52 protein-coding genes and 4 pseudogenes (2 of these 56 only partly in view) are annotated in these 57,671 nt (G+C 67.4%); 46 read left to right on the top strand and 10 right to left on the bottom strand.

Annotated features, from left to right (window positions below; genetic code table 11):
• The 3 genes from mnmA to ACTQ49_RS01030 form a co-directional block, all read left to right on the top strand.
• Positions 1-181: the 3' portion of a tRNA 2-thiouridine(34) synthase MnmA gene (gene mnmA, locus ACTQ49_RS01020; protein WP_441825975.1), read on the top strand. 917 nt of this gene lie to the left of the window's left edge; only the last 181 of its 1,098 coding nucleotides appear in the window; its start codon lies beyond the left edge, outside the window; its stop codon occupies positions 179-181.
• Entirely contained in the window at positions 181-1,179 is a 999-nt protein-coding gene (locus tag ACTQ49_RS01025; protein ID WP_441825976.1) for a hypothetical protein, read from the top strand. Before mnmA ends, ACTQ49_RS01025 begins: the two co-directional genes overlap by 1 nt.
• Positions 1,180-1,320: 141 nt before the next feature.
• Positions 1,321-1,527: a hypothetical protein gene (locus ACTQ49_RS01030; protein WP_441825977.1), complete on the top strand. Its 207-nt coding sequence runs from the start codon at positions 1,321-1,323 to the stop codon at positions 1,525-1,527.
• A gap of 51 nt (positions 1,528-1,578) precedes the next feature.
• Here ACTQ49_RS01030 and ACTQ49_RS01035 read toward each other — a convergent pair whose 3' ends face one another.
• Together ACTQ49_RS01035 and ACTQ49_RS01040 are read right to left on the bottom strand one after the other, a co-directional pair.
• Complete coding sequence (locus ACTQ49_RS01035) at positions 1,579-2,682, bottom strand: acyltransferase family protein (protein ID WP_441825978.1); 1,104 nt, start codon at positions 2,680-2,682, stop codon at positions 1,579-1,581.
• 143 nt (positions 2,683-2,825) lie between these two features.
• Positions 2,826-3,464, bottom strand: a complete 639-nt coding sequence (locus ACTQ49_RS01040) for an amino acid-binding protein (RefSeq protein ID WP_441825979.1) — start codon at positions 3,462-3,464, stop codon at positions 2,826-2,828.
• A gap of 135 nt (positions 3,465-3,599) precedes the next feature.
• On the opposite strand from ACTQ49_RS01040, the gene gatC reads away from it, so the two are divergent.
• The 18 genes and pseudogenes from gatC (at position 3,600) to ACTQ49_RS01130 (ending at position 23,461) form a co-directional block, all read left to right on the top strand.
• On the top strand, positions 3,600-3,926 hold the full coding sequence (gene gatC / locus ACTQ49_RS01045) for an Asp-tRNA(Asn)/Glu-tRNA(Gln) amidotransferase subunit GatC (RefSeq protein ID WP_441825980.1): 327 nt from the start codon (positions 3,600-3,602) through the stop codon (positions 3,924-3,926).
• A complete protein-coding gene (gene gatA / locus ACTQ49_RS01050; RefSeq protein ID WP_441825981.1) occupies positions 3,926-5,473 on the top strand; it encodes an Asp-tRNA(Asn)/Glu-tRNA(Gln) amidotransferase subunit GatA in 1,548 nt (515 codons plus the stop codon). The genes gatC and gatA overlap by 1 nt, the downstream gene beginning before the upstream one ends.
• A complete protein-coding gene (gene gatB, locus ACTQ49_RS01055; protein ID WP_441825982.1) occupies positions 5,470-6,960 on the top strand; it encodes an Asp-tRNA(Asn)/Glu-tRNA(Gln) amidotransferase subunit GatB in 1,491 nt (496 codons plus the stop codon). The genes gatA and gatB overlap by 4 nt, the downstream gene beginning before the upstream one ends.
• A 92-nt stretch (positions 6,961-7,052) precedes the next feature.
• Positions 7,053-8,420: a nucleobase:cation symporter-2 family protein gene (locus ACTQ49_RS01060; RefSeq protein WP_441825983.1), complete on the top strand. Its 1,368-nt coding sequence runs from the start codon at positions 7,053-7,055 to the stop codon at positions 8,418-8,420.
• A 241-nt stretch (positions 8,421-8,661) separates the two neighbouring features.
• Positions 8,662-9,135, top strand: coding sequence for a hypothetical protein (locus ACTQ49_RS01065; protein WP_441825984.1), 474 nt, complete (start codon positions 8,662-8,664; stop codon positions 9,133-9,135).
• Between the two features lie 130 nt (positions 9,136-9,265).
• Positions 9,266-9,625, top strand: coding sequence for a phosphoribosyl-AMP cyclohydrolase (gene hisI / locus ACTQ49_RS01070; RefSeq protein ID WP_441825985.1), 360 nt, complete (start codon positions 9,266-9,268; stop codon positions 9,623-9,625).
• Positions 9,622-11,157, top strand: a complete 1,536-nt coding sequence (locus ACTQ49_RS01075; RefSeq protein ID WP_441825986.1) for an anthranilate synthase component I — start codon at positions 9,622-9,624, stop codon at positions 11,155-11,157. The genes hisI and ACTQ49_RS01075 overlap by 4 nt, the downstream gene beginning before the upstream one ends.
• Entirely contained in the window at positions 11,154-11,672 is a 519-nt protein-coding gene (locus ACTQ49_RS01080) for a Trp biosynthesis-associated membrane protein (RefSeq protein WP_441825987.1), read from the top strand. Before ACTQ49_RS01075 ends, ACTQ49_RS01080 begins: the two co-directional genes overlap by 4 nt.
• Complete coding sequence (locus ACTQ49_RS01085) at positions 11,669-11,938, top strand: hypothetical protein (RefSeq protein WP_441825988.1); 270 nt, start codon at positions 11,669-11,671, stop codon at positions 11,936-11,938. The genes ACTQ49_RS01080 and ACTQ49_RS01085 overlap by 4 nt, the downstream gene beginning before the upstream one ends.
• Entirely contained in the window at positions 11,938-12,726 is a 789-nt protein-coding gene (trpC, locus tag ACTQ49_RS01090; protein ID WP_441826045.1) for an indole-3-glycerol phosphate synthase TrpC, read from the top strand. The genes ACTQ49_RS01085 and trpC overlap by 1 nt, the downstream gene beginning before the upstream one ends.
• A gap of 69 nt (positions 12,727-12,795) precedes the next feature.
• Complete coding sequence (trpB, locus tag ACTQ49_RS01095) at positions 12,796-14,052, top strand: tryptophan synthase subunit beta (RefSeq protein ID WP_441825989.1); 1,257 nt, start codon at positions 12,796-12,798, stop codon at positions 14,050-14,052.
• A gap of 53 nt (positions 14,053-14,105) precedes the next feature.
• Entirely contained in the window at positions 14,106-14,924 is an 819-nt protein-coding gene (gene trpA, locus ACTQ49_RS01100; protein ID WP_441826046.1) for a tryptophan synthase subunit alpha, read from the top strand.
• Between the two features lie 23 nt (positions 14,925-14,947).
• Positions 14,948-15,754, top strand: coding sequence for a prolipoprotein diacylglyceryl transferase (lgt, locus tag ACTQ49_RS01105; protein WP_441826047.1), 807 nt, complete (start codon positions 14,948-14,950; stop codon positions 15,752-15,754).
• Between the two features lie 256 nt (positions 15,755-16,010).
• Positions 16,011-16,514, top strand: a pseudogene (locus tag ACTQ49_RS01110) (glutamate synthase subunit alpha); the annotation flags it as partial.
• A 114-nt stretch (positions 16,515-16,628) separates the two neighbouring features.
• On the top strand, positions 16,629-18,134 hold the full coding sequence (locus ACTQ49_RS01115; protein ID WP_441825990.1) for a glutamate synthase subunit beta: 1,506 nt from the start codon (positions 16,629-16,631) through the stop codon (positions 18,132-18,134).
• Positions 18,135-18,322: 188 nt separating this feature from the next.
• Positions 18,323-18,886 (top strand): hypothetical protein, encoded by a 564-nt coding sequence (locus ACTQ49_RS01120; protein WP_441825991.1) that lies wholly within the window; start codon positions 18,323-18,325, stop codon positions 18,884-18,886.
• Between the two features lie 164 nt (positions 18,887-19,050).
• A complete protein-coding gene (dnaE, locus tag ACTQ49_RS01125) occupies positions 19,051-22,605 on the top strand; it encodes a DNA polymerase III subunit alpha (RefSeq protein WP_441825992.1) in 3,555 nt (1,184 codons plus the stop codon).
• A gap of 52 nt (positions 22,606-22,657) precedes the next feature.
• Positions 22,658-23,461: a hypothetical protein gene (locus ACTQ49_RS01130; protein ID WP_441825993.1), complete on the top strand. Its 804-nt coding sequence runs from the start codon at positions 22,658-22,660 to the stop codon at positions 23,459-23,461.
• 62 nt (positions 23,462-23,523) lie between these two features.
• Here the strand turns inward: ACTQ49_RS01130 and bluB are convergent, their stop codons facing one another.
• On the bottom strand, positions 23,524-25,278 hold the full coding sequence (bluB, locus tag ACTQ49_RS01135; RefSeq protein WP_441825994.1) for a 5,6-dimethylbenzimidazole synthase: 1,755 nt from the start codon (positions 25,276-25,278) through the stop codon (positions 23,524-23,526).
• Positions 25,279-25,454: 176 nt separating this feature from the next.
• Between bluB and ACTQ49_RS01140 the strand changes: the two genes are divergently transcribed.
• Positions 25,455-26,486 carry a pirin family protein gene (locus tag ACTQ49_RS01140; protein ID WP_441825995.1) on the top strand — a complete coding sequence of 344 codons (1,032 nt, stop codon included), beginning with the start codon at positions 25,455-25,457 and terminating at the stop codon, positions 26,484-26,486.
• A 67-nt stretch (positions 26,487-26,553) separates the two neighbouring features.
• On the opposite strand, the gene ACTQ49_RS01145 is transcribed toward ACTQ49_RS01140, so the two are convergent.
• The 3 genes from ACTQ49_RS01145 to ACTQ49_RS01155 form a co-directional block, all read right to left on the bottom strand.
• Positions 26,554-26,874, bottom strand: coding sequence for a hypothetical protein (locus ACTQ49_RS01145; RefSeq protein WP_441825996.1), 321 nt, complete (start codon positions 26,872-26,874; stop codon positions 26,554-26,556).
• A gap of 44 nt (positions 26,875-26,918) precedes the next feature.
• Entirely contained in the window at positions 26,919-27,401 is a 483-nt protein-coding gene (gene ybaK, locus ACTQ49_RS01150; protein WP_441825997.1) for a Cys-tRNA(Pro) deacylase, read from the bottom strand.
• 66 nt (positions 27,402-27,467) lie between these two features.
• A complete protein-coding gene (locus tag ACTQ49_RS01155; protein WP_441825998.1) occupies positions 27,468-28,211 on the bottom strand; it encodes a DUF554 domain-containing protein in 744 nt (247 codons plus the stop codon).
• Between the two features lie 108 nt (positions 28,212-28,319).
• On the opposite strand from ACTQ49_RS01155, the gene hisD reads away from it, so the two are divergent.
• From hisD to ACTQ49_RS01185, 6 genes and pseudogenes are all read left to right on the top strand, one after another.
• Complete coding sequence (hisD, locus tag ACTQ49_RS01160; RefSeq protein ID WP_441825999.1) at positions 28,320-29,660, top strand: histidinol dehydrogenase; 1,341 nt, start codon at positions 28,320-28,322, stop codon at positions 29,658-29,660.
• A 4-nt stretch (positions 29,661-29,664) separates the two neighbouring features.
• The gene (locus tag ACTQ49_RS01165) at positions 29,665-30,888 is read left to right on the top strand and encodes a histidinol-phosphate transaminase (RefSeq protein WP_441826000.1); all 1,224 of its coding nucleotides are present in this window, start codon (positions 29,665-29,667) and stop codon (positions 30,886-30,888) included.
• Positions 30,888-31,496, top strand: coding sequence for an imidazoleglycerol-phosphate dehydratase HisB (gene hisB / locus ACTQ49_RS01170; RefSeq protein ID WP_441826001.1), 609 nt, complete (start codon positions 30,888-30,890; stop codon positions 31,494-31,496). The genes ACTQ49_RS01165 and hisB overlap by 1 nt, the downstream gene beginning before the upstream one ends.
• Positions 31,493-32,122, top strand: coding sequence for an imidazole glycerol phosphate synthase subunit HisH (gene hisH, locus ACTQ49_RS01175; RefSeq protein WP_441826002.1), 630 nt, complete (start codon positions 31,493-31,495; stop codon positions 32,120-32,122). The genes hisB and hisH overlap by 4 nt, the downstream gene beginning before the upstream one ends.
• A 9-nt stretch (positions 32,123-32,131) precedes the next feature.
• Positions 32,132-32,869: a bifunctional 1-(5-phosphoribosyl)-5-((5-phosphoribosylamino)methylideneamino)imidazole-4-carboxamide isomerase/phosphoribosylanthranilate isomerase PriA gene (gene priA / locus ACTQ49_RS01180; protein WP_441826003.1), complete on the top strand. Its 738-nt coding sequence runs from the start codon at positions 32,132-32,134 to the stop codon at positions 32,867-32,869.
• Positions 32,870-32,976: 107 nt separating this feature from the next.
• Positions 32,977-33,876 (top strand): annotated as a pseudogene (locus tag ACTQ49_RS01185) (SDR family oxidoreductase); the annotation flags it as partial.
• 15 nt (positions 33,877-33,891) lie between these two features.
• Here the strand turns inward: ACTQ49_RS01185 and ACTQ49_RS01190 are convergent.
• Positions 33,892-34,083 (bottom strand): annotated as a pseudogene (locus ACTQ49_RS01190) (hypothetical protein); the annotation flags it as partial.
• Positions 34,084-34,548: 465 nt separating this feature from the next.
• Here ACTQ49_RS01190 and ACTQ49_RS01195 point away from each other — a divergent pair.
• From ACTQ49_RS01195 to ACTQ49_RS01205, 3 genes and pseudogenes are all read left to right on the top strand, one after another.
• Positions 34,549-35,241: pseudogene (locus tag ACTQ49_RS01195) on the top strand (HAD family hydrolase); the annotation flags it as partial.
• A 42-nt stretch (positions 35,242-35,283) separates the two neighbouring features.
• On the top strand, positions 35,284-36,309 hold the full coding sequence (locus ACTQ49_RS01200; protein ID WP_441826004.1) for a GNAT family N-acetyltransferase: 1,026 nt from the start codon (positions 35,284-35,286) through the stop codon (positions 36,307-36,309).
• A 40-nt stretch (positions 36,310-36,349) separates the two neighbouring features.
• Positions 36,350-37,147 (top strand): YebC/PmpR family DNA-binding transcriptional regulator, encoded by a 798-nt coding sequence (locus tag ACTQ49_RS01205; RefSeq protein WP_441826005.1) that lies wholly within the window; start codon positions 36,350-36,352, stop codon positions 37,145-37,147.
• 99 nt (positions 37,148-37,246) lie between these two features.
• Here ACTQ49_RS01205 and ACTQ49_RS01210 read toward each other — a convergent pair whose 3' ends face one another.
• Positions 37,247-37,870, bottom strand: a complete 624-nt coding sequence (locus ACTQ49_RS01210) for a trimeric intracellular cation channel family protein (protein WP_441826006.1) — start codon at positions 37,868-37,870, stop codon at positions 37,247-37,249.
• 65 nt (positions 37,871-37,935) lie between these two features.
• Here ACTQ49_RS01210 and ruvC point away from each other — a divergent pair, with 65 nt between their 5' ends.
• The 8 genes from ruvC (at position 37,936) to ACTQ49_RS01250 (ending at position 46,534) form a co-directional block, all read left to right on the top strand.
• Positions 37,936-38,487, top strand: a complete 552-nt coding sequence (gene ruvC, locus ACTQ49_RS01215) for a crossover junction endodeoxyribonuclease RuvC (RefSeq protein WP_441826048.1) — start codon at positions 37,936-37,938, stop codon at positions 38,485-38,487.
• A complete protein-coding gene (gene ruvA, locus ACTQ49_RS01220) occupies positions 38,484-39,089 on the top strand; it encodes a Holliday junction branch migration protein RuvA (protein ID WP_441826007.1) in 606 nt (201 codons plus the stop codon). Before ruvC ends, ruvA begins: the two co-directional genes overlap by 4 nt.
• 9 nt (positions 39,090-39,098) lie before the next feature.
• Entirely contained in the window at positions 39,099-40,118 is a 1,020-nt protein-coding gene (ruvB, locus tag ACTQ49_RS01225) for a Holliday junction branch migration DNA helicase RuvB (RefSeq protein WP_441826008.1), read from the top strand.
• Positions 40,119-40,251: 133 nt separating this feature from the next.
• Positions 40,252-40,689, top strand: a complete 438-nt coding sequence (yajC, locus tag ACTQ49_RS01230; RefSeq protein ID WP_441826009.1) for a preprotein translocase subunit YajC — start codon at positions 40,252-40,254, stop codon at positions 40,687-40,689.
• 33 nt (positions 40,690-40,722) lie between these two features.
• Complete coding sequence (gene secD, locus ACTQ49_RS01235) at positions 40,723-42,390, top strand: protein translocase subunit SecD (RefSeq protein ID WP_441826010.1); 1,668 nt, start codon at positions 40,723-40,725, stop codon at positions 42,388-42,390.
• Positions 42,390-43,583, top strand: coding sequence for a protein translocase subunit SecF (secF, locus tag ACTQ49_RS01240; RefSeq protein WP_441826011.1), 1,194 nt, complete (start codon positions 42,390-42,392; stop codon positions 43,581-43,583). The genes secD and secF overlap by 1 nt, the downstream gene beginning before the upstream one ends.
• 15 nt (positions 43,584-43,598) lie before the next feature.
• Positions 43,599-44,132: an adenine phosphoribosyltransferase gene (locus ACTQ49_RS01245; protein ID WP_441826012.1), complete on the top strand. Its 534-nt coding sequence runs from the start codon at positions 43,599-43,601 to the stop codon at positions 44,130-44,132.
• Positions 44,133-44,182: 50 nt separating this feature from the next.
• Complete coding sequence (locus ACTQ49_RS01250; RefSeq protein ID WP_441826013.1) at positions 44,183-46,534, top strand: RelA/SpoT family protein; 2,352 nt, start codon at positions 44,183-44,185, stop codon at positions 46,532-46,534.
• Positions 46,535-46,603: 69 nt separating this feature from the next.
• Here the strand turns inward: ACTQ49_RS01250 and ACTQ49_RS01255 are convergent, their stop codons facing one another.
• The gene (locus ACTQ49_RS01255; protein WP_441826014.1) at positions 46,604-47,848 is read right to left on the bottom strand and encodes a DUF349 domain-containing protein; all 1,245 of its coding nucleotides are present in this window, start codon (positions 47,846-47,848) and stop codon (positions 46,604-46,606) included.
• 9 nt (positions 47,849-47,857) lie between these two features.
• Between ACTQ49_RS01255 and ACTQ49_RS01260 the strand changes: the two genes are divergently transcribed.
• From ACTQ49_RS01260 to ACTQ49_RS01290, 7 genes are all read left to right on the top strand, one after another.
• A complete protein-coding gene (locus ACTQ49_RS01260; protein WP_441826015.1) occupies positions 47,858-48,580 on the top strand; it encodes an MBL fold metallo-hydrolase in 723 nt (240 codons plus the stop codon).
• Between the two features lie 6 nt (positions 48,581-48,586).
• Positions 48,587-49,954: a histidine--tRNA ligase gene (gene hisS / locus ACTQ49_RS01265; protein WP_441826016.1), complete on the top strand. Its 1,368-nt coding sequence runs from the start codon at positions 48,587-48,589 to the stop codon at positions 49,952-49,954.
• Between the two features lie 9 nt (positions 49,955-49,963).
• Positions 49,964-50,485, top strand: coding sequence for a hypothetical protein (locus ACTQ49_RS01270; RefSeq protein ID WP_441826017.1), 522 nt, complete (start codon positions 49,964-49,966; stop codon positions 50,483-50,485).
• Between the two features lie 75 nt (positions 50,486-50,560).
• Positions 50,561-51,514: a glycosyltransferase family 2 protein gene (locus tag ACTQ49_RS01275; RefSeq protein ID WP_441826018.1), complete on the top strand. Its 954-nt coding sequence runs from the start codon at positions 50,561-50,563 to the stop codon at positions 51,512-51,514.
• Positions 51,515-51,626: 112 nt separating this feature from the next.
• Positions 51,627-52,607, top strand: coding sequence for a hypothetical protein (locus ACTQ49_RS01280; RefSeq protein WP_441826019.1), 981 nt, complete (start codon positions 51,627-51,629; stop codon positions 52,605-52,607).
• Positions 52,608-52,689: 82 nt separating this feature from the next.
• A complete protein-coding gene (gene aspS / locus ACTQ49_RS01285) occupies positions 52,690-54,528 on the top strand; it encodes an aspartate--tRNA ligase (RefSeq protein WP_441826020.1) in 1,839 nt (612 codons plus the stop codon).
• Positions 54,529-54,701: 173 nt separating this feature from the next.
• Positions 54,702-56,219: a sodium:solute symporter family protein gene (locus ACTQ49_RS01290; RefSeq protein ID WP_441826021.1), complete on the top strand. Its 1,518-nt coding sequence runs from the start codon at positions 54,702-54,704 to the stop codon at positions 56,217-56,219.
• A 75-nt stretch (positions 56,220-56,294) separates the two neighbouring features.
• Here ACTQ49_RS01290 and aspA read toward each other — a convergent pair whose 3' ends face one another.
• Positions 56,295-57,671 carry the 3' portion of an aspartate ammonia-lyase gene (aspA, locus tag ACTQ49_RS01295; protein WP_441826022.1) on the bottom strand. The gene runs 60 nt beyond the window's last position, so 1,377 of the gene's 1,437 nt are visible here — the last part of the coding sequence; its start codon lies off the right edge, out of view — the gene reads right to left on this strand; the stop codon is at positions 56,295-56,297.

Consider the following 57,671-nt stretch of genomic DNA (forward strand, 5'->3'; position numbering starts at 1 on the left):
TGGCGATCCGATGCCCGCCACCATCACGGCCACCGCCGACGAGATGGTGGTGGAACTGGACCGGTCCGCAACCGGGATCGCCCCGGGACAGGCGGTCGTCGTCTATGACGGCGACCGGGTGGTGGGCAGTGCCACCATCGACGGCACGAGCCGCTCGCCGCGGCTCGCCCAGGAGGGCTGATGTTCGCCACCGGGGTGGGCTCGCTGCCCGGGACGGACATGCCGGGCGCCCTTGGTTTCGTGCTCGGGGCCTTCGACCATGCCTGGTTGCCCGAGTTGCCGGCCCGTGGTGTGGGTGCGGACATGGTGGGGCGGGCCACGGCACTGCTCGACGGCCTCGACGTGGACCTGCAGCCGCAGGGTTGGCGTCTCGGCTCCGCTGGCGTCGACCACGGGCGTGCCAAGGGATGGTTGCGTCGCGACCTGGACGAGCTGGAAGAGGCCGCGCAGCACTTCACCGACAGCGTCACCCTGACCTGCACGGGGCCTTGGACCCTGGTCTCCTGCCTGGAGCTGCCACGGGGCGACAAGGTGCTCAGAGACCGGGGTGCCCGACGCGACGTGGCAGAGAGCCTCGGTCTGGGGCTCTCGAGACTGCTCGCGGAGATGCGACGAAGGTTGCCCGACATCACGTGGCGCCTGCAGTTGGACGAGCCGCTGCTCCCGCCAGTGCTGACCGGGGCGGTGCCCACGGCGTCGGGATTCGCCCGCCATCGACCCGTGGACCGTCCCGAAGTGAGCGAGCTGCTGGCCCGGACGGTCGACCAGCTGCGCTCGGAGGCGGATGTGGTGCTCCATTCCTGCGCCTCCTGGGCTGGAGTCGGCGGGGTCGACACCGACCTGCTCCAGCGTGCTGGCGTGGACTGGCTGGCGCTGGACCTGGACCAGTTGCGCCCGGCGGACTGGGACCGGCTCGGCCCCTGGATCGAGTCCGGGCGCGGGCTGCAGCTGGGGGTGGTGCCCACGACCTCCGCGGACACGATCACGTCCGTGGACCGAATCGTCTCTCGCTCCCTGTCCCGGCTGCGCCCCCTGGGGTTGGACCCCGAGTTGTTGGAGGGGCGGCTGGCGCTCTCCCCGGCCTGTGGGATGACGTCGTGGAGCACTGGGCCCGCTGCTCGCCAGCTGGAGGCCCTGCTGACGTCGGTGGACCTGCTGACCGAACAGCTGCACCGCTGATCCGCCCTTCGGCAGGGCCGTTGAGCAGCCGTCGGCAGGGTCGCTGAGTCCGCCGTCGGCAGGGTCGCTGAGTCCGCCTTCGGCAGGGTCGCTGGGCCAGCCTTCGGCAGGGGCTCGACGGCTGACGGCTAGGCTGGCCTGGTGCGTGGCTTCTCTGACCTGAACCTGAATGGCCCCACTCCCGCGCGGGTGCAACCTCGAGTGGGAGAGTGGGGCCCCGACGAGGTGCCCACCACGCAGGCCAAGAAGCGTCAGCGGATCTGGGTGGGCCTGGCCTTCATCGCGGCGCTGACCGCCCTGTGCCTGTTGGGCTGGTACTTCTACAAGGCCCTCAACCCGGGGGCCTGACCCAATCTGGGGGCCTGGCCCAATCCAGGGGCCCGCCCCGGCCGGGCAGGCTCAGGAACGCTTCTTGGCCCACTGGGCCGCGCGTCGCGAGACGGCGTGGCTGGGACGCTCCACCAGACGGAAGAAGAGCTCGGCCAGGACCAGGGCCAGTGGGATGGCCATGACCACCGCCAGGACCCGGTGTTCGGCCCCCAGCAGGTACTGCAGGGAGACCACGAGTGGCTCGTGGGTCAGGTAGAGGCTGAACGAACGACTTCCCAACCAGGCGATGGTCGGCCGGGTGCCCCACGCCTCCATGCGTCGATTGCCCAGCAGATAGGCCACCAGGCCCGTGGCGGCACCCACCATCAGCAGCTGGGAGACCAGCTTCCAGGTGGACGAGCTCAGGGCCGAAGCGCCGATCGGCCACCAGGGGGCGTTGGCCAGCACCAGGCAACCCGTCATCCAGATGATGCCGCGGGTGCGGCCCCACCCGCCGATGACCGTCAGTATGGTCTGCGCCTGGGAGGCCAGGACCACGCCAATCATGAAGACTGGTAGGTACTTCAACCGGCCGTCGTCCGCGTGGGTGCCCCAGGCCACCAGGGCCAGGCAGACCGGAAGCAGCCACCAGGAGCGACTTCCCGCCCGGCGCACGATCCAGATGTAGAGAGGCAGCAGCAGCGAGAACCACATCTCCCACTGCAGCGACCACAGGGGGGTGTTCAGGGAGCTGATGCCGAAGAGCAGGATGATGCTGTCCAATGTTCCGCGGGCCTGCACCTGGTCGACGTGGATCAGTGTCCACCAGCTCATCGCCGGGTCAGCCACTCGGGGTACCAGCACGGCCCATGCCAAGGCCAGGGCGACGGAGCCGATCACGGGCAGGTAGAGCCTCGGCAGCCGTCCAGCGTAGTAGGGAAGCCAGGGGCGATCGCCCGGCAGGAAGGACGGTGTCAGGACCAGTCCGGAGAGCACGAAGAAGGCCAGCACGGCGGCGTCGCCATCCCACAGCAGATGTCCCGGGGTGAGGGAGAACCATGGCAGCGTGGTCATCGCCGCGCCACGGTCCCGGTAGAGATCGGCCAAGGTTGGAAAGAGCAGCATGCAGTGGTGGAAGACCACCACCAGTGCCGCGACGCCGCGCAGACCATCCAGTGCATGGGCACGTGGCATGTGCGTGGTGCTGGGTGTTGGCTCCGCCGCACGGCGTGGCGTCACAGTCACTTCTGGCTCCCCCGAGTCGTCATCCGGGGAACTCTACGCCGCGCCGGCGGGGCACTCCTGCCATGCGCCCCGGACGGATCGTCGGGGGTCAGTCACTCCTCAGGACCAACGGCGGGGCGGGTCAGCGCGAGCAGGTGCTCGAGCCGTCTCAGCTCGGAATCCAGGAAGACCGGTCCTCCCGAGCGTCCCAGGACCACGGTGCGCTCCTCGTCCAGGGGACAGATGGCCACCGGGGTCTCCTGCCAGTGGGGGAGCCAGTTGGCTGGCATCTCGTCGCAACGCGCCGCGTCGAGGGGGCCGATGCTCGACAGTTCGACGCCCTCTTGTGGGCCGACGCTGCTGCTGAGCAGCACCTTCGCGTCGTCGCGGGAGATCACTGCAGTCCATTGGGTGTGGAAGACGGCGCACGCGCCGTTCACCAGGATCTCGGAGGCACGGGCGGGCTCGTCGAGCATGCGGTTGAGCAGACTGACGTCCCCCTGCAGACCCCAGGTTTCCTGGTTGCGGGAGACCCACAGCACTCGGACACCCTCGAGCTCGGTGCAGGCCCCGACGATGGACTCGATCAGCAGGCCCTGGGGCACGGAGACGATGAAGTCATCGACCACCCAGCCGTCACGCTGCTCGACGATCTCGATGGCGGCGATGTCAGCGCCCTCGGTGCCCATGGCGGTGGCCACCACGCCCAGGGAGCCGGGGCGGTCGGGGAGCTGGATGCGCAGGAGGTGCATCCCCACATTGTGACAAGTCCCACGGCGGCGGGGCTGCATCGTGTCCGCTGGGTGAGTCGTGCGAGGGACGCAGGAGTGGTCGGTTGGCCGCAATGTCGCAACGGGCCACTAGGATGCACGGGTGCCGAGAACGGCATGAGTGGACGACATCCCAGGAGTGACATCGTGGCCCTGACGCCGGATGACGTGGCCCGCTTGGCGGGCCTTGCGCGCATCGAGATGAGTGACGAGGAGCTGGCGCGATTGGCGCCCCAGCTGGACGTGATCCTCGAGTCGGTGGCCAGGGTGACCGAGGTCGCGGGCCCGGACATTCCCCCGACCTCGCACGCGCTGCCGCTGACCAATGTCTTCCGTGAGGACGTCGTGCGTGAGTCGATGACCCCCGAACAGGTTCTCGCCGCGGCGCCGGCCGCGGAGGACGACCGTTTCCGAGTGCCCCGCATCCTGGACGAGGAGGCCTGATGAGCGAGCAGAGGATCGACACCACCCAGATCCTGGGCGCCACCGCCGCACAGCTGGGGGAGTGGATCGCGGCCCAGACCGTGACCTCGGAGGAGGTCACCCGCACCTTCCTGGCGCAGATCGAGGCCGTCGACGCCGATGTGAAGGCCTTCGTGAGCGTCGACGCCGAGCGGGCCCTCGAGTTGGCCCGCCGGGTCGACGAGCGGATCGCTTCCGGCGAGGAGTTGGGCCCGCTGGCCGGTGTCCCCATCGCCGTCAAGGACCTGCTCTGCTATGAGGGGCTGCGCACTACCGCGAGCTCCCGCATGCTGGAGAACTGGATCCCGCCCTACAGCTCCACCATCGTGCACAGGCTGCTGGACGCTGGCCTGGTCATCCTGGGCAAGACCAACCTGGACGAGTTCGCGATGGGCTCGTCCACGGAGACCTCCTGGTTCGGTGCCAGCCACAACCCGTGGGACCTGACCCGCACGCCGGGAGGTTCCGGTGGCGGCTCCTCGGCTGCTCTGGCCGCCTTCGAGGCACCCTTGGCCATCGGCACGGACACCGGCGGTTCCATTCGCCAGCCGGCGTCGGTCACCGGCACGGTCGGCGTGAAGCCCACCTACGGTGGCGCCAGCCGATTCGGCATCATCGCGATGGCCTCCAGTCTGGACCAGCCCGGCCCGTGCGCCCGCACGGTGCTGGACGCCGCGCTGCTGCACGAGGTGATCGCGGGTCACGACCCGCTGGACTCCACCTCCATCGACGCCCCCGTGCCGGCCGTGGTGGACGCTGTGCGGACCGCCGACGTGAAGGGGATGCGGATCGGCGTCGTGAAGGAGTTCGGTGGCGAAGGCTATGCGCCCGGCGTGGAGCAGCGGTTCACCGAGGCCGTCGAGCTGTTGCGGCAGGCCGGTGCCGAGATCATCGAGGTCAGCTGCCCGCACTTCGACTACGCACTGCCGGCCTACTACCTGGTGATGCCCAGCGAGGTGAGTTCCAACCTGGCCCGCTATGACGCCATGCGCTACGGACTGCGCGTCGGCGATGACGGCCAGCACTCGACCGAACAGGTGATGCGGCTCAGCCGTGGCGAGGGCTTCGGCGACGAGGTCAAGCGACGCATCATCATCGGAACCCACGCCCTGTCCAGCGGCTACTACGACGCCTACTATGGCTCGGCGCAGAAGGTGCGAACACTGATCCAGCGCGACTTCGACGCGGCGTTCGAGCAGTGCGACGTGCTGGTCAGCCCGTCGACGCCCACCACGGCCTTCCGGCTGGGCGAGCACCAGGACGATCCGATCGCCATGTACAAGGCAGACCTGTGCACCATCCCGTCGAACATGGCGGGCAATGCATCCGCCTCCTTCCCCGCGGGCCTGGCCCCGGAGGACGGCCTTCCTGTGGGCTTCCAGGTGATGGCTCCGCCGATGGCCGATGACCGCCTGTACCGCGTCGGGGCCGCGCTGGAGGCGCTCCTCACAGAGAAGTGGGGCGGCCCGCTGCTGGAGCAGGCACCCGCCCTGGAGAACACGCTGACCCGGAAGGCTGAGCAGGCATGAACGACGAACTGATGGACTACGACGAGGTGCTCGAGCGCTTCGACCCGGTTCTCGGCCTCGAGGTGCACGTTGAATTGAACACCGCGTCCAAGATGTGGTGCGCCTGTTCCGCAGAGCCCGGCAGCGCGCCCAACACGCACGTCTGCCCGGTCTGTCTGGGCCTGCCCGGTTCGCTTCCCGTGGTCAACGGCAAGGCCGTGGAGTCGGCCATTCGGATCGGTCTGAGCATCAACTGCGAGATCGCCGAGTTCTCCCGTTTTGCACGGAAGAACTACTTCTACCCGGACATGACCAAGGACTACCAGATCAGCCAGTCCGATGAACCCATCTGCCACGACGGCTGGGTGGACGTCGAGGTTGACGGTCAGACCTTCCGCGTCGACGTGGAGCGCGTCCACATGGAGGAGGACGCCGGCAAGAGCTTGCACGTGGGGGGCGCGGGCCGCATCCACGGGGCCGACTATTCGCTGATGGACTACAACCGCGCTGGCGTGCCCCTGATGGAGATCGTCACCCGTCCCATCATGGGCACCGGCGCCTACGCGCCCCAGGTGGGCCGCGCCTACATGTCCTACCTGCGCGACATGATGAAGGCCCTCGGAGTGTCGGAGGCGCGGATGGAGCAGGGCAACATGCGCTGCGACGCGAATGTCTCCCTGATGCCCAAGGGGTCCACGGTGCTGGGCACCCGCACCGAGACCAAGAATGTGAACTCGCTGCGCTCCGTCGAGGGCGCGCTGCGTTTCGAGATGATGCGTCAGGGCGCCATCCTGGCCAAGGGTGGCAAGGTCAAGCAGGAGACCCGGATGTGGCACGAGGACGGGGAGTACACCACCCCGGGCCGCTCCAAGGAACAGGCCGAGGACTACCGCTACTTCCCGGAGCCGGATCTGGTTCCGATCACCCCCAGTCGAGAGTGGGTTGAGGAGCTCCGCGCCACGCTCCCGGAGCCTCCCGCCGAGCATCGCAAGCGCATCATCGAGCAGTGGCAGCTGTCGGAGCGGGAGATGGGCGACATCGAGGCCGTCGGCGCACTGGATCTGATCGAGGCCACCGTCACGGCGGGTGCCAAGCCGCAGGCCGCCCGCAAGTGGTGGTTGGGGGAGCTGGCCCGTCGGGCGAACGAGGCCGGCGTCGAACTCGAGGCAGTCGGCATGAGCCCTGTGCAGGTGGTGGAACTGCAGAAGCTGGTGGATGCGAAGACCATCAATGACAAGCTGGCGCGCCAGGTGATCGACGGCGTGGTGGCAGGGGAGGGCGAGCCCGCCCAGATCGTCGAACAGCGCGGACTCGCCGTGGTCAGCGATGACGGCGCCCTCGGCGCCGCCGTCGACGATGTCATCGCAGCCAATCCCGACGTGGCGGACAAGATCCGTGACGGCAAGGTCCAGGCAGCTGGCGCACTGATCGGCCAGGTGATGAAGGCCATGAAGGGACAGGCCGATGCCGGCCGCGTGCGTGAGCTCATCATGGAGAAGCTCGCCTGAACCAGTGACCAGTCGGGGGCCCACCGCAGGTGCTGCGGTGGGCCACCCACCGACCCGAGTTCTCCCACACCTCGTCAAAAGGAATGTCCGCAGTGAGCAGCCCCAGCGTCCTCGACGCACCGTCCACGATCCGCCCAGAGGACGAGAGGCTGCCGGTTGGGCAGGCCTTCCTCTACGGCTTCCAGCACGTCCTGAGCATGTACGGCGGTGTGATCGCCGTGCCGCTGATCATCGGCACTGCCGCGGAACTTCCCGCTGACCAGGTGGGCATGCTGGTGGCCGCCGCGCTGTTCGTATCCGGGCTCGCCACACTCCTGCAGAGCCTCGGCCTGCCCGGACTGGGCGCCAAGCTGCCCCTGGTGAACGGCACCACCTTTGGCGCGGTCTCCACGATGCTGGCCATCCTGGCCACTGGCGGTGGCATGCCGGTCATCTACGGCTCGGTGATGGTGGCGGGCGTCATCGGTTTCGTGTTGGCGCCGTTGTTCAGCCGGATCCAGCGCTTCTTCCCGCCGGTGGTCACGGGCACCATCATCACGGCCATGGGCATCTCGCTCCTGCCGGTGGCTGCTGGATGGATCACCAACCAGGCCGAGGGTGGCGCGTCGGTCACCAATCTGTTGCTGGCCGGCTTCACGCTGGCGGTGGTGCTCCTGTGCACCCGCATCCGGGCGTTGGCTCGCGTGGCCATCCTGGTCGGCATCGTCGTCGGGACGCTCGTGGCAGCGGCCTTCGGTGAAGCGGATTTCAGCACGGTGGGCGAGGGAGCCATCCTCGCCCTGCCCAAACCCTTCGCGTTCGGCGCGCCCCAGTTCGAGCTGGGCGCCATCATCTCCATGACCATCGTGATCATCGTGACGATGATGGAGATCATGGCGGACCTGTTCGCCGTCGCCAAGGTGGTGGGCACGGACGTGGACGAAAAGCGTATCGCCGACGGGCTGCGGGCCGACATGTTGGCGACGGTCATTGCTCCGGTCTTCAACTCCACTCCACCGACGGCCTTTGCCCAGAATGTTGGTCTGGTGGCGGTGACCAAGGTGAAGTCCCGCTACACCGTGGCGGCCGGTGCAGTCCTGCTGCTCCTGCTGGGCATCATCCCGCTGCTGGGACGGGTGGTGGCCTGTGTTCCCTCGGCGGTGCTGGGCGGTGCCGGCGTGGTCCTGTTCGGCTCGGTTGCGGCCGCCGGCATCCAGACCCTGCAGCAGGCGGACTTCGAACGCGGCAACAACATCTTCGTCGTCGCCACCTCGCTGGCGCTGGTCATGTTCCCGATCGCAGTACCGAACTTCTATGCGCAGGTGCCCACCTGGCTGGGGATGATCCTCGGATCGGGCATCTCGGCTGCTGCGCTGAGCGCCGTGCTGTTGAACCTGCTGCTGAATGGTCGGCACGCGAGCCAGGGCGCTCTGGGCGATGAGATGGAGGCTGTTCCGGCCCCCGAACCCTTCGAGGAATGACAGACCTTCGTGGTGAAGGACAGAAACCTTCGAGAAGCGGCAGCCCAGGGGTCGTTGGCGGCAGTCCGCCGTCGGTACTGCGGACTGAAGCACATTGCTTGCTCAGACCAAGGTCTGCACGGGGCGGACGAAAGGCCAAAGGTTCCTTCACTGTAAGGAATTGGAGGCAATCATGCAGAACTATGAGAGGTGCCCGACTTGCTGGAGGGTCCAGCGGTCGGTTCCCCCGACAGGAGAGATCATGATCCGTTCCCGTGCAGCTGTCGCCGTCGTCGCTGCCGCCATCTCGTTCGCTGCTGCTCCGGCCGCCTTCGCCGCCCCCAACGAGGCCAGCGCCTGGGCCTCCTTCTCCAGCGCCGATGCCTGGATCAACCAGGAGAACAACTTCCGCTGGTATGTCGCCACCCCCACCATCACCGAGGACATGGTCGGCCAGACCGTCACGATGACCGCCCAGTCCTCGCCCATGGTCGACTGCTCCGCTCTGTCCACCGGCTACTCCACCGCCACCGGCTGGGTCAACACCGAGGCCACCCTGGTCCGCTGCAACCCCGCGATGGCCGTCCTGACCTTCGTCGTCGACGAGGGCATGGTGGGCAGCGACGTCCAGGTCAACGGCTGGGTTGACGCCGGAAAGAAGACCACCGGCACCGTCCGCGGCACCGTCGAGATCGCCGGCACCACCTACAAGGCGACGCAGACCGTCAACCGCTGAATCCTTCTCCCGGTCTGACAGACCGGCACATCGGGGGTGTGACCAGGTCACACCCCCGATGTCGTCAGGCGCGGGGTCCAGCCGCTGTCCCGGGCCGGCGCCCGCTGCGGAATCGGTCACAATGGTGGGCATGCCCCTTGAACCCACTCTCGCTGCGCGTCTGAAGCGCAATTCCGACGGTCTGGTTCCCGCCGTCGTCGTCGATGCGACCACCGGCGCAGTGCTGATGATGGCCTGGATGGACGATGAGGCCCTGCACCGCACACTCACCACCCGCAAGGCCACCTACTGGTCGCGCAGCCGCCAGGAATACTGGGTCAAGGGCGAGACCAGTGGTCACACCCAGCACGTGCGCGAGGTGCGTCTGGACTGCGATGGGGACACCCTGTTGATGCGCGTCGACCAGGCGGGCGGCGCCTGCCACACCGGGGACTCGACCTGCTTCGAGGCCGACCTGCTCCTGGCGGACGACCGCGTGGTGCAGTCATGAGTAGTCGGCTGGATCTGCGCGTGGAACCCTCTCTTGATGGCTTTCGGGAGCAGGCGGTGGCCGGACGTCGCGTGATCAGCGTTCATGCCCGACTGCTGGCCGACGACCTGACGCCCGTGGCGATCTACGACCGCCTCTGCGGGGATCGCGAACTGACCTACCTGTTCGAGTCGGCCGATGCCGGGGTGTGGTCTCGCTGGAGCTTCATCGGCGTCAATGCCGCCGCGACCCTGACGGAGCGCGACCAGCAGGCCCACTGGCTTGGCCGATCCATCGTCGGACTGCCCACGGAGGGTGACCCACTGACGGTGCTCAAGGAGACCCTGCGAATCCTGCACACAGAGCGGGACCCGGAGCTGCCGCCCTTCGTCCAGGGCATGGTTGGCTATCTGGGCTACGACGTGGTCCGGCGACTGGAGCAGTTGCCCGACAGCTGTGTCGATGACCTGCAGGTGCCCGAACTGGTGATGATGCTGGCCAGCGACCTTGTGGTGCTGGACCATCACAAGGGGGAGGTCTGGCTGGTTGCCAATGCCGTCAATTTCGACGATTCACCAGAACGGCTGGAGCAGGCGCATGCGGACGCCGTTGCGCGCGTCGAGTCGATGGCCCACACCCTCTGCCAGCCCGGACGCCCATTGGCGGCGCTACAGGAAGAGCCCGCTGACAGCCGGCTCGTGCGCCAGCGCAGCGACGACGAGTTCGAGGCCATGGTGCGCCAGGCCCAGGAACAGATCCGGGCAGGGGAGATCTTCCAGGTGGTGCCCAGCCAACGCTTCGACCTGCCCACTCGCGCCCAGGCGCTGCAGATCTACCGATCCCTGCGCCACACCAATCCCAGCCCCTACCTCTTCCTGCTCAGGATGCCCGGCTTCGACGTGATCGGATCCAGCCCCGAGGCGCTGGTCACCGTGAACGATGGCATCGCCACCACGCATCCGATCGCCGGCACCCGCCCGCGCGGGGCGACGCCCGTCGAGGACCGCGAGCTCGAACTGGACCTCCTGGCCGACGAGAAGGAGCGCTCCGAGCACCTGATGCTGGTGGATCTGGGACGCAATGACCTGGGCCGGGTGTGCGTGCCGGGCACGATCGAAGTGACCGAGTTCATGCACGTGCGCCGCTACAGCCATGTCATGCACATGGAGGCGGCCGTGACGGGCCAGGTGGCCGCGGGCCACAGTGGCCTCGACGTGATGCTGGCCTGTTTCCCGGCCGGCACGCTCTCGGGTGCTCCCAAGGTGCGCGCCATGGAGATCATCGACGAGCTGGAGACGACGCGTCGCGGCGTCTACGGGGGAGTGGTGGGCTACTTCGACTTCGCCGGCAATGCCGACGCCGCGATCGCGATCCGGACCGCGGTGCTCAAGGATGGCGTCGCCCACGTCCAGGCCGGAGCCGGCATCGTGGCCAATTCCGTGCCGGCCAGCGAGAACCTGGAGACGCAGAACAAGGCCCGCGCCGTGCTGACGGCGATCCGTCGGGCCGAGACGCTGCGCGATCTCAGCCCGGCGGACGGGGTCGACCAGTGAAGCCCGCCCAGCTGAGACTGCTGAGCTGGCTCACGGCGGCAGCTGGTGCCGTGCTGGCCATCGTCTGGGCGGCCCACGCCGGAACGCTGGCAGCAACGTCGCGGGCGCTGGGGTGGTCGCTGCTGGCCTCGGTCGGACTCGCGGCCCTGCTTGGGGTCTGGGGACGGCGACTGGTGGGTCTTGTGCAGCTCCTGCTGGCTGCAGGTCTCGTCCTGGTGGTGAGCAGTGCCAACGGTGCCGGTCGGCTCTGGTTGTCCGTGGCCCTGGCCGTCATTGCAGGACTGCTCCAGATCCTCACGGCGCACCGCTGGCCACACCGGGCGTCGCGTTTCGAGCGTTCCGCGTCCGCACCGGGGGCACTGGGCGGGGATCTGGACATCTGGAAGGCCATGGACGCCGGACTTGACCCCACCGAGGAGGGATTTGGCGGTAGTCTCGAGCCGCGGGAGACTTCTCCCGACCAGACTCGCCCGCCGCGCCCCGCACCGTCGGGGGCCGACCAGGAGGACCAATGAGCCAGAGCACGTCGTCGAAGACTCCGAAGCTGCGTGTGAAGCACGAGCGCCAGCTGCACTACGAGGAGGGCAAGTCGCCGGCCGCCTGGGCCGGCACCTGGATTGCCATGGCCGGTTTCCTCGGCCTGACCTGGTTCGGCAGCTTTGGTTTCGAGAAGGGCGGCTGGACCGCCATCATCATCTGCAGCGCCATCGTGCTGCTCGGCGGCATCGTGACCCTGGTCATGAAGGGCGCCGGCTACGGCACCCCGGCTCGCGACCTGTGATCACGGTCCTCGACGAGATCATCGTCGGCGTGCGCTCCGACCTGGCGGAGCGCCGCGCCGTCACCAGCTTGGCTGACCTGGAACTGCGGATCCAGTCCGCGCCGGCGCCGCTGGATGTCCTGACCCGTTTCCGCGAGCCGGGCCTGTCGGTGATCAGTGAGGTGAAGCGCAAGAGCCCCAGCAAGGGCGCGCTCGCCGTCATCGAGGACCCCGCGGCGCTGGCTGCCCAGTACGAGCTGGGCGGGGCCAGCGCCATCAGTGTGCTCACGGAGAAGCACCGCTTCAACGGCTCGCTGGATGATCTGGACGCCGTACGTGAGCGCGTGCGGATCCCCGTGCTGCGCAAGGACTTCGTCGTCGACGAGTACCAGGTCTGGGAGGCCCGCGCCCACGGCGCGGACCTGGTGCTGCTGATCGTTGCAGCGCTGGACGATTCCCAGCTGGCGAGACTGCACCAGCTGGTGCAGGACCTGGGCATGACACCCTTGGTGGAGGTGCACACGGCGGAGGAGGCCCGCAGGGCCGCCGATCTGGGAGCCGAGCTGGTGGGCGTCAACAACCGCAATCTCAAGACGCTCGACGTCGACTTGGCCCAGTTCGGGCGCCTGGTGGAATTGCTGGGCGACCAGACGGTGAAGGTGGCGGAGTCCGGAATTCTCGGCCCGGAGGACGCGGCGCTCGTCCACCGGCAGGGCGCGGACGTCGTGCTCGTGGGTGAGGCCCTCGTGCGTCACGGCGATCCGGCTGCGGCGATCCGCGAGATGGTCTCGGCCGCAGCCCGCGGCTGATCCGTCGAGCGCACCGAAGGACCCGACGCAATCCGGCGCTCGGGTCGAACTGCAGTGTTTGGAGAGACCATGAGCCTGCCCGACGCACAGGGCCACTTCGACGACTTCGGCGGTCGTTTCGTCCCGGAGGCCCTCCAGGCCGCCCTGAACGAACTGGAGGCTGCCTTCGTCGACGCGAACAGCGATCCTGCCTTCCACGCCGAGCTCGAGCGGCTGCGCCGAGACTACGCCGGCCGCCCGACCCCGATCTGGCAGGCCGATCGCTTCGCCGAGCACTGTGCGGCCGAAGGATCGCAGGGCGTGACCATCGTGCTCAAGCGCGAGGACCTGAACCACACCGGCAGCCACAAGGTGAACAATGTGCTGGGCCAAGCGCTGCTCACCAAGCGGATGGGCAAGACCCGGGTCATCGCCGAGACGGGTGCCGGGCAGCACGGGGTGGCAACCGCCACCGCAGCGGCCCTCTTCGGGCTGGAGTGCCGCGTCTACATGGGCAAGGTGGACACGGAGCGTCAGGCGCTCAATGTGGCGCGCATGCAGATGCTGGGCGCCGAGGTGGTGGCCGTCGAGGCAGGCTCGATGACGCTCAAGGACGCCATGAACGAGGCGATGCGGGACTGGGTCACCAATGTTGACACCACGCACTACCTGATCGGGACCGTGGCGGGCCCGGCTCCCTTCCCGAAGATCGTGCGGGAGTACCAGCGGATCATCTCCACCGAGGCTCGGGCCCAGGTTCTGGAGCGCTACGGCAGGCTGCCCGACGCCGTGGCGGCGTGCGTTGGTGGTGGCTCCAATGCGATGGGAATCTTCGCTGACTTCGTCAATGACCCTGAAGTCTCCCTCTACGGCTTCGAGGCCGCGGGCGACGGGGTGGACACCGGACGCCATGCTGCCACCATCACCGCTGGCCGGATGGGGGTCATCCACGGCATGCGGACCTATGTCCTGATGAACGAGGACGGTCAGACGATCGAGTCTCACTCCATTTCGGCCGGCCTGGACTACCCGGGAGTCGGGCCGGAGCATGCTTGGCTGGCACAGACTGGCCGGGCCCAGTACCTGCCTGTCACGGACGCGGAGGCGATGGATGCCCTCAAGCTGCTGACCCAGACGGAGGGCATCATGCCCGCCATCGAGTCGGCCCATGCCGTGGCCGGCGCGCGTCGACTGGCGCTCGAGCTGACCAGTCAGGACCCGCAGACCAAGCCGCTGATCGTGATCAACATCTCCGGTCGCGGCGACAAGGACGTCGACACCGCGATCAAGTACTTCGGCATCGACGGCAGCGTCGACGACGTGGCCGGACGGATGGAGCAGAAGTGAGCAGCCGCAACGAGACCGGTTACCCCGGCACGCCCTTCACCGATGCTGCCCGACTGGGCCGATCGGGACACTGCTTCGCGGCCGCCCGCCAAGAGGGTCGGGCGGCACTGGTGGGCTACCTGCCCGTCGGCTTCCCCGACCTGGCCGGCAGCGTCGAGGCGATGCGTGCCATCACCGAGGGCACCGACGGACTCGGCGTGGACATGGTGGAGGTGGGCATGCCCTACTCCGACCCCATGATGGACGGACTGGTCATCCAGCACGCCACCACTCGTGCCCTGCAGCGCGGAGTGCGCACCAAGGACATCTTCACGGCCGTGGAAGCCGTCGCGCAGACCGGCAAGCAGGCCACCGTGATGATCTACTGGAACCTGGTGGAGACCTATGGCGTCGACGCCTTCGCCCGTGACCTGTCCGCCGCCGGTGGTGCCGGACTCATCACGCCGGACCTCACCCCCGACGAAGCCGGGGCCTGGATGACTGCGTCCGACGAGCACGGACTGGACCGGATCTTCCTGGTGGCTCCCTCGTCCACCGACGAGCGGCTCGCCAACACCCTGGATGCCTGCCGGGGCTGGGTCTACGCCACCAGCGTGATGGGTGTCACCGGCACCCGTACCAGCACCAGCTCTGCCGCGCCGGAACTGGTGGCTCGGGTGCGCGAGGCCTCGCCACAACTTCCCGTGGGCGTCGGGCTGGGTGTCTCCAATGGTGCGCAGGCCAAGGAGCTGGCGCAGGTCAGCGACGCCGTGATTGTCGGGTCTGCGCTGGTCAAGTGCCTGATGGCCAATGACGAGGCCGGAACCAGCGACCTCGCGGCCCTGCGACGCCTGGCCTCCGAACTGGCGCTGGGTGTGCGCGGGCAGGTCTGAACACTCCCATGCTGGCCCAGCTCTTGATGCCGCTGTCGATTCCCAGCCCGTCGTGGTCGGGATTCGATCTTGGCCCCCTGCGCATCCATGCCTACGCGCTGTGCATCCTCACCGGCATCGTGCTGGGTTGGCGCTTCGCCCGCGGCCGGTACCAGGCCCGCGGTGGGGATCCGGAGGCCTTCGAGGACGTCGTGGGAGTGGCCGTCCTCGCGGGCATCATCGGGGCGCGGCTCTATCACGTGGTCACCGACTGGCAGCTCTACTTCGGCCCCGGCCGTCGGCCGGTGGAGGCCCTGTACATCTGGAATGGCGGTCTGGGGATCTGGGGTGCCGTGGCGGCGGGAGCACTGGCCGCCTGGCTGGTGTGCCGACGCAAGGGACTGGACTTCGCCACCATGGCCGATGCCGCTGCTCCGGCGCTCCTCCTGGCCCAGGCCATCGGCCGCTTGGGCAACTGGTTCAACCAGGAACTCTTCGGGCGTCCCACCACCCTGCCCTGGGCACTGGAGATCGACGCGGCACATCGTCCGTCGGGCTTCGAACAGTTCGCCACCTTCCACCCGACCTTCGCCTACGAGATGCTCTGGAACCTGGCGGGGGTTGCCATCCTGGTGTGGGCGGAGCGCCGCTTCCGGTTGGGGCACGGGCGGGTCTTCGCCCTGTATGTCGCCTACTACTGCACCGGTCGGCTGTGGATCGAGCATCTGCGGATCGATCCGGTGAACACCGCGGCGGGATTGCGGCTCAACGAGTACACGTCGGTGATCGTCTTCCTGTGTGCCGTGGTGGCCTTCGTGCTCCTGGGACGGGCCTCGACCCGTTCGCGCTGACAGCAGCATCGCTCGCCACACCAGCTGGGCGGCAATCGCCTGCGTCCCAGCCCGTGGACCACGCTCTCTTCGGAGCCCGCGGTGTGGCTTCTTTTTCCACGCCAGAAGGGCAAGCGATCCGAGACGTGGACGAAATCATTGCGAAACATGACGGAAACAATCTGGGCCTAGCGTTTCGCCACGATCGGTGCAGCGAAGCCTTCGGTGCACCGATCTCTGCGTCGGGAAACCGACACGTCCAGATCGGAGTACATGCATGGCACGTGACGTCTTCACGCACCGTCGGGCCGCTGGTCTCTACGACCCCGCCCTTGACCATGACGCCTGTGGCGTTGCCTTTGTCGCCCAGCTGAGCGGCGAGCCGACCCACCAGATCGTCGAACAGGGACTGCAGGCCCTGCGCAATCTCGACCACCGCGGGGCCACCGGGGCCGACGAGGCGGCCGGTGATGGCGCGGGCATCATGATCCAGGTCCCAGACGCCTTCCTGCGCGCCGCAGTGGACGCCGACCTGCCCGAGGCCGGCGCCTATGCCGTCGGCATGGCCTTCCTGCCCACCGATGACGCCGAGCGTGACATGGCTCGGATCTCCATCGAGGAGATTGCTCTGGAGGAGGGTCTCTAGGTCTTGGCCTGGCGCGACGTGCCGGTGCAGACCGACTCGCTCAGCCCCATCTCGCGCGATGCGATGCCCCACATGGCGCACCTGGTGGTCCAGAGCCGCACGGGGGAGAGCGGCATCGATCTGGACCGGTTGGCCACTTCACGGCCATCGTTCCCCGGGACCATGCACGCGTCGTGCGAGCCCGGGAGGATGCCCAGCTGGCAGGACTCACCGAAGACGAAAGCACCCGACTCATGATGGAGGCAGCTCATGGCTGATCCGCGCGGATTCATCACCAGGCAGCGACAGCTCGCCGAACGTCGCCCCGTCGAGGAAAGACTGGGTGACTGGCAGGAGGTCTACCCGGGCACACCGGGCCGGGCCCTGCTGCCGATCATCAGCCAGCAGGCGAGCCGCTGCATGGACTGTGGCATCCCCTCCTGTCACAACGGATGCCCGCTGGGAAATCTGATCCCGGAGTGGAATGACCTGGTCTGGCGCGACGAGTGGCCCGCCGCCCTGGAACGACTGCACGCCACGAACAACTTCCCGGAGTTCACGGGGCGGCTGTGTCCGGCACCGTGCGAGACGGCGTGCGTGGTGGGCATCAGTCGCGAGCCGGTGACCATCAAGAATGTCGAAGTTTCCATCATTGACAAGGCATGGGACGACTTGCGCGTCGTGCCCCAGCAGCCCCAGTGGCACTCGCTGAAGACCGTCGCCGTGGTGGGTTCCGGGCCGGCCGGGCTCGCTGCGGCCCAGCAGCTGACCCGGGCCGGACACACCGTCGTGGTCTATGAGCGGGCCGACGCCATCGGGGGACTGCTCCGCTACGGCATCCCCGAGTTCAAGATGGAGAAGCGGGTGATCGATCGACGGCTCAAGCAGATGGTGCTGGAGGGGACGGTCTTCAAGACCGACACCCCCACCGGTCCCGGTGCCGACGAGCAGGGTGGCATCACCGGCGAACAGCTGCTGGAGCGATTCGACGCGGTGGTGTTGACCATCGGGTCGAGGGTGCCGCGGGCACTGCAGGTGCCGGGGAGTGACCTGGAGGGGATCCACCAGGCCATGGACTACCTCACCCAGGCGACCCAGCGGCTCGCGACGGCCGAGCCTGTCGAGGCCCGCGAGCCTGCTGAGGGACAGATCCACGCCAAGGGCAAGCACGTCGTGGTGATCGGCGGCGGCGACACCTCCAATGACTGCCTGGGCACCGCCCTGCGCCAGGGCGCCGCGTCGGTGACACAGCTGGAGATCATGCCGCAGCCGCCGCAGAGCCGGCCGGAGCACCAGCCCTGGCCGACGTATCCGATGATCTACCGGATCGCCTCGGCCAACGAGGAGGGCGGCGAGCGACTGTACGCCGTGAACACCTCGGAATTCCTGGGCGAGGACGGCCATGTCACGGGGCTGCGGCTGTCCGAGGTGCGGTTCGAGGACGGCAAGCTGGTGACCGTCGAGGGCACCGAGCGGGAGCTGAAGGCGGACCTGGTACTGCAGGCGATGGGCTTCCTGCACCCGGAGGGCGACGGGGTGGTGGCTGAGCTCGGTCTTGAGCTGGACGAGCGTGGCAACATCCGTCGCGGCGACGACTACCAGACCAATGTGCCGGGCCTCTTTGCCGCCGGTGACTGCGGCCGTGGCCAGTCGTTGATCGTCTGGGCCATCGCCGAGGGTCGCGGTGCGGCCCATGGCGTCGACGCCTTCCTGCGGGGGACGGCGAGCCGCCTGCCACGGCCCATCGGGCCTCAGGAGCGCCAACTGATGGCGTGAGGCAGCAGCTCACCATCACCAGATGAGCCGAGGGGTGGTGGGTGCGGTCGACGGACTGCACCCACCGCCCTCGTATGTCCAGAGGACCAGGACTTTCGTGACATGTCTTGGCCTTGTGCGGCGTCTATAGTGGCACCTGGCCGTCAGCCCCCGATGACGCAGTGACAGTTCAATCCTCGGGAGGAATCATGGTGCGGGAACGTTCGAAGCAGCCTGGCTGGGAGGACGTCCTGTTGCCACCCGGCACGCAGCGTGGCAATGACCCGTCGCCCTACCAACGTCCGGCGCAATCGCCCCGACCCCCGGCCGCCAACCAGCAGGCCCCCCAGGGTCGCCCGGGGCAGGGGCGCGAGCAGGGGGCGGGACAGAAGAATCGGCCCCAGCAGGCCACGCCCGCCAAGGACGGTGTCCAGGACCGGCCGGCCGAGGGCAGGCGCAAGCCCCAGGACCACGTCGTGGTGCCGCGACGGGCACTGGAGGACCAGCTGACCCGCACCCGGATGCAGTTGCTGGAGACGGAGCGACGCGCGGCGGTGGCGGAGGCCGTCGCCGACGAACGCCAGCGGATGCTCCACCAGACCCAACGCAACCTGGAGCACGCCACCTTGGCGCTTCGGGCGCTCGCCGGGGACCCGTCGGTGCCCCGCGACCCCTCCAATGCCTACCTGGTGCAGGTGGAGGCCTCCGTCGAGGAGAAGCCGCGTGCGCTGGAGAGCAGCCGCCGAGCGCTGAGCCGGTTCATCAAGCGGTGAGTTCCCGGTCGGGCTGACCGCCGCGCCCTGCGCGGGGCGCGACGAGTCGCAGCCGCTTCCGGTCCGGGTTGGCCGCAGTGTGGGTGGCGCGCGGTAGATTGGCCGTCACGCAAGACCCCGCAGCTCGTCACCAGCACCACCCCAGAAAGAGGGCGCCCGGTTCCATGGTCGACTCATTCGTCCACCTCCACACCCACACCGAGTTCTCGATGCTCGACGGCGCGGCGAAGAATTCCAAGCTCTTTGCCGAGGTCGAGCGCCAGGGAATGCCGGCCGTCGCGATGACCGACCACGGCAACATGTTCGGCGCCTACGAGTTCCAGTCGACGGCCAAGAAGCACGACGTGAAGCCGATCATCGGCATCGAGGCCTATGTTGCTCCGTCGACGCGCCACTCACGATCGCAGGAGTTCTGGGCCAAGGGTCGTCACGACGGCACGGATGCGTCGGTGGAGGGCGGCAAGGACGTCTCCGGCGGCGGCCGTTACACCCACATGACGATGTTGGCCCAGAATGCCACCGGACTGCGCAATCTCTTTCGGCTGAGCTCCCTGGCCAGCTTCGAGGGCTACTACATGAAGCCCCGCATGGACCGCGAGATCATCAGCCAGTACGCCGAGGGCATCATCGCCACCACGGGATGCCCGTCGGGTGAGGTGCAGACCCGGCTGCGTCTGGGCCAGTTCGACGAGGCCGTCGCAGCGGCGGCCGCCTACCAGGAGATCTTCGGCAAGGAGAACTACTTCCTGGAGCTGATGGACCACGGCATCGACATCGAGCGCAGCGTGCGTGAGGACCTGATGCGAGTGGCCAAGAAACTGGACCTTCCGCTGCTGGCCACCAATGACTCGCACTATGTCACGCCGGACCAGGCCGACAGCCACGACGACCTGCTGTGCGTGGGTGTGGGTCGCAACAAGGACGATCCCAACCGCTTCCGCTTCAACGGCTCCGGCTACTACATCCGCACCTCCGAGGAGATGCGTGAGCTGTTCAAGGAGATGCCGAGCGCCTGCGACAACACCCTGGCCATCGCGGAGCGGATCGAGAGCTATGAGGACGTCTTCAAGCACGTCGACCGGATGCCCCAGTTCGACGTCCCCGAGGGCGAGACCCAGGAATCCTGGCTGCGCAAGAAGGTCGAGGAGGGCGTCAAGGTCCGTTACGGCGACGCGGATCGCCCCGACGTGCTGGAACGCATCGAGACCGAGCTGAAGGTCATCGAGCCGCTGGGCTTCAGCTCCTACTTCCTCGTCGTCTCGGACATCTGCAACAAGGCCCGTGAGATGGGCGTGGCCGTGGGGCCCGGACGTGGTTCTGCCGCCGGCTCGATGATCGCCTACCTGACCGGCATCATCCAGATCGACCCGCTGGAACACGGGCTGCTCTTCGAGCGATTCCTCAACCCCGAGCGCATCAGCCCGCCCGACATCGACCTCGACTTCGACGACCGCAAGCGGGACAAGGTCATCGACTATGTCACCGACAAGTACGGCGAGGCCTACACCAGCCAGGTCAACACCTTTGGCACCATCAAGGCGAAGGCCGCCGTGAAGGATGCCAATCGCATCCTGGGCTATCCCTTCGGGTTGGGCGACAAGATCACCAAGGCGATGCCGCCGGACGTGATGGGCAAGGGAGTGCCGCTCAAGGACCTGTTCAACGAACAGCATCCCCGATATGCGGAAGGCGCCGAATTCCGGGAGCTCTACAACACGCAGGCCGACGTGAAGCGCGTCGTCGACACCGGCATGGGCCTGGAGGGCCTGATTCGTGGCACGGGCGTGCACGCCTGCGCCTTCATCCTGTCCAGCGAGAAGCTGATCGACGTCGTGCCGATGCACAAGCGCGACAAGGACGGCATGATCATCGCCGGCTTCGCCTACCCTCAGCTCGAGGAAATGGGCCTGATGAAGATGGACTTCCTGGGCCTGCGCAACCTGGGAATCATGGACCACGCCGTCCAGATCATCAAGCAGAACAAGGGCATCGAGGTGGACACCGCCAGCCTGGCGCTGGACGACCAGAAGACCTATGACCTGCTGGCCCGCGGCGACACCCTGGGCGTCTTCCAGCTCGACGGCGGTCCGATGCGATCCCTGCTGCGCCAGATGGGTCCCACCGGCTTCGACGACATCACCGCCGTGCTGGCCCTGTACCGTCCGGGGCCGATGGGCGCCAATGCCCACATCAGCTATGCGGAGCGCAAGAACGGGCGTCAGGAGATCATCCCGATCCACCCGGAGCTCAAGGAGGCCCTGGATCCACTGATCGGTGACACCTTCCACCTGATCGTCTACCAGGAGCAGATCATGGCCATCGCCCGCGAGCTCGCGGGCTACACCCTGGGTGGCGCCGACCTGCTGCGTCGTGCGATGGGCAAGAAGAAGCCCGAGATCCTGGCGAAGGAGTTCACCCACTTCCAGGAGGGCATGCGCGGCAATGGCTACTCCGACGACGCGATCCAGACGCTGTGGGACGTCATGGTGCCCTTCGCCGGCTATGCCTTCAACAAGTCGCACGCCGCTGGCTACGCGCTGGTCTCCTACTGGACGGCCTGGCTGAAGGCCAACTACCCGGCCGAGTATGGCGCCGCGCTGCTCACCAGCGTCGGCGACGACAAGGACAAGATGGCGATGTACCTGGGCGACATGCGCGCCCAGCGCATCAAGGTGCTGCCGCCCGACGTGAACACCTCCGAGCTGGAGTTCACGGCCGTCGGTGAGGACATCCGCTTCGGCCTGGGCGCCATCCGCAATGTGGGTGAGCACGTCGTGGAGGGCATTGTCGCCGCGCGACACGAGCACGGTGCCTTCACCGACTTCTACGACTTCCTGGACAAGGTGCCGCTGCAGGTGTGCAACAAGCGGATGATCGAGTCCCTGATCAAGGCCGGTGCCTTCGACGCACTGGGCCATTCCCGACGTGCACTGATGAGCATCTTCGAGGCTGCAGTGGACCAAGTGCTGGACCTGAAGCGAAATCAGGCCAATGGTCAGGACGACCTGTTCGGCGACTTCGGGTTGGCTGCCGACGAACCGGAGGTGGAGCAGCACCACGAGACGGTGCCGGACCTGGAGGACTGGGACAAGCGCACCAAGCTCGCCTTCGAGCGCGAGATGCTGGGCCTGTACGTCTCCGATCATCCGCTGCAGGGGCTGGAGCACATCCTGGAGGCACAGCGCGACATCTCCATCGGCAACCTGATCGCTCCGGACGGACCCCGCGAGGGGATGATGAACATCGCCGGCATGATCACCACCATCCAGCGCAAGCAGACCAAGACCGGTGCCATCTGGGCCATCCTGACGGTCGAAGACCTGGAGGCGTCGGTGAACGTCATGTGTTTCCCGAAGGTCTACGAGCAGATTGCGATGCACCTGGCCCAGGACCAGGTGGTCCAGGTTCGGGGACGCATCCGGGAGAAGGAGGAGTCGGTCGAGATCCATGCCCAGGAGGTGAACGTCCCGGACATCTCGGAGGGGCCCTCCGGTCCGGTCGTGATCCGACTGCAGGCCGGTCGTTGCACACCCCCGGTGGTGGATCAGCTCAAGGAGGTGCTGGGCAACCACCCGGGCATGACCGAGGTCAGATTGCGGCTGGTGACCCAGCAGGGCAATACCCTCTACCGGCTGGACGACACACTGCGCGTCACGGCGTCGCAGCCCTTGATGGCCGACCTGAAGGCCCTGCTGGGGCCGTCCTGCCTCGCCTCGTGAGGGACAGGCCCTAGGCTGGTCCAGTCCACATGAGTCGGGAAGAGGAAGAGACGTGACCCAGGCGCACCGTGAGCCAGGCGCAGCCGGTTCCCCGGCGGGAGCACCGGACCTGCCGGTGCTGCCGCTGGATGATCCGATCGGATTGCCCTCGGCTGCCTCGGCCGGTTCCCCTGCGCTCCCGGACGCGGGCTCGGCTGCGCGTCAGCACGCCTCGCTGGAGTCCGCGGAGGTCCTGGAAGGGGATGCCTATGCCCCTGAACCGAGGCTGGGCCTGTTCCATCGGCCGCTGGTGCGGGGGATCACGGTCCACGTGCTGCTGTCCATGTTCCTGGGCGCGTTGGCCGGCGTGGCATGGAATCTGGTCGTGGACCTTCCTGAGTACCAAGTGGACGGTCAGGGGCGGGCAACCACCTCGGAACGCGGCCTGACGCAGGTCTTTGCCAGCGACGCCATCTTCTGCCTGATCGGCGTGGTCCTGGGCGTGGTCATCGGTGTCTGGGCGTGGAAGTGGTTTCGCCGCACCGGTTGGCCCGTCGTGGTGATTGCCATCCTGGCCTCACTGTCCAGCGCCTTCCTGTGCTGGTGGGTTGGCCTGCTGCTGGGTCCGCGGGACTTCGCCACTCGGATCGCAGAGGCCAAGGCAGGACAGAGCGTTCCGGTGGATTTCGACCTGCACGCCCACGTGGCGGTGTTGGTGTGGCCCTTCAGCGCCGTCATTCCGCTGCTGCTGTTGTCCTCGCTCACGGCGGAGGAGCAGGCGCGCCACCGCCATCGTGGCCGGCCCGGGCGCCGTGCCCCCCAGCCGTCCGGGGACGCGCCCGTGACACCGGTTCCCGAGCCGGCCGCCCAGGACTGAGTCAGCCGGATCTGAGTCAGCCGGATCTGGGTCAGCCGGCTCTGGGTCAGGCCGGAACTGGATCAACGTGTCTTGGCCACCAGTCGGCGGATCTGCTGGGCCTGCAGGAGCAACGATGACGCCAGACAGGCTCCCACCCCTTCGCCACTGCGCAGGCGCAGTGCCAGCAGCGGCTCCAGGCCGAGCTCGGTGAGCACTGCCTCGTGGGCCTGTTCCCTGCTGCGTTGGCCCGCGACGAGATAGGCCTGAGCCGCGGGCTCCATCCGGACCGCCACGAGGGCCGCCACGCTGGTGGCCAGCCCGTCCAGCACCACCACCGCCTGCTCTTCGGCGGCCCCGAGAACCACCCCGGTCAGCAGGGCGAACTCGCCACCCCCGAGGGTCTGCAGAAGGAGCATGGGATCCTCGTGGTCCTTTCGTTCGCGCCAGCGTGAGACGGCTTTGGTCACCACGGACTGCTTGCGGGCGACCATCGCGGCGTCCGCGGCGGTGCCCAGGCCCACTGCCTGCTCGGCGGTGAGGCCCAGCAGGGCGCTGGCCACCGCCGAGGCGACGGTGGTGTTGCCGATGCCAACCTCACCCAGGGCCACCAGGCCACCGTGCGCGGCGGCCTCACGTCCCAGACATCGCCCCTGCTCCACCAGGTGACGGGTCTCCTGCGCAGACATCGCGTCCGCCGAGACCAGGTTGCCCCGGACGTGCTGGCCCGCCAGGTGCATGCCGTGGGCATTGCGAACGTCCGGAACCGGGCGCACGACTCCGGCATCGACCACCATGCAGGCAAGCCCTGCCTCGCGAGCCGCCACCGATCCCATGCCCTGTCCGCGGGCATTGGCACTCATCACGTCATGCGTGACGTGGGTCTCGAAGGCGCTGATGTCCTGCTCCGTGACGGGATGGTCCGATCCGGCGAGCACCAGCACGCCGCCTGAGATGCCCTGCGGGCGCACGGCCTCCACCCGATTCATGGTGCGGTCCAGGATGCCCAGCGAGCCGGGGGTCGTGAGCAGGTCATCGGCATGGTCGGTGGCGTGCACCACTCGTGCCTGGTCGGGGGCGCGCAGGTGGTTGGGCGGTGCCGGGAGGTCGTCGCCGGGCCACCGGTCCCGCAGCACCACGTCGTCGACTGGGAGTTTGCGGGACCAGGCCAAGCGCTCCAGGCCGGGAGATGGGGGCCGCTCGTCCGGCCAACCCAGGCAGAGCCAACCGAGGGTCTCGACGCCGTCCGGCAGGCCCAACAACTCGGCGAGCTCGTCGGGCTCGAAGAGCGTGACCCAACCCATGCCCAGACCATGGGCTCGGGCGGTGAGCCACATGTTCTCGATGGCGGCGGCGCAGCTCCACATGTCGGCGTCGTGGAAGGTGGCCCGCCCCAGTACCCCGATCGCGGGGGTGCGGCGGTCACAGGCCACGACGATTCCCAGCGGTGCCTCACGAAGGCCCTCCAGTTTGAGGTCCAGCAGCTGCTGCCCACGCTCCGGGGCAAGCCTGGCCGCCTGCCACAGTCGAGAGCGGTCGGCCATGGCGGCCGCGCGGTCCCGCAGGTCGGCGTCCTGGACGACGATGAAGCGCCATGGCTGGGAGTGGCCCACCGACGGGCCGGCATGACCGGCCTCCACGACGGCGCGCACCAGGTCATCGGGCACCGGATCCGGCCGGAAGCGGCGGATGTCTCGTCGGGACCTGAGGACCCGGTCCACCGCGTCGATCGTGGCCTCGTCGAAGGCCCAGGCCCGAGGGTCGTCCGCACGTTCGTGGGCGGCTGACGTGTCTCCGACGGTGGGGACGGGGCGGGTCCAGTGCGGTACTTCTGGCATGGCTCCACCCTAGGGTGCCGCTGTTGGTTGACATGCCCCGGCGGGCGGCATGGGTTGGGGAGGGGAATAGTTCCGGGGATCGGAGCGCTCCACGGATGATTGCAATTTCAATCACAGGCTCCCGAGCGTGAGCCGCTGGGCTCTGCACGAGCAGGTCCGACGTGAAAGGTAGACACATGCCCTCCGCAACTCGAATCGTCATCGACACCTTCGATCTGGCCAGCCCGTGGCCGGGCAGCGATCCCTTCCTGTTCGCCGTGTACCACCGCGACACCTATCCACCGGCGAAGGCAGACACCATGACGCCGGACGCCCCCTTGGATGGCCGCGACCTGGGGCAGGACTTTGCCGGCAAGGACGGCTGGAACATGTACCACGGCCGCACGGTGCCGGGCTTTCCCCAGCACCCACACCGCGGATTCGAGACCGTCACCGTGGTGACCCGAGGCTTCGTGGACCACACGGACTCCCTGGGGGCCCAGGCCCGCTATGGTCAGGGTGACACCCAGTGGCTGACCACGGGCAGGGGAGTGGCGCACTCCGAGATGTTCCCGCTGCTGCGCGATGACGCGGACAATCCGCTGGAACTCTTCCAGATCTGGCTCAACCTGGGCCCCGAGGACAAGACCGCCGAGCCGCACTTCTCCATGTTTTGGGCGGAGGAGACCCCCTTCGCCCACCGCGTCGACGACACGGGCCGTCGCACCGATGTGCGCGTGGTGGCCGGCGCCTTCGACGAGGTGGTGCCGCTGGATCCTCCGCCGCACTCCTGGGCAGCGCGCCCGGAGAATGGTGTCGCGATCTGGCTGGTGCAGATGGAACCGGGCGCCACCGTGGAGCTTCCAGCGGCCACCGTGCCGGGAACCACGCGGACGCTCTACCCCTATGACGGAACGGTGATCATCGACGACGAGCGATACGCGGGAACCGGGATCGTCGCCGATCCGTCAGTGCGCGCTCGCCTCACGGCCGGCGAGCAGGGAGCCAACATCGTCGTGCTACAGGGACGCCCGATCGGAGCCCCCGTCGTGCAGTACGGACCCTTCGTCGCGAACAGTCAGCAGGAATTGCAGCAGGCCTTCGCGGACTACCGCTCGGGCGCCTTCGGCCGGTGGCGGGAGCAGTCAGACGATCCAGTGCTGCCCCGCGAGACGGGCCGCATGGCACGGCACCCCGACGGAATGGTGGTGAACCCGCCCAGCCAGTGAGCTGCGGCCGGCCGGCGGTGCAGGTGCAGCCCCCGTGGAGGCGCGGGGGCTGCACGCGATGGGCGTTTCAGGGGCCCAGAACAGCAGTGGCCAACCCGATCCAGAGCGGGGCGGATGCCAGACCGATCAGCAGGCAGGTGGTTGCCCATCCCAGCCGGTTCGACGAGGGGCGCCTGCGGTCACCCAGGACGAGTGCTGCGGCCAGCAGCCCCAGCAGGGATGGTGCCAGAATGCCGAATCCGATCGCGGCATCGCTTCTTGTCAGGTTCAGGACCAGTGCGTGCAGCGGTAGCCAGCACACGGCAAGTGCCGCCAGCGACGCCGGCAGCAGGGGGATGGATCGCTGATCCGTCGATGCCCATTGTTCGCATGGGGACTCGTCATCCATGTGGTGACGCTACCGGAGGTGTCGACATCGCGCTCGCGATCCGATCAACGGGCAATGGCGGCGAACCGGGCCCGGGTGGCCGAGGCCAGGTCGTCGGGCGAGAGCTGCACCTGGAGCCCACGTCGTCCGGCGGAGACCATGACGGTGGAGAAGTCCTGGGCAGACGCGTCGATCACGGTCGGCAAGGACTTCTTCTGGCCCAGTGGGGAGATCCCGCCCACCACATAGCCCGTGCTGCGCTCGGCCACGGCATGGTCCGCCAAGGCCGCCTTCTTGGCGCCCACCTGATGGGCCAGGGCCTTGAGGTCCAGCTGGCAGGCGACGGGCACCACGGCGATGACGAGCGGGTGCTGGCCGCCCGCGCAGGCCACCACCAGGGTCTTGAAGACCTGGCGCGGATCCTGGCCCAGCGCCGCCACCGCCTCCTCCCCGAAGTGCCTTTCCCCCGGGTCATGCGAGTAGGGGAGCAGCGTGTACGGGATGCGCGCCCGGTCGAGTGTCCTGGTGGCCGGCGTTGCGTTCGTCATGGGGTCCCTTCTGGCTGCTGGGTTGTCCTGGTTGCTGGGTTGTCCTGGTTGGTGGGCCAACTCGGCTCAGGTCAGGAGCTGGAAGCACCACACGAAGACGGGGGCGAAGAGCAGGGCCGGCAGCATGTCCGCCACCCGCAGGTGCTTGAGACCGATCAGCCGGAAGGACAGGGCCATCAGGACGATGCCACCCGCCACGGTCAGAGCATCCACCTGGACGGGCGGCATCACGTCGCCCAGCAGGAAGCCGAGCAGGGTGAGCGCTCCCTGGTAGAGCCCGACCGGGATGGCCGAGGCCAGCACGCCAATACCCAGCGAACTGGCGAAGGCGATCGCTGCGAAGCCGTCGAGCAGGCTCTTGGCGAGCAGCTGGTCGGCTCCCATGCCCAGGCCGTCCTGCAGGGAGCCCAGGACGGCCATCGGCCCGACGCAGAAGACGAGGCTGGAGGTGACGAAGCCCTCCACGAAGGTCGACGACTGGTCGCCGGAGCCGCGGGCCAGCTTGCGACGCACCCAGCGGCCCAGGTCCTCCATCCGGTCCTCGAGGCGCAAGAGGGAACCCGTCATGGTGCCCGAGATGACCGCGAGCATGATGATGATGAGGGCGGCACCGCCCACGGCGTCGTTGAGGGTTGGCTGCAGGAGTGGACGCAGGGACAGGGCGGCGATCACCAGGGTGACCAGGCCGAGGCTCTCGGTGACGGCGCTGGCCGTCCGGCTGGGCAGTCGGCTTCCCACCGCCAGTCCCAGCAGCGACCCCAGCACGATGGTGGCCACATTTGCCACTGTTCCCAGACCAATGAAGTTCACCGGGACATCCCACCACAATCCCCGACGGGCGCCCGTGCGCCCGGTCCGTGGGAGGGTCACCGATCGGGCATGGCAGAAACTGTCTGCGGCCCTCACTAGACTCGGCATGTGCCTGAGAACCTTTTGCGAACCCTTGACCTGACCGATGCAGGACGTGGCGGCGAGGCCTTTGACTACCGCGCTGCTGTCCCACGAGCTGCCTTCGACGTGGAGCATGCCGTGGAGAAGGTTCGCCCGATCTGCCAGGCCGTGGCCGAGGAGGGCGCCGAGGCGCTGCTGCGATTCGCCGAGCAGTTCGACGGGGTCAGGCCCGAACAACTGCGTGTCCCGGTCGAGATTCTGGCCCAGTGTGCCGAGGAGCTCGATGACGATCTCCGGGCCGCCTTCACCGAGTCCATCACCCGTCGCCGACAGGTCTGCGAGCTGGCGGAGAAGGAGACCTCGTCGCCGACGGTCACCGTCGCCGAGGGGGCTCACGTCACGCAGCGCATCATCCCGGTCAATCGCGTCGGACTCTACGTGCCCGGAGGGCTCGCACCGCTGGCCAGTTCCGTGATCATGAATGTGGTTCCGGCGCAGGTGGCAGGTGTGCAGTCGATCGCCGTGACCAGCCCGCCCCAGAAGGAGTTCGGTGGCCTGCCGCACCCCAACATCCTGGCCCTGTGCCACATCCTGGGCATCGACGAGGTCTACGCCGTCGGTGGCGCTCAGGCCATCGCGATGTTCGCCCACGGGGTCCCCGGGCTGTGCGAGCGGGTGGACATGGTCACCGGCCCGGGCAACATCTACGTCGTGGCCGCCAAGCGCCTGCTGCGCGGTCTGGTCGGCATCGACTCCGAGGCGGGACCCACGGAGATCATGATCCTGGCCGACGAGATGGCCAATCCGGAACACGTCGCAGCAGACCTGATCAGCCAGGCCGAGCACGACCCGATGGCCGGCTCTGTGCTGGTGACCGATTCCGCCGAGTTGGCGGAGCAGGTCCAGCAGGCCACCGCACGCCAGGCTGCCGCCACGAAGCACGCCGAGCGAGTGCACACCGCGCTGACCGGTGAGCAGTCCGGCATCGTCATGGTGCGGGACCTGGAACAGGGGCTGCTGGTCTGCGACGCCTACGCGGCCGAGCATCTCGAGGTGCAGACCCGCGACGCTGCCCAGTGGGCTGCCCGAGTGCGCAATGCCGGAGCGATCTTCGTCGGAGGATTCTCCCCGGTCTCGCTGGGCGACTACTCCGCCGGTTCCACCCACGTCCTGCCCACGGCGGGCTGCGCCTGCCACAGCTCCGGGCTGAGCGTGCGCAGTTTCATGAAGGCCGTGCACGTCATCAACTATTCCGAGGCAGCCCTGATGGAACTGGCGGACAGCGTCGAGACCTTCGCGCTGGCCGAGAACCTGCCGGGGCACGCGAATGCGATCACCGTGCGCCGCCCGGCCGGTCAGGGGGAGTGACGGCATGAGTGAGCAGGTCCGGCCGATCACCCTTGACGAACTTCCCCTGCGCGACGAGTTGAGGGGCGAGGAGCCCTATGGAGCGCCGCAGTTGGATGTTCCGTACGCGTTGAACGTCAATGAGAACCCCTATCCGCCCAGCGATCGGGTGCGCGAGGAGATGGCGCGCGCGGTGGCCGAGGTGGCCGCGAACGTGAATCGCTATCCGGATCGTGAGGCCCTGGAGCTGCGGACGGCACTGGCTGACTACCTGGGTTTCGGTCTGCGCGCCGACAATGTGTGGGCGGCCAATGGGTCGAATGAGGTGATGACGCACCTGCTGCAGGCCTTCGGCGGCCCTGGCCGGACCGTCCTGGGTTTCAGCCCCACCTATTCCATGTATTCGGAGTATGCCCGCAACACCTTGAGCAGCTATGTCGCGGTGCCCCGCCTCCCCGACCACCAGGTGGACGCCGAGCTGGTCCTGTCCGCGGTGCGCGAGCACCAGGCTGATCTGGTGTTGCTGACCACTCCGAACAATCCGACGGGCACCACCATCCCGGTGAGCGTCATCGACGAGATCTGCACCGGGCTCCAAGAGGTTCGCCCGCACTGCATCGTGGTTGTCGACGAGGCCTACCAGGAGTTCACGGAGCTTCCGGAGGACTCGGCGCTGGCTCTGTTGCCCCGCCACCAGCACCTGGTGGTGAGTCGCACGATGAGCAAGGCCTTCGCCTATGCGGGTGGCCGGCTGGGTTACCTGGCCGCCACCCCCGCGATCGTCGACGCCTGCCGGATCGTGCGTCTGCCGTACCACCTCTCGGCCGCATCGCAGGCGATCGCCCTGGTGGCGCTGCGCAATGCCGACGAGATGCTGCAGCGCGTCGACCTGTTGCGCGAGCAGTGCCAGCTCCTGCAGGAGTGGCTGCGCAACCAGGGTCTGGATGTGGTTCCCAGCCAGGCGAACTTCTGCCTGTTTGGCCGGTTCGCGGATCGACACCGCGTCTGGCAGGAGCTGCTGGACCGGGGGGTTCTGATCCGTGAGACCGGACCCGAGGGCTACCTGCGGGTCTCCGCCGGTACTCCCGAGGAGATGGCGGCCTTCCGGGCCGCACTCCTCGAGGTGTTGCCCGGCGCGGAGCGCCTGACGATGAGGGGCGCGGAGCGCCTGACGATGAGGGGCGCGGAGCGCCTGACGATGCCGGGCGCGGGTCGCCTGAGCACGAACACCGACGACGAGGAGCACTGATGAGCCGCACCGCCACCGTGGAGCGCACCACCAGCGAGTCCACCATCCGGGTCAGCATCGATCTGGACGGAACCGGCAGCAGCACCATCAGCACGGGCGTGGGCTTCTACGACCACATGCTCACCGCGCTGAGCAAGCACTCCGGCATCGACATGGAAATCAGCTGTGAGGGCGACGTGCACATCGACGGCCACCACAGCGTCGAGGACACGGCCATCGCGCTGGGCCAAGCGCTGAGGCAGGCGTTGGGTGACAAGTCCGGCATCACCCGCTATGGCGATGCCATGGTCCCCCTGGACGAGGCCCTGGCCCAGTGCGTGGTCGACGTCGCCGGACGTCCCTACTGCGTGTGCACCGGGGAACCCGAGGGGCAGGTCTACGCACTGATCGGCGGGACCGGCGCTCCCTACGCGGGCTCCATGACCTACCACGTCTTCGAGTCCCTCGCGCTCAATGCCGGCCTGTGCATCCACCTGCGTCTACTGGCCGGGCGGGACCCGCACCACATCGTCGAGGCGGAGTTCAAGGCCCTGGCCCGCGCCCTGCGCACGGCCATCCGCCTCGATCCCACCGTGAAGGGCATCCCGAGCACGAAGGGCGCCCTGTGACCACTCGCGTCGCGGTCCTGGACTACGGCTCTGGCAATCTGCACTCGGCCTGCCGCGCTCTCGAAGCGGCTGGCGCCAGCGTCGTGCTGTCGGCCGACCACGCCGAGCTGCGGTCCTGCCAGAGGCTGTTGCTGCCCGGTGTTGGTGCCTTTGCCGCGTGCATGGAAGGTCTGCGATGCGTGGGCGGCGACGAGTTGGTGCATGCCTGGGTGGACGAGGGGCGTCCTCTGCTGGGCATCTGCGTGGGCCACCAGGTGCTCTTCGAGCAGGGCCTCGAGCATGGCCTGGAGGTGCCCGGGCTCGGCATCCTGCCGGGCACGGTGGAGCGGATGGAGGCCCGTCGACTGCCTCACATGGGCTGGAACACGGTGCAGGCGCCCGCGGACAGCACACTGTTCCACCAGATCGCCGACGAGCGCTTCTACTTCGTGCACTCCTATGCCGTGCGTCGCGCGAGCAGCGACGTGCACGCCATCGGCCGCGTCGCCTGGTCGGAGCACGACGGGGACCGGTTCGTGGCGGCGGTGGAGCAGGGTTGTGTGAGCTCCACACAGTTCCATCCCGAGAAGTCCGGTCGGGTGGGCGCGCGTCTGTTGTCCAGCTGGATCAACCAACCCATGGGCTAGGGTTTCACCGTGACTTCACTTGTTCTCCTCCCCGCCGTTGATGTCCAGGACGGTCAGGCCGTCCAGCTCGTGCAGGGGGTCGCCGGGTCCGAGAAGACCTTTGGTGACCCGCTCGAGGCTGCCCGTCGCTGGCAGAGCCAGGGGGCGGAGTGGATCCACCTGGTGGACCTGGACGCTGCCTTCGGCCGTGGCACCAATTACGAGGTGCTCGCCCGCATCGTGGGTGAACTGGACATCAATGTGGAGATGTCCGGCGGCATCCGTGACGACGCGAGCCTGGAGCGTGCGCTGAAGGCCGGTGCGCGTCGGGTGAACGTGGGCACCGCGGCCCTGGAGAATCCCGAGTGGTGCGAGAAGATCATCGCCGAGCACGGTGACAAGGTGGCCATTGGCCTGGACGTGAAGGGCCACCGTCTGGCGGCCCGCGGGTGGACCAGTGAGGGTGGCGACCTGTTCGAGACCGTCGAGCGTCTCAATGCCGCCGGCTGCGAGCGCTATGTGGTCACCGATGTGGCCAGCGACGGCATGCTCACCGGACCCAATTTCGAGCTGCTGGGCCAGGTCTGCGCCCGCACCGAGGCCCAGGTGATCGCCAGTGGTGGGATCTCGACCCTGGAGGATCTGCGTCAGCTGCGCGGGCTCGTCCCGATCGGCGTTGAAGGAGCCATCGTGGGCACGGCACTCTACGTCGGCAACTTCACGCTGCCGGAGGCGCTGCTCGTCGCACGCGGCGAGGCCGAGGCATGAGCCATTCCACCGCACCGAGTGCGAGTTTTGGTCAGGCCGTCCCCACCCATGTCCCGCCCCTGCTCGACGGGCGGCTGAAGGACCTGCTGGCCGGTCAGAAGATCGTGATGACCGGCGTGACCGGATTCATCGGCGAGCAGCTGTTGTGGAAGATCCTCACGGAGCTGCCCGAGACCAGGGCGGTTGTGCTGGTGCGTCCCAAGGGGTCGTTGTCGGCTCGGGACCGGGTCGTCAGTCTGTTGAAGAAGCCGATCTTCAAGGCCCTGGCGCAGGAGGCTGGCGGTGCCGAGCAGCTGTGCGACGCGCGGGTCGACGTGCTCAGTGGCGATCTTCCCAATGTGCCGGAGCTCCCCCGTGACCTGGACGTGGTGGTGCACTGTGCCGGCGACGTGAGTTTCGACCCGCCGATCGATGCTGCCTTCAAGACCAATGTGCTGGGCACCCAGGCGCTGATGGAGGCCATGCTGGCCGCTTGCACGGGGCCGGACGGCACGCTCGAGCGCATCCCGCACTATGTCCACATCTCGACGGCGTACACGGCGGGGCGTCGCCGGGGCGCCATCCCCGAGGCGGCCCACGAGCACGACGTCGACTATCGCGTGGAGACCGAGGCCGCGCTGGCCATGGGGCAGCGGGTGGAGGAGCAGAGCCGCACGGCTGAACAGCTGGCCATCCTGCGCAAGCAGGCGGAACGTGACCACCGTCAGGCGGGCTTCCTCACCACGGCCGAGGACACGGAGCGTCGCCGCAAGGAATGGGTGAAGGCCACGCTCGTGGAGGCGGGCACGGAGCGGGCCCGCTCGCTGGGCTGGACGGACGTGTACACCTTCGCCAAGGCGATGGGGGAGCGAGTCGTCGCAGACCTGGGCAAGGACATCCAGGTCTCCATCGTGCGGCCCGCCATCGTCGAGTCCAGCCTGGTCCATCCGTACCCCGGGTGGATCGAGGGCTTCAAGATGGCCGATCCGATCATCCTCGCCTACGGCAAGGGGCAGCTCAAGGAGTTCCCCGCCTCTCCCGATGCGGCCCTGGACATCGTCCCGTGTGACCACGTCGTCAACGCGATCGTCGCGGTGTGCGCCACCGAGCCCGCGATTGGTGAGCCTGAATTCTACCACTGCTCGACGGGCGCGCGGAACCCGATGACCTTCCGCGAGATCTACGAGTACATCCGGGAGTACTTCTCCCAGCATCCCTACACCCGCTCCGACGGCACGGTGGCACCGCTGGCCACGTGGCGCTTCCCCGGCGAGCAGCCGGTCCTGCGCTTCCTGGACGTGGCGGAACGGGCTCATCGCGTGGGCGACCAGGCAGTGCGCTGGGTGCCCCGAGGGGAGCGGACCCGACGTGCGGCGATTGCCCTGGACCGCCAGGGTCGAAATCTGGATTTCCTGCGCCGCTACTTGAGTCTGTACGGGGAGTACCTGCAGTCACAGCTGCACTTCGTGGACGACTGCACCATGGCGCTGCACAACTCGCTGCACCCGGATGATGCGGCGGCCTTCGCCTTCGACACCTCGGCGGTGGACTGGAAGACCTACATGCAGGAGATCCACGCGCCCTCCATCACGGACCCGGTGCGGCGTCTCGAGGCGCTGCGCAAGCGGCGTGGCGCCCGGTCCAGCACCTACAAGGAGCTCAAGCCCACCCCGCCGGGTCAGGTGCTGGCGGTCTTCGACCTGGACGGGACCGTCCTGGACACGAATGTGATCGAGACCTATCTGTGGGCCAGGCTGCCCGGCCTCTCGCCGCTGGCGAAGGTTCGCGAGGTGGCCCAGGTCACGGCCTCCCTGCCCGGCTATCTGGGGGCGGACCGACGGGACCGCGCCACCTTCCTGCGATCGATCTACCGTCGTTACGAGGGGATGGAGATCGCTGGGCTGGAGTCCTTCGTCGACGAGCGGATGACCGGCTTCATGCAGGAGCGCATGTCCGACCAGGCACTGCAGCGGATTCGTGAGCACCGTGAGGCCGGATACACCACGGTCCTGCTCACCGGAGTCATTCGTCCGCTGACGAGGCCGCTCGACGATCTCTTCGACGTCGTGGTGGCAGCCGAGCTCGCCACCGACGCCAGCGGAGTGTGCACGGGCTTCCTGACGTCGCCGCCGATGGTGGGGGAATCACGATCGGCCTGGTTGAAGCACTTCGCGACGCTGCACGGGTATGACCTGTCGCGTTCCTTCGCGTATGCGGACAGTCACGTGGACCTGCCGATGCTCAATGCCGTCGGGAACCCGGTGGCCGTCCAACCCGATGTCGGTCTGCTGCGCGCAGCCCGCAAGGGGGGATGGAGTGTGGTCGACTGGCATGCCGAGCGTTCTGGGCGGCGTCTGCGGCTGCCCGGTCGAGGCGGTCACGACAAGGGGTAGTAGAGGGGCGTAGGATGGGTGTCCCCCGATGTAAGGAGCCTCGTGGACCCCTTCGTGGAGGGCACCCTGGAGTGGACCGCCCTGGTTGCCGATGATCTGGAAGAGCTCGCCGAGCTGCGGACGGCCGTCGAGTACTTTGACGACCCCGTGACCCGGATGGGGCTGGATGAGCTCTGGGAGTGTTACGAGGATCCGGATGGCGATCCCCAGGCTGATGCGGTCGTGGGCCGTGACCGTGGCGGGACCATCGTCGCCTACGGCTGGAATCTGCCGCGCGGCGTCCGTGGGGACCACGCCCAGCTCTGGCTTGATGGTGCGATCCACCCGGCATGGCGCCATCAGGGGCTGGGCCATCGCCTGTTGGAGTGGCAGGTGGCCCGGGCCCGGGAGTGGTTGCTGGACCTGCGCACCCGACGTCCCGAGGTGCACCGCGTGCACCTGGTCCGTTATGTCCAGGAAAAGGCCGTCGCACAGGCGAAGACCATCCAGGACGTGGGCTTCGTTGCGCAGCGCTGGTACTACGACATGCACCTGGGGTTCGAGACCGCCGACGGATCCCCCTGGGTGCTGCCCACTATGCCGGATACCGGTGAGGTGCAGCTGCAGCCCTACCATCCGGAACTGAGCGAACAGGTCCGTCAGGCACACAACGAGGCCTTTGCCCAGAGCCCCGGCGTGCACAAGGTCTCCCGACAGGCATGGGAGCACCAGATGCGAAGGCGGGCTGCTCGCCCGGAATGGAGCTGGGTCGCCACGCACCAGGGGAAGGTCGTCGGATATGCGATGAACTGCGCGAATGTGCAGGACTGGGAGGCGATGGGCTGGCGTGAGGGGTGGACGGATCGGCTGGGCGTGCGGCCGGACTGGCGCGGACATCGGCTGGGGCACGCCCTGCTGATCGCCTCCATGAAGTCCTTCCAGGACGCCGGACTGCAGGGGGCAGGTCTGGGTGTGGACACTGACGACCCGGATGGAGCGCTGGAACTGTTCACGTCGATCGGCTACGAATCGGAGGAGACCGTCGTCCTCTATGGCCGTGAATTACGGGTTGACGACGACAGCGAGTAGCATCTGTCGGCAGGATTCTCTACGAGAGGTGTGGTTGCGTATGGCCGGTCATTCCAAGTGGGCCACCACGAAGCACAAGAAGGCAGTCATCGACGCCAAGCGCGGCAAGCTCTTTGCCAAGCTGGTGAAGAATGTCGAGGTTGCAGCGCGTGTGGGCGGCGGTGATCCTGGGGGAAATCCGGCACTGTACGACGCAATCCAGAAGGCCAAGAAGAACTCGGTCCCCAATGACAACATCGATCGCGCCGTCAAGCGCGGCTCCGGTGTCGGTTCGGATGCGGTCAACTACGAGACGATCATGTATGAGGCCTACGGCCCCGACGGCGTCGCGATCCTGATCGAGTGCCTGACCGACAACCGCAATCGCGCGGTCTCGGACGTGCGTGTGGCTGTCACCCGCAATGGTGGCACCATCGCCGACGGCGGTTCTGTGCAGCGCCTGTTCGAGCGCAAGGGTGTCGTCACCGTCGCCAAGAAGCAGGAGGTGGAGGAGGGGCGCAAGACCACCACCCGCGAGGTGACCGAGGACGAGCTGCTCGAAGCCACTCTGGAGGCCAATGTCGAGGACGTCAACGACAACGGTGACGAGTTCGAGCTGATTTGCGACCCGAATGACATGGTGGAGGTGCGCAAGGCCGTCCAGGCGGCTGGCATCGACTACAACTCGGCAGATGTCTCCTTCATGCCCAGCTTCGGTCAGGTCGTGACCGAGCGGGAGGTCGTCGAGAAGATCGAGAAGCTGGTCGACGCCCTGGAGGAGTCCGACGACGTCCAGAATGTCTACACCAATGTGGAGCTGAGCCCGGAGCTGCAGGCCGCCATCGAGGCGGAGGACTGACGCGCAGCTGACCCGCGACCATGACGGCGCCCGTCCCCACCGGGACGGGCGCCGTCATGCGTGGCGTGCCGTCTTCCCGCCGCGGTCAAGGAGTCGGCGTCACTCGTGCGATGCTCGCGGTGGGGTCGGTGACTTCCACCGAAACCGGATGGCGGCCAGTCGCAGGCCGAAGACGAGGACCACCAGACCCCAAACCACCAGGCGCCCCACCACGGGAATGTCCAGCACGCCGAACCGCGCCGCGGCGTCGGTGAGGATGGCGCCCAGGAGCGCCGGCAGGGCATAGAGCTCGCGGCTGAAGACGCTGGGGGGACGGCCTGCTAGTACGTCGCGAATGACGCCACCACCGGTTGCGGTGATGACGCCGACCAGGATGGCCTCGAGTCCGGTGCTCCCGTTGGCGATGGCGGTCAGGCTGCCGGTGACCGTGAAGGCTCCCAGGCCGATGGCATCGGCGATCAGCACGGCCCGTCGCAGCTTGGCGATGGTCCCCTCGACGAAGAAGGTCAGCAGCCCGGCACCCAGGGCCGTCAGGACCAGCGGAAGATTCTGGATGTTGGCCGGGGGAGTGAGGCCCAGCAGCAGGTCGCGCACGATCCCGCCCCCCAATGCCGTCACGAAGGCCAGGGTGAGGATGCCGAAGATGTCGAAGTGGCGTCGCACGCCCACCAGTCCGCCTGAAATGCCAAAGGCGAACACTCCGACGAAGTCGAGGAGGTACACGGTCAGAGCCTAGTGGAGTAGTATTCCGAACGCTTGTTCGATCAATGGGAGGTCTGGTGCGGGTTCTGGGGGTGGATCCCGGTCTCACCCGGTGTGGGATCGGGGTGGTGGACCAGGATGCGCGGCGTCAGCTGACATTGGTGGGAGTTGGCGTCGTCCGCACCCCAGCCGATCTTGACCCGGCCAGACGACTGCTCGGCATCGAGACGGGCATCGAGGAATGGGTGCTCGAGCACCGTCCCGATGCCGTGGCGGTGGAGCGGGTCTTTGCCCAGCACAACCTCCAGTCGGTCACCGGGACCAGCCAGGCAGCCGGGATTGCGATGCTGGTGGCCGCGCGCCATGGCATCCCCGTCGTGCTCCACACACCGAGTGAGGTGAAGGCGGCCATCACCGGATCCGGCCGGGCGGACAAGGCGCAGGTGGGGGCGATGGTGGCTCGGATCCTGAAGCTCACCGGCCCGCCGAAGCCCGTGGACGCGGCGGATGCCGTCGCCCTGGCCATCTGTCATCTGTGGCGGGGACAGGCGACGAATCGCTATGCCGAGGCGGTGGAACGCGCCCGGCGCCAGCAGACGAGCACGGCTCGAGCCACGACCAGCAGGAGGAAACCATGATCAGTCACCTCACCGGAACCGTGACCGCGGTCGGCGGCACCTGGCTGGTGCTCGACGTCAACGGATTCGGCATGAGGTCCCTGTGCACGCCGGCCACAGCGGCTTCCGTGCGGCTGGGCGCCGAGACCACCGTGCACACCAGCCTGGTGGTCCGCGAGGACTCGATGACCCTCTACGGTTTCCAGTCGGCCGATGAACGAGACCTGTTCGAGTTGGTGCAACAGGCCAGTGGGATTGGCCCGAAGATTGCGCAGGCCGTCGTGAGCGTGATGGACCCCGAGGATTTCCGGTCTGCCATCGCCAGCGAGAACCTGGTTGCCCTGTGCAAGGTGCCCGGAATTGGGCGCAAGGGCGCCCAGAAGATGGTGATCGAGCTCAAGGACAAGGTGAACGCGCTGGGAGCGGTCAGCGTGCCCACGGCCACCGGTGTGGGCTCCGAGCAGTGGCGCGAGCAGGTTGCCGAGGGCCTCCACGGGCTTGGCTGGTCCGCCAAGGACGCCGAGGTGGCCTGTGACAAGGTGGCCCACCTGGTGGAGGAGGACCCGAAGGTGGGCATCGCGGTCCTGATGCGTGCCGCACTGGTCTCCTTGGCCCGCAAGTAGGGTTGCGACGTGGAACATTCCGCGGTGGATCCGCATGCCGAACCGGAGGAGAGGGCCGTCGAGGCCGCCCTGCGTCCAGCAAGCCTGGCCGATTTCGAGGGCCAGCCGCGTGTCAGTGACCAGTTGGGACTGGTGTTGGCCGCCGCGAGGCACCGCGGGACCACACCTGACCATGTCCTGCTCTCCGGGCCCCCCGGTCTGGGCAAGACGACCTTGGCCATGATCATCGCCAGTGAGATGGGGGCACCGCTGCGCATCTCGTCGGGGCCGGCGATACAGCACGCCGGTGATCTGGCCGCCATCCTCTCCGGGCTGGTCGAGGGGGAGGTCTTCTTCCTCGACGAGATCCACCGGATGAGTCGTCCTGCGGAGGAGATGCTCTATCTGGCGATGGAGGACTTCCGGGTGGACGTCGTGGTGGGCAAGGGGCCGGGCGCCACGGCCATCCCGATCGAGATCCCTCCGTTCACGCTGGTGGGGGCCACCACTCGCTCCGGGATGCTGCCCAGCCCGCTGCGTGACCGCTTCGGGTTCACTGCGAATCTGGACTTCTACGAGGACATGGCCCTGCAGCACATCGTCATGCGTTCGGCTGACGTGCTGGGGGTGCCACTGGATGCGGAGTCCGGCATGGAGATCGCCATGCGTTCCCGCGGTACGCCCCGTATTGCCAACCGGCTTCTGCGCCGTGTCCGCGACTATGCCGAGGTGAAGCATGCGGGCCGGGTTGACCGTCGCATCACGGCCGAGGCGCTGGAGCTGTACGAGGTGGATCCCCTGGGGCTGGACCGTCTGGACCGTGCGGTCCTGGAGTCCATCTGCACCAAGTTCGCCGGCGGCCCGGTGGGGCTCTCGACCCTGGCGATCAGCGTGGGCGAGGAGACGGAGACGGTGGAGGAGGTTGCGGAGCCCTTCCTGGTGCGGCTCGGTTTCCTGATGCGCACACCTCGCGGACGCGTGGCAACACGCCGTGCCTGGGAACACCTGGGTCTGACACCTCCCGCAGCCCAAGACCTCTTCGGGAGCTGAACAATCGACCGCCCGGTCGGCCTGTTGCATCGTGTCGGGTGGCACGCAGTGGGTACTCTTTCGGATGGACCACGGCCCCGCTCCCCCCAGACGGAGTGATGGGGCCCCGCGAACCCTCGAGGACGGGAAAGACTTGACCACCATCCTGATCGTGCTTGCCGGCATGCTCCTGTTCAGCTTCCTGCTGCAGCGACCCCTGAAGAAGCAGGCAGAGGAACAGGCCCGACTGCGCGACGCGCTGGCCGAGGGCAGCCGGGTGCTGCTCACCAGCAACATCTTCGGGACCATCACGCATGTGGGCGATGAGCAGGTCATCGTCGAGATCGCGCCCGGCGTCGAGGTGACCGCCACCAAGCAGGCCGTCATCAAGCTCGTCACGCCCGACGAGGAGGAGTTCGAGTTCGACGACGAGGCGCCCGCCTCCCTGGACGATGCCACCGGGGCAGTCCCGGACGATGAGGTGACCACCGCTGATGGCACCCCGGCGCTCGAGAAGCCCTTTGCCGGCCCTCAGACGAGCGTCGCCGAGCCTGAGGGCTCGTCCGCCCAGCCCCACCCCCGCAACAACTGATCGCTCGCGACGATCTGGACAAGGACAACCACTGTGGCAAGCAGCACCAACCGATCGCATCCCGGGCGGACGCTGACCATCTTCACCCTGTGCGCGGCAGCGCTGTTCGGGTTGATGGCCCTGGCGAACACCTGGAAGCCCCGTCTCGGTCTTGATCTCGCGGGTGGTTCCACCATCACGCTGACGGCCTCGAACACCAATGGATCGGGTGCCATCTCTCCCGAGAACCTGGAACAGGCCCGAATGATCATCCAGCAGCGCGTCGACGCCATCGGCGTCGGCGAGGCCCAGGTGACCACCCAGGGCAATCAGCACATCGTGGTGAGCGTTCCCAATGTGAGCAATGACGACCTCACCGCGATGGTCGGCCGCACCGCCCAGCTGATGTTCCGCAATGTCCATGCCGTCGAGCCCACCATGACCCAGCCGTCGGCGAGCCCGACGCCGGGCGCCCCCCAGGCGCCAGGCCTGCCCACGGCGCCGCCCACCGCACGTGCCAAGAGCACCGGGAAGGCCTTGCCCTTGGACAAGGCGATGAGCTTCACGCCCAGCGCCTCCGATCTGGCCGAGTTCCAGAAGTACGAGTGTGGCAAGCCGACCGTCGACGTCATCGACCAGCCCCTGATCACCTGTGACCAGGAGGGTACGGCCAAGTATCTGCTCGGACCCGTGGTGATCGAGGGCAAGCACGTCAAGGAGGCCACCTCGGGCATCCCGCAGGGCACCGTGCAGGTGGCGGTGAACCTGACCTTCGACGACGAGGGCAAGAAGGCCTTCGGCGAGGCGACCACACAGCTGGTCAACAAGCAGCAGCCCGAGAACCAGAATGCGATCGTGCTGGACGGCAAGGTCGTCTCGGCCCCGGTGATCCAGGCGGCCATCCTCAACGGCCAGGCCCAGATCACCGGCAACTTCACGCAGAAGACCGCGCAGGATCTGGCCAATGTCCTGAACTACGGTGCGCTGCCCCTGAAGTTCGACATCTCCGAAGTGCAGACGGTCAGCCCCACATTGGGCGGCGAGCAGCTGCGCGCCGGCATCATCGCGGGCATCATCGGCCTGCTGCTGGTGGTGGCCTACTCGATCTTCTACTACCGCGGTCTGTCCATCATCGTGATCGGCTCGCTGGTGATCGCCGCGGTGATCACGTGGGCCACCATGACGCTGTTGGGTGAGGCGATGGGCTTCGCGCTGAACCTGCCCGGCGTCGCCGGCGCCATCATGGCGATCGGTGTGACGGCGGACTCCTTCATCATCTACTTCGAGCGCATCCGCGACGAGATCCGTGATGGACGCACCCTGAAGTCGGCCATCGAGACCGGTTGGAAGAAGGCGCGCGGCACGATCGTGATCGCCGATGGCGTCTCCCTCCTGTCGGCCGTGGTGCTCTTCATCCTGGCCGTGGGCGCCGTCAAGGGCTTCGCCTTCACACTGGGCCTGACCACCCTGATCGACATGGCCATCGTCTTCTGGTTCACCAAGCCGCTGATGAGCCTGCTGGGCCGCACCAAGTTCTTCGGCGAGGGCCACAAGTGGTCCGGTCTTGATCCGGAGCACCTGGGTGTGAGCCGCAACTCGCTGCTCGGGATCCGCAGTGACCGGTCCGCCACCCAGCGCCACGGGCGCACCACCCGCACCACGCGTGCAACCAGCACGGGCGCCACCGCCGTGGACGCCACCACCACCGCCGAGGAGGCATGATGAGCACCCCCCACGTCCCCCTCGACGAGAAGGCTCCCGACGAGCAGGTGTCCGGCGAACAGGTCCTCAATGTCGACTCCCATGGCCGAAAGCTCAGTCTGGCGCACCGGCTCTACACCGGTGACGTCTCCTGGGACTTCGTCGGGCGCAAGAAGCTGTGGTTCATCATCTCCGGCGTCGTGATCGGGCTGGCCGTACTGTCCTTGTTGCTGCGCGGGCTGAACCTGGGCATCGAGTTCAAGGGCGGTGCCGACTTCTCTGCCCCCACCCAGGTCAATGCCCAGACGATCGGTACGGTGACCGACGCCGTGATGGACACCGACCTGCCGGAGATGGATGCCACCACCGTGCTGACCATCGGCAGCGGCGAGGTCAAGGTGCAGAGCCGCACCCTGGATGATGCCGAGGTCAAGAAGGTGCGTGCGGCAATCGCGGAGGCGACGGGGGCCCAGGTCGACGACGTCACCTATTCGCTGATCGGCGCCTCCTGGGGTGAACAGATCACCAAGAAGGGCGTCCAGGCCCTGGTCGTCTTCCTGGTGCTGGTGAGCCTGCTCATCTGGATCTACTTCCGCGATTGGAAGATGTCCATCGCGGCGCTGGTGGCCCTGATGCACGACCTCATCCTGACCGTCGGCGTGTACTCCTGGCTGGGCTTCACTGTGACCCCGTCCAGCCTGATCGGTGTCCTGACCATCCTGGGCTACTCGCTCTACGACACCGTGGTGGTCTTCGACAAGGTCAAGGAGAATGTTGCCGACCTGCCCAAGCAGGCTCGCAGCTATTCCGAGGCCGCCAACCACGCCGTCAACCAGGTGCTGGTCCGCTCGCTGAACACCACCATCATCGGTGTTCTGCCGGTGGCAGCCCTGCTCTTCGCCGGCGCCTTCGTGCTCGGTTCCGGGCCGCTGAAGGACCTGGGCCTCGCCCTGTTCGTCGGTATGGTCGCGGGTGCGTACTCGTCCATCTTCATCGCGACCCCGCTGCTGGCCTGGCTGCGGGAACGCGAGCCGCAGATGAAGGAGCATCGCGCCAACCTGGCGCGTCGCGCGGAGCGCAAGGCCCAGCGGGCGCACCACGGTGAGGCCGTGGCTGCCGGGGCAGGGGCACCTGTGCAACGCACCACTCGGCGCACCCAGAACGGCCGCAACCAGACCGTGCGGACCACCAGAAGCGCCCGCAAGGGCAAGTGAACCGGGGGAAGTCACATGCAGGACCAGCAGACACTCATCAAGTCCCTGATCAAGGACGTTCCGGACTTCCCGAAGCCGGGCGTCGTCTTCAAGGACATCACGCCGCTGTTGGCGTCGCCGGAGGGCTTCCAGGCGTCCATCGACCAGATCGTGGCCGCTGCGCCGGGTGAGATCGACATCGTCGTCGGGATGGAGGCGCGCGGATTCATCTTCGCAGCGCCGGTGGCCACTGCCCTGGGCGCCGGTTTCGTGCCTGTGCGCAAGCCCGGCAAACTGCCCCGGCCAGTCTTCGAGGAGCAGTTCGCCCTGGAGTACGGCACCGAGACGCTCACGATGCACCGCGACGCCATCCCTGCCGGATCCCGCGTGATGGTCGTGGACGACGTGCTGGCCACGGGCGGTACGATCGGCGCCACGGCAAAGCTGCTGCGCAAGCTGGACGTCAACCTGGTGCACGTCGCCGTGGTGATGGAACTCAGCTTCCTCAACGGCCGCGCCGTGCTGGACGAGTCGGGCATCGACTCCTTCAGCTCCATCCTGACTGCGTGAGCGCAGCACCTGCGGGTGTGCCCTCACCCTGACCCAATGGGAGGTCCCCTGTGAGCGTCGACGGAGTCTACGGACCGTACACACAGGGGAGCGCGGCCGGATCCGGGGGCAGCGGTCAACCGGATCCGGCCCCCGACCGCTTCAACTCCGGCCCGGAAGCACCTCGGATGAGGATGCGTCAGCGCCTGGCGCGGTTGGGGGCACCCCGCACGCCCACGCTGGCCGTCCTCGATCCGCTCTTCAAGGTGGTGCGGGCCAACCACCCGAAGGCTGACCTGGCGCTGCTGGAGCGCGCCTACAACACTGCTGAGCACTATCACCGGGGCCAGACCCGCAAGTCGGGCGATCCGTACATCACCCACCCGCTGGCCGTGACCACCATCCTGGCCGAGCTGGGCATGACGGAGCCGACGCTGGTGGCGGCGCTGCTGCACGACACCGTGGAGGACACTTCCTACACAATGGAACAGCTGACCGCCGACTTCGGTGAGGAAGTGGCCCTGCTGGTGGACGGGGTCACGAAGCTGGACAAGGTGACCTATGGCGACTCCGCCAAGGCCGAGACCCTGCGCAAGATGGTCATCTCCATGAGCAAGGACATCCGTGTCCTGGTCATCAAGCTGGCCGACCGGCTGCACAACATGCGCACCATCAACTTCCTGCGCCCGGACAAGCAGTACCGGATCGGCAACGAGACGCTCGAGATCTTCGCCCCGCTGGCACACCGCCTGGGCATGAATGCGGTCAAGTGGGAGCTGGAGGACCTCTCCTTTGCGGCCATGCATCCCAAGGTCTACGACGAGATCGTGCGGCTGGTGGCGGAGTTCGCTCCACAGCGCGAACGCCAGTTGCGCGAGGTGATCAAGCAGGTGCAACTGGACCTGGCCGACGCGAACATCAAGGCCACGGTCTACGGTCGGCCCAAGCACTACTACTCGATCTACCAGAAGATGGTGGTTCGGGGCCGCGAGTTCAAGGACATCTACGACCTGGTGGGCCTGCGCATCCTGGTGGACACCCCGCGGGACTGCTATGCCGCGCTCGGCGTGATGCACGTGCGGTGGAATCCCCTCCCGGGCCGGTTCAAGGACTACATCGCCATGCCGAAGTACAACATGTACCAGAGCCTGCACACCACGGTGCTCGGCCCGGGCGGCAAGCCGGTGGAGCTGCAGATCCGCACCCATGAGATGCACCGTCGTGCCGAGTACGGCGTCGCGGCGCACTGGAAGTACAAGGAGGCCCTGCGCAATCCCGTCCAGGGGCAGGGCATCTCCGAGGCCGAGGGCACCGACCTGTCGTGGGTGCACAACCTGAACGAGTGGAGCAAGGAGACCGAGGACCCCAGCGAATTCCTCGATGCACTCCGTTTCGAGATCAACTCCAGCGAGGTCTACGCCTTCACGCCCAAGGGCGATGTGATCGCCCTTCCGTCGGGTGCCACCCCGGTGGACTTCGCCTACGCGGTGCACACCCAGGTGGGAGCGCGCTGCGTGGGTGCTCGGGTCAACGGCCGTCTGGTTCCGTTGGAGTCCAAACTGGCCAATGGTGACGTGGTGGAAGTTCTCACCAGCAAGGACGAGAATGCTGGGCCGTCGCGGGACTGGCTGAACTTCGTCACCAGCCCTCGGGCACGCAGCAAGATCAAGGCCTACTTCAGCAAGGAACGACGAGAAGAGGCCATCGAGCGCGGCAAGGACGACCTCGCCCGCCAGATGCGCAAGTCCGGACTGCCACTGCAGCGAGTGCTGACCCCGGAGCACCTGGCCAGCGTCGCCGACGCCATGAAGCTGGGGGACACCTCAGCCCTGTACGCCGCGATCGGTGAGGGCACCGCCAGCGCGCAGAATGTCATGCACCGACTGATCGCCCTGACGGGCGGTGCGGAGGCCATGGCGGAGGAGTCCTTGGAGGAGGCCCCGGTCGGACGTCGGCGTGGCCGCAGCCAGCGGTCCGAGACCGGCGTGGTGGTGCAAGGCGATTCCAGCCTCTACGTCAAACTGGCCAAGTGCTGCACCCCGATGCCGGGCGACGAGATCCTGGGCTTCATCACTCGCGGCGACGGCGTCAGCGTCCATCGCCGGGACTGCACCAATGCCGGCAACCTGCTGCAGAACCCGGAACGGATCGTCGAGGTTTCCTGGGACAATGCGCAGGGTCAGGGCTATCTGGTCAATGTGCAGCTGGAGGGGCTCGACCGTCAGGGAGCCTTCGCGGACATCAGCCGCGCACTGGCCGACCAGCACATCAACATCACGCAGGCCACGATGAATGCCACCGGGGGACAGCTGTTCACGATGCGCATCACCTTCGAGAGCTCCGACCCGTCGCATCTGGAGCACGTGCTGTCCAGCCTGCGACGGGTGCCCGGGGTCTACGACGTCTTCCGCGTGCGCTCGTGACATGACAGGTCCCCGTCGCCCAGTGCGCGACGGGGACCGTGTCCTGGTGGAAGAGGGTCCTGTAGGAGCTCAGGCCTTGAACTCGTCCAGCGACTTCTGGGCCTGCTCCAGCAGGGTCTGGTTGAACGCGATGGAGTCTCGGGCTTCCTTGGCCTTCTTCTCCTTGCCCTCGGCCTCGTACTTCTCCGCCTGCTTGGTCAGCTTGTCAATCTGGCCAGCGAACATGGCCACGGTGTCGGCAGCGCGCTGACGGGCCTCCGGATCGGTACGACGCCATTCCTCGGCCTCGGCCTCCTTGACGGCGGTCTCCAACTTGCGCACCCGGGCATCCAACGGACGGATGGCATCGCGGGGCACCTTGCCGTATTCGTTGAACTTGGCGAGGAAGTCGCGGAACTGGGTGCGAGCGGCGGCCAGATCGGTGACCGGGAGGATGGTCTTCTCGGCCTCGTCCAGCAGCGCCTCCTTGGCCTGCTGGTTGCCGATGAACTCCTTGTCCTGCTCCGCCATGGCGGCGTCGCGGGCGGCGAAGAACTCGTCCTGGATGCCACGGAAGGTGGCCCACAGCTTGTCGTCCTCGGCTCGAGGTGCCGAGCCGGCAGCTTTCCAACGGGCCATCAGGTCACGGAAGGCGCCAGCGGTGGGGCCCCATTCCGTCGAGGTGGCCAGCGGACGGGCCTCCTCGATGATCTGCTCCTTGAGCTGCTTGGCGCTCTCGCGCTTCTTGTTCTGCTCGGCGAACTGGGCCTTGCGGCGGCGCGTGTAGGTGGTGCGGGCGCTGGAGAAGCGGTGCCACAGGGCATCGTCGGTGGCGCGGTCGATGCGGGGCAGCGCCTTCCACTCCTCGAGCAGGGCGCGGAAGCGGTTGACACCGCCACGCCAGTCATTGCCCTGGGCCAGCTTCTCGGCCTCGGAGACCATCCGCTCCTTCTCGGCCTTGGCCTGCTCGGCCGCCTTGGCCTTCTCCGCGCGGCGCTGCTCCTGCTGCGCCTCCACGGCGGGGGTCAACGCCTCGAGGCGGACCAGCAGCGAAGCGAGGTCACCCACCGCATTGGCGTCGGTGATGTTCTTGCGGTGCGACTCGATCGACTTGCGGGCTTCCTCCACTCCGAGGGCGCCGGACTTGACGCGGGCCTCCAGGAGGCCCACCTCGGTCTCAAGGGTCTGGAAGCGTCGCACGTAGAAGGCGAGGGCTTCGGCTGGTTCGACATCGGGGACCTGGCCGACCCGTCGCTCGCCTTCCGAGGTGACGACATAGACGGTGCCATCGTCTTCAACGCGACCGAATGGGTTCGGACCTGCAGTTTCGCTCATGGTTCCATCTTGCCCGATAAGCTGCCCAATGTGCTCATTGCCTCATTTCCGGCCGGTCCCTGGCAGACGAATTGTTACCTGATGGCGCGCGCCGAGGGTGGCCCGTGCGTGGTGGTCGATCCCGGGGTCGGCGCAACCGAGGGCGTGCGACGTGGCATCGAGCAGTACGGATTGACACTGGATGCCGTGCTGCTGACCCATGGTCACGTGGACCATGTGGCGTCCGCGGCGCAGATCGCTGACGAGGCCGAGGTGCCCGTCTGGATCCATGAGGCGGATGCCGACCTGCTGAGCGAACCCCTGCTGGCGCTCAGCGAGGATTCGCGGCCCATCCTCGAGTCGCTCTACGGCAGCACCACCTTCACCCCGCCCCGTGACGTGCGCAACTACGACGGTGACGTGGTGACTGCCGGAATTCGGTTCGCCACGCGTCACGCGCCCGGTCACACCCCCGGCTGCACACTGCTCCTGCCCGAGACCGACGACGCGCTGCTGGTGCTGGCCGGGGACGTCGTGTTCGCCGGCTCGATCGGTCGCACCGACATGCCCCGCGGCTCAGCCTTCGAGATGGCGAGTAGCCTTGCCACCCAGGTGCTGCCCCTGCCCGACGAGGCGCACCTGCTGCCCGGGCACGGACCCGCCACCACGGTGGGCCACGAGCGAATCAACAATCCGTGGCTGCAGCCGCATGCCCTGATGGCCCTGCAGAACCCGATCGACGATGGAAAGTGACAACTGATGGCCCGCCCCAAGCCGCTCTCCGGCTTCCCGGAATTCCTGCCCGCTGGCCGCATGGTGGAGACCGCCGTGCTGGACATCCTGCGCGAGACCTTTGAACTGCACGGTTTCGCCTCCATCGAGACCCGTGCCGTGGAGACGATGGACACGCTGACGCGCAAGGGCGAGATCACCAAGGAGGTCTACGTCGTGCGTCGCCTGCACGCCGACGAGACCGAACAGGGCAAGGCGGACGATCTCGGCCTGCACTTCGACCTGACGGTGCCCTTCGCCCGCTACGTGATGGAGAATGCCGGTCACCTGGCCTTCCCCTTCCGCCGCTACCAGATCCAGAAGGTGTGGCGCGGCGAGCGCCCCCAGGAGGGCCGCTATCGCGAATTCCTGCAGGCCGACATCGACATCGTCGGTCAGGATGCCCTGCCGGAGCACTTCGACGTCGAGGCGCCGCTCGTGATGCTCGCGGCGCTGGAACGCATGCACGTCGAGCTGGGTCTGCCGCAGGCGCTGATGCACGTCAACAACCGCAAGCTGGCGGAAGGGTTCTACCGGGGACTGGGCATCGGTGAATCCGGCGGCGAGTTCGAACAGGTGAACACCCTGGACGTGCTGCAGCGCGTCGACAAGTTCGACAAGATCGGCGGCGAGGCCGTCGTCGAGCTGCTCACCGGGGAGCTTGGCCTGAGTGCTGAGGCAGCCGGCAAGTGCGTCTCGTTGGCTGGTATCTGTACTCCCGACGACTCCTTCGTCGACCAGGTCCGTGCGCTCGGCGTCGAGCACGAGATGCTGGACGAGGGGCTGGAGTTGCTGCGGCGAGTGGTGCTGGCGGCCAACAGGCGGGTGCCGGGGCGCATGGTGGCAGACCTCAAGATCGCTCGCGGGCTGGACTACTACACCGGAACCGTGTACGAAACCGAACTCGTGGGCCACGAGAAGCTCGGCTCCATCAGCTCGGGTGGTCGCTACGACTCCCTGGCAAGCGACGGCAAGGTGACCTTCCCCGGTGTCGGGATCTCCCTGGGAGTCACGCGACTGCTCGGACCCATGATCAGCAAGGGGCGCATCGCTGCGGACCGTAGCGTGCCCAGCGCCGTCCTGGTGGCCGTGGACGACGAGGAGACCCGCGACGTGGCGGAGGAGGTCGCGCAGGCCCTGCGTGGCCGTCGGATCCCCTGCGAGGTGGCCCCCAAGGCGGACAAGTTCGGCAAGCAGATCAAGCACGCCGATCGCCGTGGGATTCCCCATGTATGGTTCGGCGGTCTGAACGGTCAGGTCAAGGACATCCGTTCCGGAGACCAGCAGGACGCCGACGCCAGCACGTGGATGCCCCCGGCCGAGGACCTGCGGCCGCGGATCACCATGGAGGCCTGACCCGCTGCCATGACGCCGATCCTGGTGGCCCTGGGGGGAGTCGCCTTCATGGCGGTGGTCATCGTCGCCTTCTTCAGCTGGCTCCTGCGTCGTGACGCGCTGCACCACTTCGTCTCGGACCACGAGTTCGTCCCGTGGGTCGACATCTTCGGGCTCCAGGGCAGGACGTTCGGGAGCCACGCGGTGGGTGTGGTGCAGCGCTGCTATCGCGGGATGCCCCGGGGCCTGCGGACCGAGCTGGTGGTGGAGTCCCCGTTGCTGGGGCATGGGCGGCCCCACCGCACGCGGTGGCTGCTGGCGACGAAGGTGCCCAGGGGAACTGCATTCACCCTGGACTCGCACGGTGCCGAGGGCACCCTTCCCGACACGCTGGCACCACTGCTGGACGTGGCTCGCCCAAACCCTTCGGTGGACGCCGTCCTCTGTGGCGACGGACTGCTGGTCGTACGGGTGGTGCGGCCTCGAGGCCTGGAGGCAGGGCTGGACGCGTTGGAATTCATCGTCAGGGTGCTGCGGACCACCGGGGGCTGAATCGCGACTGAGGGGACGGGGCGTCCGCGGGTGGCTCGTCATTGCTCCGTGGCCGTCCTCGCTAGGATCTGGCGCATGGATTCCACCACCGCGAACCTCGGCAGCCTCGTGCTGGCCGTTCTGACCTACCGACGCAATGAGCTGTTGGCGGCCGTGCTGCCGGAGCTGTCCGAGCAGGTGGCACAGGCGGTGCAGGCTGGCTGGCGCGCGGAGCTCCTGGTGGTGGACAACTCGCCTGAGGGCCAGGCCCGATCGGTGGTGGAGGCAGCGCAGCTGCCGGTCCTGATGCGTTACGTGAACGAGACCACGCCGGGGCTTTCTGCCGCACGCAATCGGGCACTGCACGAGGCAGCCGGCGCCCGGTTGTTGGCCTTCATCGACGACGACGAACACCCTGGCGAGCGTTGGCTGTTGAATCTGGTGGACACCTGGCGGGAGACCGGTGCACAGGCGGTCACGGGGCCGGTGCGCTCCGATCCGGTCAAGCCGGTGGATGACTGGATCCGGGCGACCGGGCTCTTCGACCGGGTCACGGCAGGCACGGGCGACGTGCGCAGCGGGACCGCGACCAACAACCTGCTGCTGGACATGGACTTCATCAGGTGTCAGAAGGTTCAGTTCGACCCCCGATTCGGTCTGACCGGTGGCGAGGACTCCAAATTCGGTCAGGACCTGCGCCGAGCCGGTGGGCGTGTGGTGTGGTGTGATGAGGCCGAGGTCAGCGAGGAGGTTCCCGCAGACCGACTGGAGCACGCCTGGATCGAACAGCGCCTCACGCGGTTCGGGGAGTCGTGGGTGCGCGCTCGCGTGATCGACATGAAGCCTCGTCCTGCGCTCGTCTTCAGGGCCCGGACCATGGCAAAGGGCCTGGCTCGCTACGGCAGGGGACAAGTGGGGCTGTGGCGTGCAGTCCGCGCTGGCGACCAGCGGGCTGCGGGGCGGGCTGCAGCCGAACGGGCCGGCGGGCTCGGGCTGGTACGAGGAGCTGGTGGGCTGAACCGAGAGGAGTACGGACGGCCCAAGAACTGAGCCCCACATGCCTTTCCCTCCCCGTCGATGCCCCCTGAACAGGGGACTCGCAGAAGCATTCGTCGGGTCCTAGTCTGGCGGCCGGGCACGGGGGTGCCCGAACGGGGGAGCGATGTTCTGCACGAACTGTGACCGGGAACACCCGGCACCGGCCAACTACTGCCCGGACTGTGGTCTGGGACTGCGCGACGGCGGTCGACCGGCGCCGGCGCCACCGATCCCCGAGGAGTACTTCCGGCCGGCCAGGCAGGCGGCCAGCCCAGGTGCCGAGGCTGCGCCCCGGGGCGGCCAGCCGCAGCCATCCGGAGGCGCGCGACGCCTCGCCATGGCCTTGGGACTGGTGGGATGTACGGTCACCGCAGGTGTCGGCCTGGGCGTTTTGCTCTCGGAGGGCTACGAGAGCAGTGGCGGCACGGTCAGCGAGCCCCTGCCGAGCTTCGCCCTCCCGTCGAAGCGCAGCTCAGCCACCGCCACTCCCAGCGTCGCCCAGAGTCCACGCAGAGGTCCCAGCAATCTTGGGGTGATGGAAGACCAGTCCCCGGGGCCCGACCCCGATCGCGCCCCGGTGGTCAGTTTGGCGACGCAGGCCACTGTGCGACCCCAGGCCGCTGTCCCCACCCAGTCGGAGACCGGGCAGCCAGGGCCCGCCGCGGAGCCATCGCCCCACGACCGCGCTGACCGGGCCCGTCCTGACCAGCCCGGGCCCGATCCGGACGGGCCCGATCCGGACGGGCCCGGTCACGGGCGAGACCGGGACGGGTGGCCTGCCTGGCCCGGGGATGGTCGGCCGCCCCAAGAGCATCCCGGGAGCCAACCGGGTGGTGATGGACAGACCTTCCCGGACCACGTGCAGAGCTGCGGCGGTGGGGTGGGAGCCGGGCCGCTGGCCGACTGTCAGCAGGCGCGTCTCGTGGCTCGCAAGGTTCCACGCGGAGCTGACGGTGTCTTCCTGGTGGAGTCGGACGACCCCAGAACGGGCGAACGGTCCACCTACACCTGTGTCTCGGCAAGGTATGTCCTGTGCACCGGTGGGCGCGGAGTCTCGGTCTACATCGAACCGGGCATGGTGCCCGGGCGAGGCAATCGGGGCTGATCCGTGGCTGGGATGCCCTAGGGTTGGGCATGCAATCGTCTGGCCACGCACCGTCTATGCGTGGCCCCAGAAAGGAATACGCATGCTGCGCACCCATGAGGCCGGAAGCCTGTCCAAGGCCGACGTCGGAACCACTGTCACCCTTGCCGGATGGGTCGCCAAGCGGCGTGATCACGGCGGCGTGGCCTTCATCGACCTGCGTGATGCCTCGGGCGTCTGCCAGATCGTCGTCCGCGACGAGTACCTCGAGAAGGCCGGCATCCACGACCTGCGCAATGAGTTCTGCATCCAGGTGACGGGCGTCGTCGATGCTCGCACCGAGGAGAACATCAACCCGAACATCGCCACGGGCGAGATCGAGGTGGCCATTCGCGAGCTCGAGGTGCTCAATGCGGCCGCGCCGCTGCCCTTCCAGATCGACGAGCGCACCGGAGTCGGTGAGGACGCCCGACTGAAGTACCGCTACCTTGATCTGCGTCGGCCGCGCATGCACGACGCCATGGTGCTGCGTTCGCAGGTGACGCACACGATCCGTCGCGTGCTGGACGAGGCGAATTTCTACGACGTCGAGACCCCGACGCTGACCCGCTCCACCCCCGAGGGTGCGCGTGACTTCCTGGTGCCGGCCCGCCTGCACCCGGGCAGCTGGTACGCCTTGCCGCAGAGCCCCCAGCTGTTCAAGCAGCTGCTGATGGTGGCCGGCATGGAGCGCTACTACCAGATCGCCCGCTGCTACCGCGACGAGGACTTCCGCGCCGACCGCCAGCCCGAGTTCACCCAGCTGGACATCGAGATGAGCTTCGTCGACCAGGACGACGTCATCGCCCTGGCCGAGAAGGTCATGAGCGAGTGCTGGAAGCTGATCGGCGTCGAGATGCCCACCCCGCTGCCGCGGATGACCTGGCACGACGCCATGGACAACTACGGCTCGGACAAGCCCGACCTGCGCTTCGACAACCCGATCCGCGAGGTCACCGAGTTCTTCAAGGACACCCCCTTCCGCGTCTTCCAGAATCCCTATGTCGGCTGCGTCGTCATGCCCGGCGGTGCCAGCCAGCCCCGTCGCCAGTTCGACGCCTGGCAGGAATGGGCGAAGCAGCGCGGCGCCAAGGGCCTGGCCTACATCACGGTCGGTGAGGACGGCGAGCTGGGTGGTCCCGTCGCCAAGAACATCTCCGAGACGGAGAAGGCGGGCATCGCGGAGGCCGCCGGCGCCAAGCCCGGCGACTGCATCTTCTTCGCCGCCGGCGAGCGCGAGACCTCCCAGGAACTGCTGGGCTCCGCCCGCCTGGAGATCGGCAAGCGTTGCGGCCTGATCGACGAGGACGCCTGGAGCTTCCTGTGGGTCGTCGACGCCCCGATGTTCAAGTCCACCGCCGCGGCCACCGCCTCGGGTGACGTGGCGCTGGGCAACTCGAAGTGGACGGCCGTGCACCACGCGTTCACCTCGCCCAAGCCGGAGCACCTGGACAGCTTCGACACCGATCCCGGTTCGGCCCTGTCCTACGGCTACGACTTCGTCTGCAATGGCAACGAGGTGGGTGGCGGCTCCATCCGTATCCACCGTCCCGACGTGCAGCAGCGCGTGTTCAACGTGATGGGCATCAACGAGGAGGAGGCCAAGGAGAAGTTCGGCTTCCTGCTGGACGCCTTCGCCTTCGGCGCTCCGCCGCATGGTGGCATCGCCTTCGGCCTGGACCGCCTGGTGATGCTGCTGGGCAAGTTCGACACCATCCGCGACGTCATCGCCTTCCCGAAGTCGGGTGGCGGCTTCGACCCGCTGACCGCCGCCCCGGCGCCGATCACGCCGCAGCAGCGCAAGGAGGCCGGCGTCGACGCCAAGCCCAAGATGGACGAGGCCAAGGGCGCGGAGAAGTCCGAGGCAGCGGACCAGAAGGCCAAGCCGGCCGACAAGAACTGACCTGCGGCAACATCCTGCGTCACGGGCCGGGCATCCCACTGGGCTGCCCGGCCCGCTGCGTGGTGTCCGAGGCAACTTGTGGCAACCCCACAGTCACGCGTCCGGACCGACGAGAAGATCAGGCGGTTGCGGGCGCCGGAGGATGAGCCCCCTGACGGACAAGGTGGTTCATCGTGTCCCTGCTCGACTGGATCGTGGTCGGTGCCTTCTTCCTGCTGATGATCGGCATCGGCGTCTGGTCAAAGCGCAAGAGTTCCGATTCCGGTGACTTCTTCGTCGGTGGCGGCAAGGTGCCGTGGTGGCTCTCGGGCGTCTCGCACCACGTCTCGGGCCATTCAGGTGTGGTCTTCGTCGCCTATGCCGCCATCGCCTACAACCTCGGCTTCACCATGTACGTGTGGTGGGCGCTGGTCATCGCCGGCGCCACCCTGATCGGCGCCAAGATCTTCGCCCCGCGGTGGCCGCGCCTGCGCCAGAAGCTGGGCATCCAGTCGCCCACCGAATACCTCAAGATGCGCTACGGGCTTCCCGCGCAGCAGACCATCGCCTGGCTCGGCGTGTTGATGAAGCTGGTCGACATCGGCGCCAAGTGGGCCTCCATCGGTGTGCTGATGAATGGCTTCACCGGCCTTCCCATCTGGCAGGGCATCGTGCTGTCCGGCGCGGTCAGCCTGGTCTACATCACCATCGGCGGCCTGTGGGCCGACCTGCTGACCGACTTCGTGCAGTTCGGCGTGCAGCTGGTGGCCGGCATCGTCATCCTGATCGGTGTCGGGCAGGCCCTGTCGGCACGCGGCCTGAACTACCTGTCGATGTGGGGTGAGCTCAACCAGATCGAGCCGAACTTCTCCAGCCCCTTCAACGGCAACTACACCATGCTGTGGTGCGCCCTCTACCTGTTCGCCAAGACCTTCGAGTACAACGGCGGCAACTGGAACCTGGCGGCCCGCTTCATCTCCACCAGCAATGGCAAGGAGGCCCGTAAGGCCGAACTGCTCAGCTCACTGCTCTACCTGGTGTGGCCCCTGCTGATCTTCGCCCCGATGTGGGCCGGCCGCCTGCTGCACCCCGGCCTGGAGGATCCCGCCTCGCAGCTCTACCCGCTGCTCACCGAGACCTACCTGCCGCACGGCCTGATCGGGCTGGTGCTGGCCAGCATGTTCGCCAGCACGATGGGCATGACCGTCTCCGACATCAACACGCTCTCGGCCGTGACCCAGCGCGACATCCTTCCGGTGCTCAGCCGCAAGTTTGACGAGGTGATGATGGGTGGTGCCGCCTCGCTGCGCCTGGCACGCATCATCACGGTGCTGTTCACCGTGGTCACCGTGGTGGTGGGCCTCAACAAGGATGCCTTCGGCGACATCATCGGCATGATCATCACCTGGTTCGGTGCCTTGGTCGGTGTGACCGGCATGCCGCTGCTGCTGGGCTTGTTCAAGCGCTTCCGCCACAGCGACGGCACCGCCGCGATCGTTGGCATCTTCTTCGGTGTGGTCACCTTCGCGGTGAGCCAGATCTGGAAGGACGACTTCCCGGCCGACTGGGTCACCGTGGGCCCGATGCTGGTCAGCGGCCTGTTCTACCTGCTCATCGGCGCCATCAACAAGGCCAGGGGCGTCGAGGTTCCCCGTGAGGTGGACGAGATGCTCGACTACGTCGGGACCAACGACGACCACGTGGTGGCCTGAGCCGACGAGGCCGACGGAGTACGACGATGGCCGGGTGGGAAGCGATCCCACCCGGCCATCGTGCTGCCGGGACGCTCAGAGGGCCCCGGTGCTGTCCTTCAGGCGGCTGACGTCGGCCGGGTGCATCAGGTTCTGCACCGAGAAGACGCGATCCAACGTCGCCTCGTCCAGCAGGCCCCGCTCCAACACCACCTCGCGCACCGACTTGCCGGTGGCGGCGCACTCCTTGCCGATCAGGTCGCCCTGGCGGTGGCCGATCAGGTCATTGAGGTAGGTGACGATGCCGATCGAGCTCATCACGTAGTTGCGGCACTGATCGGCATTGGCGGTGATGCCCCTGACGCACTTGCTCTGCAGGGTGGTGCAGGACGAGGCCAGCAGCTTGATCGACTCGAACATGCACTGGCCGATCACGGGCTCCATCACGTTGAGCTGCAGCTGGCCGGAATCGGCCGCCATCAGGACAGTCGTGTCATTGCCGTAGACCTTGAGGCAGACCTGGTTGACGACCTCGGGGATGACCGGGTTCACCTTGGCGGGCATGATCGAGCTGCCGGCCTGCATCTCCGGCAGGTTGATCTCGTTGAGCCCGGCTCGGGGGCCCGACGACAGCAGACGAAGGTCATTGCAGATCTTGGACAGCTTCAGTGCCAGGCGCTTCAACGCCGCGTGCACCATGACGTAGGCACCACAGTCGCTGGTGGCCTCGATCAGGTTTGGGGCCGGCACACAGGCATAACCGGTGACGTAGGCGAGCTTGCGCACCGCCAAGGGGGCATAACCCTTGGGGGTGTTCAGGCCGGTACCGATCGCGGTGGCCCCCAGGTTGACCTCCAGCAGCAGCCGCGCCGTGGCATCCAACTGCACGAGTTCCTCGTCCAGGGTGCACGACCAGCCGTGGAATTCCTGGCCCAAGGTCATGGGGACGGCATCCTGCAGCTGGGTGCGGCCCATCTTCAGCACCTCGGAGAATTCCTCGCCCTTGTGACGCAATTCCGTGGACAGTTCGCGCACGGCAGCGTGCAGACCCTTCAGGGCGGTGTAGACGCCGATGCGGAAACCGGTGGGATAGGCGTCATTGGTCGACTGGCTGCGGTTGACGTGGTCATTCGGATTGACGATGTGGTAGCTGCCCTTGGGGTGCCCCAGGTGTTCGAGGGCCAGATTGGCGATCACCTCATTGGTGGTCATGTTGAGCGAGGTCCCGGCGCCGCCCTGGAAGACGTCGATGGGGAACTGGTCCATGCAGCGGCCCTCGACGATCACCTGGTCACAGGCCCAGACGATGGCCTCGGCCACCTGCGACGGAATGGCCCCGAGCTCGGCATTGGCCAGGGCGCAGGCCTTCTTCACCTGGACCATGCCCCGGATGAACTCCGGAACCTGGTTGATCGTGACGCCGGAGATGGTGAAGTTCTCCATGGCTCGGGCGGTGTGGATGCCGTAATAGGC

Origin of the sequence: Luteococcus sp. Sow4_B9 (assembly GCF_052116585.1) — a bacterium.
GTDB lineage: Bacteria > Actinomycetota > Actinomycetes > Propionibacteriales > Propionibacteriaceae > Luteococcus.

What these genes read in the sequence shown, in the direction of transcription:
- ACTQ49_RS01025 (WP_441825976.1), top strand. Translation starts at nt 181, where the DNA reads ATGTTCGCCACCGGGGTGGGCTCGCTGCCCGGGACGGACATGCCGGGC.
- ACTQ49_RS01035 (WP_441825978.1), bottom strand. Translation starts at nt 2,682, where the DNA reads ATGCCACGTGCCCATGCACTGGATGGTCTGCGCGGCGTCGCGGCACTG.
- ACTQ49_RS01040 (WP_441825979.1), bottom strand. Translation starts at nt 3,464, where the DNA reads ATGCACCTCCTGCGCATCCAGCTCCCCGACCGCCCCGGCTCCCTGGGC.
- gatC (WP_441825980.1), top strand. Translation starts at nt 3,600, where the DNA reads ATGAGTGGACGACATCCCAGGAGTGACATCGTGGCCCTGACGCCGGAT.
- gatA (WP_441825981.1), top strand. Translation starts at nt 3,926, where the DNA reads ATGAGCGAGCAGAGGATCGACACCACCCAGATCCTGGGCGCCACCGCC.
- gatB (WP_441825982.1), top strand. Translation starts at nt 5,470, where the DNA reads ATGAACGACGAACTGATGGACTACGACGAGGTGCTCGAGCGCTTCGAC.
- ACTQ49_RS01065 (WP_441825984.1), top strand. Translation starts at nt 8,662, where the DNA reads ATGATCCGTTCCCGTGCAGCTGTCGCCGTCGTCGCTGCCGCCATCTCG.
- hisI (WP_441825985.1), top strand. Translation starts at nt 9,266, where the DNA reads ATGCCCCTTGAACCCACTCTCGCTGCGCGTCTGAAGCGCAATTCCGAC.
- ACTQ49_RS01075 (WP_441825986.1), top strand. Translation starts at nt 9,622, where the DNA reads ATGAGTAGTCGGCTGGATCTGCGCGTGGAACCCTCTCTTGATGGCTTT.
- ACTQ49_RS01085 (WP_441825988.1), top strand. Translation starts at nt 11,669, where the DNA reads ATGAGCCAGAGCACGTCGTCGAAGACTCCGAAGCTGCGTGTGAAGCAC.
- trpB (WP_441825989.1), top strand. Translation starts at nt 12,796, where the DNA reads ATGAGCCTGCCCGACGCACAGGGCCACTTCGACGACTTCGGCGGTCGT.
- ACTQ49_RS01115 (WP_441825990.1), top strand. Translation starts at nt 16,629, where the DNA reads ATGGCTGATCCGCGCGGATTCATCACCAGGCAGCGACAGCTCGCCGAA.
- ACTQ49_RS01120 (WP_441825991.1), top strand. Translation starts at nt 18,323, where the DNA reads ATGGTGCGGGAACGTTCGAAGCAGCCTGGCTGGGAGGACGTCCTGTTG.
- dnaE (WP_441825992.1), top strand. Translation starts at nt 19,051, where the DNA reads ATGGTCGACTCATTCGTCCACCTCCACACCCACACCGAGTTCTCGATG.
- bluB (WP_441825994.1), bottom strand. Translation starts at nt 25,278, where the DNA reads ATGCCAGAAGTACCGCACTGGACCCGCCCCGTCCCCACCGTCGGAGAC.
- ACTQ49_RS01140 (WP_441825995.1), top strand. Translation starts at nt 25,455, where the DNA reads ATGCCCTCCGCAACTCGAATCGTCATCGACACCTTCGATCTGGCCAGC.
- ACTQ49_RS01145 (WP_441825996.1), bottom strand. Translation starts at nt 26,874, where the DNA reads ATGGATGACGAGTCCCCATGCGAACAATGGGCATCGACGGATCAGCGA.
- ybaK (WP_441825997.1), bottom strand. Translation starts at nt 27,401, where the DNA reads ATGACGAACGCAACGCCGGCCACCAGGACACTCGACCGGGCGCGCATC.
- ACTQ49_RS01165 (WP_441826000.1), top strand. Translation starts at nt 29,665, where the DNA reads ATGAGTGAGCAGGTCCGGCCGATCACCCTTGACGAACTTCCCCTGCGC.
- hisB (WP_441826001.1), top strand. Translation starts at nt 30,888, where the DNA reads ATGAGCCGCACCGCCACCGTGGAGCGCACCACCAGCGAGTCCACCATC.
- ACTQ49_RS01205 (WP_441826005.1), top strand. Translation starts at nt 36,350, where the DNA reads ATGGCCGGTCATTCCAAGTGGGCCACCACGAAGCACAAGAAGGCAGTC.
- ruvA (WP_441826007.1), top strand. Translation starts at nt 38,484, where the DNA reads ATGATCAGTCACCTCACCGGAACCGTGACCGCGGTCGGCGGCACCTGG.
- secF (WP_441826011.1), top strand. Translation starts at nt 42,390, where the DNA reads ATGAGCACCCCCCACGTCCCCCTCGACGAGAAGGCTCCCGACGAGCAG.
- ACTQ49_RS01245 (WP_441826012.1), top strand. Translation starts at nt 43,599, where the DNA reads ATGCAGGACCAGCAGACACTCATCAAGTCCCTGATCAAGGACGTTCCG.
- ACTQ49_RS01255 (WP_441826014.1), bottom strand. Translation starts at nt 47,848, where the DNA reads ATGAGCGAAACTGCAGGTCCGAACCCATTCGGTCGCGTTGAAGACGAT.
- hisS (WP_441826016.1), top strand. Translation starts at nt 48,587, where the DNA reads ATGGCCCGCCCCAAGCCGCTCTCCGGCTTCCCGGAATTCCTGCCCGCT.
- ACTQ49_RS01270 (WP_441826017.1), top strand. Translation starts at nt 49,964, where the DNA reads ATGACGCCGATCCTGGTGGCCCTGGGGGGAGTCGCCTTCATGGCGGTG.
- ACTQ49_RS01275 (WP_441826018.1), top strand. Translation starts at nt 50,561, where the DNA reads ATGGATTCCACCACCGCGAACCTCGGCAGCCTCGTGCTGGCCGTTCTG.
- ACTQ49_RS01280 (WP_441826019.1), top strand. Translation starts at nt 51,627, where the DNA reads ATGTTCTGCACGAACTGTGACCGGGAACACCCGGCACCGGCCAACTAC.
- aspS (WP_441826020.1), top strand. Translation starts at nt 52,690, where the DNA reads ATGCTGCGCACCCATGAGGCCGGAAGCCTGTCCAAGGCCGACGTCGGA.